Source organism: Sphingobacterium sp. UBA7631, from assembly GCF_002483935.1.
GTDB lineage: Bacteria > Bacteroidota > Bacteroidia > Sphingobacteriales > Sphingobacteriaceae > Sphingobacterium > Sphingobacterium multivorum.
The window spans coordinates 1-50,699 of record NZ_DLIX01000001.1; the positions used below are offsets into that span (position 1 = coordinate 1).

Genomic DNA, 50,699 nt, shown 5'->3' on the forward strand with positions numbered 1-50,699 from the left:
ACAGTTTACGTTACAGTCTCTCTTGCACCAACATTGGCCGCTAAAGGAGCCGCAAAACTTGTCCCTACATTTTGATAAAAACTTTCTGCAGGATCAGCAGACAACAAAATCATACTTGCATTACCTTCCACTGTAACCCATTTGAAACGATCTAAGCAGTAATCTCCACCGGCCATAACCATGTCCGGCTTAAAAAGCAGCTTATTTTTCTTCTCTCCTTTTTGTAGCAGAGCGTCATTATAATGACCCTTTCGGCTAAACATTGTGGGGTATTCCCTTCCGTTAGAAATTCCAAAAAATTCTCCATTTCTAAAAGACTCTGCACAGGCACCAACGGTCATATTATTTAATGATTCTGCTGGCACACAAAGATTGGTTGATTCATTATTAAAATGAGGCAAATGGTATCCGTTATATTGTCCAGCAGCCTCGAGATTGTTCCCTGTGCTTATAAAAATAAGGCAATCATTCTCGTAAGCAAAACGATCTAGAGAATAGGCGTAATTTGAATAGTTTTCATTAAACTCTTTATGCTGTTTGAAATTTACAGTCAGCGTAAATATCTTTATATCTGGATATCTTATTTTTGCTTCCTTTAGTGTGGAAACAATTTTAGTAATCGATAAAAAGGAACTGAACTTATCTATTATTTTTATCGGAAGTAACCTACAGTATGCGGTAAAGTCTCCTAAATATTCTCTCGTAATAGCTTCTGAACCAAGACTGATTAAAGCTGCAACAGCCGTTCCATGCCCTTGTCCATCATACAGGTTATCCTCATTTACAGGTGTATTCGTAGTATTTAAGTTATTATCGGCAATTATTGCTGGGTCTAGAGGCGTATTACTACCAATTCCAGAATCAATTACACCGACTATCGGAAAATCTGGTATATTAATCAAATTAAAACCATACTCTTTTTTGGCAAGATTGAATGAATCAGGCCTTACTAAAGTACCTCTACTGGATGTAACTTGTAGAAATATATCAAAATTGTCAATTACCTCCTCAAGATCTAGCAGTGGCGCTACATAAATTTCTAGGATATTTGTGCCCTCATCATATGTATACTTTATTCCCTGCTCTTCTAGATATTGAAATAATCGTTTTAAGATAACTTCTTTAAATGCTGGGTTTACAATAAGTTCGGGAACTTTTAAAATCAGAATACTGTCTACTTCTACATCAGTCTTAATTATATTATCGGACGACAGCAATTCGAAAGTATCTATATAGTGTATAAGGTGAGAATATATTCTATCACCACCATCTTTGGCATTTTCTACTAAAGTGTCTATAGAGGATAAAAAGTTTTGAAATTCTTGCTCTTTGTCAGAAACTACTGCAAATAGTATTGTGCTACCAAAATTTGTTACCTCAACTATTTCTAAGCCGAAATGTTTATACCAAGCATTAAAATAATACTTCACTGCAAATTGACCTAAGAAATTAATTTTTACATAGTCTATATGCTTGGGTATATTAAGCCCTACATTTCTTTTTTGGTGACGTGTATCACGAGTGCTGCGAAATTGCGTTGCGGATTTATATAAATTATCGGCCAGAGCTGCTAAATTTATTTGATTCTCTTCCTCCTTTTCTTCATCAGTAGCTTCTTCTTCCTCAGTTTTCCCGAATCCATAATTATATTTCATAGGGACAATTCCTTCATTCTGAATATCAGTTCTTAATAAAACATGTGGTTTGTTCATTTCTATTAAAATTGGTTATAAAAGATGGCATTATTCTTTTCAATGGGCAAGGTTAATCGCCAAGTCTAATTTACATAATTTATGCTTAATTAATATATTTACAGATATTAACTCTCAAGATTATTACAAACTTTAAGGCTAAGGTATTGGTTTGAAAGTAGGATTGGTTACGGGAAACCGTAGCTGATTTATTCAGCAGTTTTAATTAGACAATAAAATAAACAAAAAAGCCCCCTTGATAACCGCCAAGGGAAGCAATGTTGGCTATATGTTAACTAAGTGTCTATAACGAATAATCGGCACTACAAAGCAGATATTTCGTTATACTTTGCTGAAATTATACAGTATAAAAAGGCATCTGTTAGCATCGAGAAATTTGATAAAGTCACAGTGCTTGACCTTAATAAAATTTTAGCATCCACCCCACAAAATATATTATCTTTACTTCATGTAGATGCAGTTCCCCAGTTTTTATATCGCCAATACCAAAAGCCAAGATAAAGAGCAAAAAAAATAAAAACAGAATTTCTTGTGTGTCAATTAAATGTTTTACGTTGCAAATACCTTTTTTTACATTCAAGATCATATAATTCTAAATTTGATATTAAGCGTATCCCCGGCACAGAATTACAACTACAAATCACTTCGGAATATTCTATTTTTCAAGTTTTAAGGCCGTTTTATTTAAATCGATTTCCAGCTGAGATAATTCTGCATCCCATAATCCTAAGGAGTTCAATTTAATTTTTAGTGATTCAAATTCAACATCTGTTAAAATTACGGTGGCAGATGTTGCTGAATAAATAGCAGTTGGAAGTCCTTCTTTCATTAAATCTTTTGTTCCATTAACAATTCTATTCTTTCTACGTGTACTTGTTTGAATTCCATTCAAATAATCATCTGTTAATTCGTTCAATTGCTCCAATTTTTCTTGAATCGCATTGCCAATTTCGAATCGTTTTTTTACTAATCTGTCTTGGTCGTTGAGTTTAAGAACAGAAACTGTTAATTTACCAAAATCGTCCGAACCTTTAATTCTATAACGCCAATATTTTAAATGATTTCTTGGATCAATTTTACTTGGGTCAATTATTGGCTCTAATTTGGTATCGTGGTCATTTTTTGTGCCATTGCATTTTTTACAAGAAGGAAGTAAATTGTCCCATTCCAAAACTTCATCTTTATATATATCTTTATGATGAAAATGTTCAACTTCCAAATATTTGCTTTCTTCTTGTATATTTGCTTCACAATAGCAACATTTGTCATTAGAATATGCTAATAATTCTTTTTTGATAAAGTTAACGTTCCAAACTGACTTTCCTGTCGATTTAAACTCTTCTGTCAAAGCAACTTGCAATTCTTCGGTAAGCTCAACAGGTTTAGGTGTTCTATCTAGCTTAATCATTTGTCGATATTCCAGTTAATTGAATTTTTAAAATCTTTTTTAATGAATTTTCTGGATGTAACATTGCATCTAAAATTAAAAATTGTGCTTTTGCTTTCTCAAAATCTTCGTTATCAATGGCAGTATTGAAATTTGAAATAGCATTCAGGTATGTAGATGTTCTTGTTTCGGTCATTCCCATAACATCCGTTAGAATCTCTTCAACTGTCCATCCTTGACAGCCATACGATTGATTAACAATCATATTTATTTTTACTTCATTTGCATCATTTATTACCAGTGGTATAATTTCATTCGCATTTGACACTTGAATAATATGTGGACTGTGAGTGGAGGTTATTATTTGTGCCTTAGGCAAAATAAACTTTAAGGCATCATATATTTTTGCCTGCCATTCAGGATGCAAATGTAAGTCGATTTCGTCTATTAAGACAATCCCATCAAAATCTTTAATAAATTTACTTGGATTTTTATACCTTAATTCGATCTCCTGTATTAATCCCAGAATTAGCGCTAAGCTAGACTTATACCCAGAAGATAAATATTCGAAATAAATTTCCCCAAATGGAGAGGAAAGTAAGATATCAAAGGAATTAGGTAACACCTTTGAAAACTTTATAGATGGATTTAATATAGTAAAACATTCCCTAGCTAACTCGTAATTTTTCATTTGGTTTTCGTCTAATGTATTTGGTTGAGCCGAAAATAGAAATCGATTAACAAACCAATTTTTCAACTCGGTTGATACAAAACCATTAATTGTCTCTTGTGAAAACGCATGAACATCTTTAACTTGGTCTGTTCCTAGTGAGCTCAACTTTTTATATTCTATATTTCTATGAGTTTTAAAAACAATAACATCATTCGAATTTTGATAAAAACCGTTAAAGTTTCGACTGGTTTCATTTGGATGGAATTGAACCGTTAAGAATGATTTGGAAGAAGTATTTCCATTAATCGAGACATTAACATCCCATTGTCCTTTTTCAAATCCAGCTGTCTTTTTTAAAGTTGTTCGAGAACCTGCAAATGACTGAGCTAGGCAATCTAATATTGTGGTTTTACCAATTCCATTCTGACCACAAATAATATTGAAATGATTATCGAACTTAAGTTCTAAATCTTTAATAGGTCCAATGCCTACAATTTTAATAGTGTTTATTCTTATCATTTTTGTATATTACTACTACTTATTAGTACTATTATTCAATTGAGAAAAACTAATACTTAAGCTTAATAAAGCCATTCTGTTATATATTTAATTAAATTTATTTTATCTTGAAAATCTAGAGGGATTGATTAAAAAAATAGTTGATCAGAACAGCATTTCCAGTTTATCTTTTGGAGTTTGTTCTATACCATAATCCTCATTCATTGCTTTGAACACAAGTGTTTCAAATTTCCTTAGGCCTGATGTAGCGATGAATTCAGCTGTTTCTTTATTGATAGATTCTACCGACTTATAATTTTCTAGGATAATATCTGCTCGGACCTTTTGCTGAATCAATTCGCCATCCAATAGATCATCCCGCTTCTCTACGAGAACGCGAGCAACCTCTTTGAGATGTACTGGCGTCCCCACTGCCGTAATCATAAACATCTGGCTCCCCTTTCCTGAAATTTCGTCGATATCTACACTAAGTCCTATAATAGCATCAGCACGAACTGCCTGAGCCCGTTGCTTGAGCGTTTCGGTAACACGCTTGTACATTTCCTGCATCTTCTTCTCATAGCTGGTAGAGCGACCGCCAAAGAAATCTATATAACTCGCTCCTATATCGCTAAAGATATTGGTGCCGATGACTACATTGGCAGCTATTGGATCATTATATCGTGAAATCTCCCTCCCTTCGATGGAATTGGTCGTGGTTACTATCATAGCATTATACTTTTCAATCGGGCAAGGTTAATACCCAAGCCTAATATACATTATTTATGCTGAATTAATATGTTTACAGATATTAACTTTCAAGATTATTACAAACTGTAGGGCTAAAGTATTAGTTTGAAAGTAAGATTGGTTACGGGAAACCGTAGATGATTTATTTAGGTTTAATAAGGCCATAAAATAAACAAAAAAGCCTCCCTTATAACCGTTAAGGGAGGCAATTTTGGCTAGATGTCCGCTTGGGCTAGATGTTAACCGGCTTTGGGCATTCATCTACTGTAAAGATCGTGAGATTAGTTGAGATAATTGTTGTTCATTTATTATAAAATGTTGTTCAAAAATTTCATTCTAATTATAATTCAATTCCAAGAGGCTATTTCACTTCATCAAATATTATTATCTGTCTTACGAAAATTCCAGATCAACCCACTCTTCGATAATGACAGGCGTCTTTTATCAAAAAGTTCTTCCATGATCATCCAAACCTGATCTGTCAATGTAAAATATTTTTTAATGCTTAGAATTTCTATATTCAAAAATCAGGTAACAGAAAACTTTTTGACTGCTCGTACTCCGTGCTCAACAGCTAGAAATAATGTTTTTTCAAAAACCAAACAGGATTCACCCCTCCCAGACTCAAGGTTTTTTTCCGTTTATATCCTTTTCATTGAATTTTGCTTACAAAAATAACTGATGTCAACAATTGGATGTGTGCCCCCATTTAAAGGGATGCTATCGTGTTCTACAAAAGTTCGGGCGAAATTATATCGTTTGACATTTTGAAACTTTACCTCCGTCAATTTGCTGATTAATAATAAAAACTTGTCTCAAATCGATAGAATTTCGTATCCTTCCACCCCAATGTTGATCAATTATTGTAAAAACAAAGTAATCATCGAACCATTAAAAAAAACAAATACCACTTTTTAGTGGTCGTTTTATTCATAATATTCGATCTTCCTTTTTATTAAAATTCCACCTTCAAATTCGTCTTTAGGATTTCTTTTAATAATCTGCTTTTGTTCAACCCAATTTTCATAATTATCATAAATATATGAAAAGGTTGATGATTGTATGGTAGGGCTTTCTTCTGATCTGCTTTTTTCTTCTTCTATATCGCCATGTGAATTGTATTTATAATTTTTTGTTTCTTTAAAATAAGAAGAATTTAGCTCGATTGGTTTATTTGAATTGTCATATCTGATATCAACAACCCCTGATATATTGCCATCAAAACTGTCAGTTTTTTCTTGAATCATATTTTTATTCCGATCATATATTTTAGTGACAATAGAAACTAACAAAAACTCTTTTTTTGTTTCGCGGCTAAGTGTTACCTATTCGTAATCTGGTAGTATAATTTCTTTCTCTCTATTCTTCTTATTGTCTTTTTTATCTCCTGAAAAAACGCGCATCAACCATTTTACAGGTTTGCTTCCAACAATGGCTATCAATTGATTTAGGAGTGCAACTCCGACTCTCGACTCCGGATATACTATACGAGGAATACCCGGAGGCAGCTTTTGACACTCTTGAACGTAGGGTTTCATTATTTTTTCGTAGTTACGGAAAGCCTCTTCATAATTACCTGCTCTATAAAGCTCTCCAGCAAGGATATAGGCTCCTGCCACGGCAAGGTCTGTACCTTTTCCTGCTATTGGTGTAGCACACCAAGCGGCATCACCTGTAATGACAACCCTTCCCCTAGTCCATTTATCAGTCTTGACTTGGCTGACCCTCTCAAAATAAAGATCTTCACTCTCTTTTATCTCATTAACTAATCGTTCAGATTCCCAGCCTGCACCTTGTATACGATCAATAAGCGCTCTTTTCTGATCTGCTTCACTTAGGTATTTATACGCGTTCTCTTTTGCCAGAAAAGTTACCGAAGCCCTTGTCTTTCCATAATTATCAGGCCTCAACATAAATACAATGCCCTTTGGCGCATTATACCAACGTGCCCATCGACTGTCGGTATTATTTCGAAGGATAGTAAGATAAGCGGTATATAAACCTAAATAGTTAAAACGAGGACGACCGCCAAAGGCAAGATCACGCGTTGCAGAACCGATACCTTCAGCTATAACCACAATATCAAAGATACCCTTCTTTCCACTTGCAAAATCCACCTTGACCTCATTTTCACTTTCTATCAAATCAATGATGTGATCACCAAAAATATATTCTACACGCTTCGCGGTGAGATCGTACAGTATCTTAACCAGATCGCCACGTAGGATCTCAAGTTCCTGAGTCATGCTCATTGAACTATCAGATGGAAATTCTGCTATTGTATGATTGTCGGAATTAACGAAACGTAGCCCAATCTCGGTGGTATTATGTGCGCGGATCTCTTCTAAAATACCCATCTTAAGCGCAATTTCTTTTGCTGGTCCTTTCACGTCTATATTCTGTCCACCCAGTCTCAAGGCTGCTGCACGCTCTATCACGGTAACCTCGAAGCCGTACCTATCCAGCCAGTAAGCCAATGTAGGACCGGCGATGCTAGCACCCGAAACTAATATTTTTTTGTCTTTCATAATTATAATTTTCAATTTTTTGATTAGACAAACAACCTAAAGATCAAAGTAGTTCAAAAATACACGCAAATTTTTCACACGGGTTCTATAAAAATCCGAAAAAGCAAGTAAAGCTTTTTTTGTGTAAAAACACACTATAAAGTCTCGGTACTTTATACCGGCATATGAAAGACTGAATACAAAAAATGCTGTAATCGAAACTGCAACAAGTACTGAAAGAATTTATAGCTAATGAACTAAGCGATATTTACTCCAAAAAGATGACCTATTAATGCAGTCACACCCATTGCTATGGTACCCCAAAAACAGATCCTGCCCACAGCAACGCCTATATTTGAGCCCCCTGTTTTTGCAGAAATTGCCCCAAGAATCATTAAAAAAATAATCGTAAAACCATATTGTAAATAGACCATCAGCTCAATTGGTGCAAATAATGATACCATAAATGGAAGCACGGCTCCGAGAGCAAAAGAGCCAAATGATGCTATTGCCGCCAACAGAGGCTTGGCTTGCGTTATTTCATTTATCCCCAATTCATCATGAGCATGAGCCCCTAATGCATCGTGCGCGGTGAGTTCTCGCGCAACTTGCTGTGCTGTCTCCGGACTTACTCCTCTCTTCTCATAGACCTTCGCCAACTCCTGCAACTCTAGCTCTGGCATTTCTTCGAGCTCTTTTTGCTCACGCAATAGATCTGCTTTTTCAGTATCTTCCTGCGAGCTTACCGAAACGTATTCCCCCGCAGCCATAGACATTGCTCCTGCAATCAAACCTGCCAACGCAGCCAATACAATGGTATTCCGATCAGGATTAGCGGCCGCAACTCCAATAACAATACTTGTAGTCGATAACAGTCCATCATTGGCGCCTAATACCGCAGCACGAAGCCAACCCACACGATTAACATAATGCTTTTCTAATGGAAGGTGCATAACTATATGTATGAGTAAAAGATAATTAAATGTACTAAATTATATGCTTTTGTGGTAAAGTAATTTCCAGTCAATACAAAAGATCGTCATAGTGTAGCTTCCATTGTAATGTTTTATAACTGTTGTCACAATATGAACAAGCAAAATTTTAGAAAACGTCGCTAAATTTCAGTAAAAAGATCAAGAGTAAGCAACCTTCTCCTTTCTAAATCGAATATAATATGTAACCACGTTTAGAAAGATAATAACAGCCGCGATAATAGCGGATAAGAAAACAAGGTTATTGTTTTTTGTATTTGCGACTACAATAGCCATTAAAGCCCAAACTGCTACCAGGCCGAATGTTGGCATATTGCGTTTCCAAATCATAAACAAATGGATTAATAACGCTACTGTAAACATAGAAATCGTCCAAACCGTATCCGATAATCCAAAACCAGTTTGTGACTTGAAACACTTATATTACTTTAATAACATAATAGATATGTAAATTACGGAGGATGCTAAGGTGGGTTTGAAGACTTACCATTTTTGAGGCCTTCCGCTTTTCAAAAATTGAATAATTATAATGGTAACACAGTGATTTATGAGAACAGAAACCCAAGAAAAATTTGACAGAATCATAAAAGAAAGCTTTATTGAAATCTTAAAACCGCTTGGTTTTAAAAAGAAGGCCAAAAACTTTTATCTGCCGCTTGAGAAAATTGGTCACATCATTAATATTCAAAAAAGTAGATATAGCACCAAAGACGATATCCGTTTCACCGTAAACGTTGGAATATTTTCAACCGAGTATTGGCTAGCGTGCTTTAACTATCATAACAAAGATGTACCGGCATATCCCACCGAACCTGAGTGTTTAATAAGAAAAAGAATTGGTTGTATGAGAGGTCTAGACGATACTTGGTATACTGTAACAACGACGACAGATGGTGACGGACTAGTTGCTGAAATGAAATATAATATTTCAGGCTTTATTTTACCGTTCTTTGAAAAGTTAAACACAGTACAAAAGCTTATCAACGAACTGGAAGCTTCTGAAACCTTACTGCACACCGCCGCTAAAATGACGTTTTTCGCAGAGATAAAGCTCCTGGATAAAGCCAGAGTCGAATACAGGAAAATATCAAATGAAAATTATAATCGACATCAACTAGCGAGGCTCAAAGAATATGCAGAAAAGCACGGTTTAATTTAATAAAATAGATTTTTTAATTGGCATTTTATACAGCGATTAAGACAGGATGAAGATATTAGACTTTTTCAGAATATTTAAACGAAAGATTGCATCAAAAACTAAGAGGAATGCATACTTGCCCCTTTCTTGGGACGACGATTATTGTCAAATTGAAATTGTCCCCGCCGAAAATAGGGAGTCTATAGAGAAGAGGATTACAGAAGTAAAAGTTCTCGCGGATCAATCGAGAGAGGGTCTGGGTTTTACTGAAATATTCGAAGTCGGCCAGATGTCTATAACGACTTTTTCAAAAGAAATCCTAACAGAGCCGCTGAGTCAACTATTAACAAATTATAAATTTGAAAAAGCAGAAAGCATTAACTATGTCGGCTATAAAATAGCCAACTGCGAAACAACATCCACTAAAGCTTTTGGTTTCTCAAACTTCACTGTATTTTTTGATACGGAAGAAGAATTTGTAAAACATATTTGGCTTTCGATCAACGCGACAGCTTCTCGAACGGAAATTTCACGAGAACATTTCAAATTGATTAAAGACGCACTATATAGCTTAGGAGAAGAATACGAAATGGTTTTAGCGGACTGGAATAGCTTGCAATTAATCGATTTAAGCAACAGAAATCAGATTGACAAATACCTTAAAGGTTACTGGAAATAGTACGTAAGGTATTTTGCATAGCGAAGATTAGATCATATAGGGAACTCCTTTGAAGAAAATATGAAATTTCCAACCAGTAATTGCATATTTGACCAAGGGAGTAATGTTGGCATGCTTAACGTAGCTGATTTATTCAACAATTTTAAGAAGGTAAAAATTAAAAAAAAGCCTCCCTTATAGCCGTTAAGGGAGGCAATTTTGGCTAGATGTCCGCTTGGGCTAGATGTTAACGGGCTTTGGGCTTTCATCTACTGTAAAGATCGCGAGATTAGTTGAGATAATTGTTGTTCATTTCTTATAAAATGTTGTTCAAAAATTCCTTCCTAATATTAATTCCATTCCAAAAGGCTATTTCACTTCATCAAATATTATTATCTGTCTTACGAAAATTCCAGATCAACCTACTCTTCGATAATGACAACCGTCTTTTATTAAAAAGTTCTTCCATGATCATCCACACCTGATCCGTCAATGTAAAATATTTTTTGGTGCATAGATCATCTATAGTTAGAAATCTGGTAACAGAAAACTTTTTGACAGCTCGTACTCCGTGCTCAATAGCTAGAAATAATTTTTTTAAAACCAAACAGGTTTCGCCCCTCCCAGACTCAAGGTTTTTTTTTATTCCTTTTATATTCTTTTTCATCGAATATCGTCCTTTATCCACTTTAATTCCCCACGTTGTATCATGGCTATATACTTTTGCACGTGATCATCGGTCAATAAGCAATTGTCATCTAGGTGGTAATTGAACTGTTTAGTGAATGGGGCATACTGAATACTTCCTACATAGGCATTATTGAGATAAATATGCCAAAGGCTGTATTTCTTGGCCCGAACTTCCACTACCTGACGTTTTCCATGATGATAAAACAACTCAGGCACATCCGTATCAAAGCGAAGTATAAGGGCGTCAATGCACGCTTCCTTGATGTCATCGGCGAGTACACCGAATGCCAATTCCCACTCTCCCTGAGATTTCCTGAAAACATAAAAAGCAAGACCATTTTTGTTGTAAAGATGATAATCTTTCATGCCCATGCTTTTATCATGCACGGTAATTTGAGCGTACATTACCCGATTTCGGCAAAAGATTTCCAGAGGTTTCATTTTACAATATTACTAAATATATTAGTAATATTGTATAAAGTATAGATATTTAGGGTTTCTCATTTTTTATAGGCCATTGGATGGATGAAGCCTCTAATAGCTGGTAGAGCCACCGCCAAAGAAATCGACATAGCTCCCTCCTATATCGCTAAAGACAGTGGTGCCGATGACAACATTGGCTGCTATTGGTCGTCTCTTCACATCCAGAAATATTTAGATACGATATTCCAACTGGACTGGCTCTGCCAGGCAGCTGTATATCAGATCTATACTATACACTCAATCTCGATATCGGCGTTCCGCGGTAAGGAGGTAACCTCGATGGAGCTCGTGTATAAGCTATTTAATATGAGTAAGAAGTGCAGGCAAGCTCTATTTTGACGATTGGGCATTACGATTCACTTTCATAAACAAATCTTCGTATATAGTTTTCCAGATCAGTAAGTTCAAAAGGCTTTGTTAAAAAACCTTCTGCCCCACATTCCAAAGAGATTCTTCTTCCGTCGATATGACCTGACATCATAATCACGGGCAGCTTATCATATTTAGCGGAACTCTTTAGATCACGGAGTATCATGTCACCATTCCGTGCATGCATATGAATGTCCAAAAAGAGTATATCAGCATTCATAGTATCCAACACTTCCGTCAGGACTAAACTGTTTGCTACAGATATAACAATCGTATACTGATTCTCTAACACCAAGGAAAATGCATTTAGTATTTCTTTATCATCATCGCACACTACTATTGTCTTTTTCATCTTATTTTTTTAAGAAATATTTTTTTCATCACTTATTAAAAAATGGATCTTAGGCATAAGATCCACCTTCCTTGATTGTTGATTAGCTCTTAATGAGCTTTTCCATTGAGTAAGTTTATCGCCCTAGAGCTTTTTAAAATTGAACGCCCATCGAATATATTTGGTTCTACTTCAAACGTCATTACCCATACTTCACGTGTATATTCAGACGAAGACGTATAAAAACATCGCTTTGTGATGAAACTCATTTTGTTGTCAAAACAATGGGTATATCATTCAGCTTTGCAAATAAAAAAAGCGAGCAAAAGCCTGGTGTAATAATCCAGACTGTATACCCGCTTCAAAATAATCTGCCTTGTGCAAGTGCAAAAATAAGCTACCTTTTCGATTGCCTATTTCTTTTTTTTACGGAAAACATTATCCGTTACCTCTTTAGAGGAGCCATCTTTTTCCTTTTGATAAGAAGATTGTGCTTTCTCTTTGGTGCTTTTTTCCTTTTTAATGTCTTTACTCATGATGTATGGATTTTATAAAATGATGGTCCTTTTACTTTCAATAGCTATGATTGATCGGAAGGAATAATATTAAGCTGAATCGTATTTACTCTTTGAAGTACGCAAGCTGCTAGTTGTTGAACTGAAAATTTCCGAAAGGTATATCGTGGAGAATTTAAAGATAAAACAAGTGTATTTATCATATTGGATCTACTGAATGGGTTAAGATGAATAGCAGATCGCAGTAATAAATGTACGCATAATAATTGACAATCAGGCATCAAGTTTTTTAAATAAACTAACGAACAGGTTCATTCATATAATCCGCCATCTTAAGCCGGGCCATTAAATAGCTTATTGTGGATTCTGCACCTTGATTGATGTTGATTGTATGCTCTTCCAGGCCGTCAAAGCATCCGCCGGTAATAGGATTATAAACAATCTGCCGAATATGGTTCCTTCCCAGAAACCATTCAAATACGATTCGTATATTTCTCTTATACTGCTCATCTCTTGTAAACTTATAAAACCTATCTAGTGCAATAATGGTATAGGCAACATCAATGGGCTGCTCCCCGCCCCTAGTTTTGGTTGCCGGCTGGTCTCGTTGTGACCATCCTTTGTTGGAAATCACATGAACCTCATTGTCAACAATAATCTTGCTCAACAAGAAATCAAAAGATTGACAGGCAATATCTCTGTAGCGGCAATCCCCAGTTGTCTCATAGGCGATTAACATAGCCTCCGGAATAACACTATTGCCATAGGTCATATACGATTCATACCACTGCCAGTCCGTAGAGCTCTCATGTTTAAACATGGCTGCCAATCGATCCGCAAGTGCCTGGATTATAGCTTTATAATTTTTGCCCTTCATAAAACTCAGTCCCTTAATCGTGAAGGCCATCGATCTTGTCGAAAAATACACTAAAGCATGTTTGGAGGCTCGCTCCAGGAGTTCTATTGCAAGCTTAACCATTCTTTCCGGCAAAAGATTGGCCATGCCCACCACTTCGCCCAGAGCCCAGACTGCTCGACCGTTGGCATCTTCAAGATTCTCCTGCTGGTTTTGTATCGTGAAATTACCGTAGATATCTACATAATTCAGAAACGTGCCGTCCTCTTGCATACAATGACCTATAAAATCCAGATATTTCTGTATCAGACCAAGGTCTTCGTAGGTTTCGTATAATCTATAGTGATGTAACATGGCTATAAGCGCTCTTGCATTGTCATCCAAAGCATAACCGCTTGAAAGGTCCGGCGTGGAAATATCAGCAAATTGAACAAAGCCGCGCTCATCGGACATCCGAAAAATATGGTCCAGATTCAGCGGTGGAATGGAGTAGATCATTTTCCCTTTTTTATCTATAAGAAGCTCAAAAAGATATACATGAGCTATAGCAACGTTTTGCCAGGAAGTCTTGACCATCTTCTCAAGGTTAACATGATGAATCTTGCTTAATTGAAGTTCATCATCCAAAATATGATTGACAGCAGCTGCGAGCTGATCAGAAGCTTGAAAATCTATTATGGTGCCCATATCTTCCTTTAAAACCTCCTTCACATGCGGGATTGGCGTAGAGATAATGGGGCATCCGGAGCTCAGCGCATAAGAAAACGTACCGCTAACGGCCTGTAGCGGATCTTTTGACGTAAAAAGGTATACGTCGGTTATAGATAGATAGGCTAATAAGTCTTCCGTGGAAAGAAATTCGTTAATAAAACGCACATGAGCTGAAATACCGAATTCATCAACTATTGCCTCAAGCTCATTTCTATACGACTCTCCATCAATTCGAAGCAGGTTGGGGTGTGTCATTCCTAAAACAAGGAATATCACATTTGGGTTTTGTTCGATAATAGATGGAAGTGCATAAAGTGTGGTTTCTATACTCTTGCTGGGCCCCAGCAAACCAAATGTACTGAGGACTTTCTTGCCAACTAGGTTAAAATACTCAAGAATGGCATATTTATCCTTAGCTGGGGCTAAATGGGTGCCGTGCGCAATTACAGTTATTTTACTGGTTGGAATTTTGTAATTATGAATAAGGATATCGGCAGATCCCTGGGTCATCACGATGATTTGCGAGCAATGATAAGCAATGGCAGATACATGTTCGAGCATAGTGCGATCAGGTGCTGGCAACACTGTATGGAAAGTGACAACAGTAGCAAGTTGTGCTGCATTGAGATCCGAAAGAAAAGATATGAATTTAGCCTCCTGACCAAGGAAGAGACCAAACTCATGTTCGACACAAATCAATTTAATATCCAGATCACACAGGATGTTTTGAAGGATATTATCGAATGAAAGCGGATTTAAAATATCTAGCTTCCCCAATGGGCCATCATCTTGCGATGTATTATTATCTACAATCGGTATGGGAATTAGCCGGTACGACTCTTCAAATTTACTCGCGATAGCATTTATCAGATCTGTTGTATAGGTTGCAATACCGCAGGCGCGTGGAGGAAAAGTGGAAAGGAACGCAACTCCTTTTTTTGTTTTTGAAATCATGTTGGATTTTTTAAGTGAAGTCCTTGCATACGATCTTCTTGTATCTTTGACAAGGTGCTACACGTAGGGAGGTTTATAAATGTACGAAAATAAAATGAGAGAAATGCTAGCTGGAATGTTATATCTGAAAAACTATTAATGTTATGTTAAAATTTGAATCGGATAATATATGCTCGAACCTTTTGCTGAATCAGTTCGCCGTCCAATAGATCATCCTGCTTCTCCATCGGTATGCGAGCAACCTTTTTAAGATGTACTGGTGTCCCCATTGCGGTAATAATAAACACCTGGCTCCCCTTTCCTGAGATTTTTCAGAACAAAAGTCAGGTAAACAATTCAATATTGCCTGCAAAAAATGATATTGTTCTTTGTTTCTTCAAAATTTTGGCTCCATTTAGAAGCATAACCTAACATCTCACGCAATACGGTAGGCACTGCAAATACGTGTGCGGATCGGAAAAAGTCGATTTTGGGTACATTTGCATATAGTATAACCATTAAATCGACATGTTCTGCTTCCGAACGCGATTTGTGTTTTACTTTGGAAGGTATCCAAATGACATGATTCTGAGGAACCAGGTATATGCTGTTTTCAATATAAAAATATTGATATCCTTGGGAAACAAAGCTTAATTGGCCTCGAGCATGTACATGTTCATAATCATCATGTGTCCAGTTATTTTGATACCATACATAAACATCTAAATTTATTGGATCTGAAAACTCTCCCTTCTTACGTTCAATTAAGCCACATTTATTCTTGTCGTTTTGCATATAGTTATTGTCAAATTTAATAATAAAAACATATGCTAACTTTATACTATCATTTAATAATATCGGTAGGCATGAAAAAATGAACATGATAGCACTTGGTCATCATCTATACCGGAAAATTTATCTGTAGAAATACAGGTTGTATTTGAAGTAAAATAAATAAAATAGAAATTAGTATGAAAAAAGTTTTTATAGCCGGAGCCACAGGTTGGGTCGGTAAAGAATTGAGCAAAGCGATCGTGGCTAGTTCAGATTATACATTAGTCGGTGGGCTTTCAAGATCCGAAGAAAATTTATCGGACATTTTAGGTTTAGATCAAGCGGTAATTCCGCTATTTGATTCAATTGAAAAAGCAATTGAAAAGGTGGATTTTGATATTTTGATTGATTTTACATCCCCAAAAATTGCAAAGGAAAATATTATAGCTTCAATTAAGAATGGAAAAAATAGTATTGTTGGTACATCGGGGCTTTCAGATCTGGAATATGAAGAGATCGGCTCGCTTGCCGAGGAAAAAAATGTATCTGTGTTAGCTGCTGGTAATTTTTCAATAACGGCTGTTTTATTACAAAGATTTTCGGAAACTGCAGCAAAATATATTGATCACTTCGAAATAATAGACTATGCTTCCCAAAAGAAGGTAGACGCCCCAAGTGGAACAGTTGCTGAACTTGCCTATCGCCTTTCTAAGATTCAAAAACCAGTTTTGGATGTGCCTATAGAAAATACCATTGGTTATAAAGAAACGAGGGGAGCTACAATCAATGGCATTCAAGTCCACGCAGTTCGCCTTCCGGGTCATATACTCGGTGTCGAAACAGTCTTTGGTATGGAAGACGAAAGACTGAATATTAAACACGAAGCAGGAAGCGGCGCAGCACCTTATCTTAAAGGCATTTTTATAGCTTTAAATAAAATAGATACATTTAAGGGACTCAAACGCGGCTTGGACACAGTAATGGATTTCTAAATCAGATTAAAATTATCAGCAGGAATGTGAGCATACCTGATGCGGACCACTTAAGCTTCGGTTGAGCCGTTCGATATAACCGTTTTACATAAATGCTCTTATTCTCCATTGCGGATGCATACACCTCTCATCAACGATTTATAGAGCCTCCATTTCAGCAGGCTTTGAGATCCTTAGAATATTTAAATACACAATGCAAAGTTATTGCATTGTGTATTAAGAAAAAATACTACTTCTTCCCTTGTTGTCTTTTTGGAGGAGATAAAGAAGGCGTATTGCCTGGAGTTTCTTTGTTGTCTCTTTGGCCTCTGTCTGGTTTGCCTGTCGATTCGGCAATTCTTTTTGGTCCTGGTTTTAGTGCCATAATTTTGAAATTTATTTATAAAGTATGTTTATTCATAGCCGCATATTTCTAATAGCCTATGACCTGCTATAGACTTCAAAAATATCGTAATAAGCAGCCTCATCTTTGATAGTTTTAAGATATACGGTCTTTTCGCTCGCGAATACTGATTTAGGACTAATCACCACCTTCACTTCATCTGTCTGTACATCGAAATCTATTGCATCATTCTTACTCCAAGGTAAAGTAACGAAACCTCCTATATCCCCCACCCTTACCATCAGTGTTCCTGACATACTTGGAGTCTGCGAGCAATATAAGGCGAGTACCGTTTTCTTAATAGGGGCATTTCGTCTTAAATTCTCCTTTTCCGACTCGAACTCCTCTCTGCTAATCAGACCGGAGTCCAACAATGTCTTAAGTTTAAATAACTCATCTGTAAATGACTTATGACCAGCATTTAAGATGCCATCGGTTTGCTTTTTTGTATGTGAAAGCAATTCCGTTTCAAATTTGAGTTGCTCGTCTGATTTAGACACCAGAGTAAAAATGAGTCCAATAACCGGAGATAGGAATAATGAAAGAAAGAATGCTCCGGCAAAACCTATATTTCTATTAATACCAATAGCACCCACTGCTAACGAAAAGATAATCCATCCTAAAAATATTTCCATTGTCTATGTTCTTTATAATAACTTGAAGCAAAACTAAAGCTTGTTAAAAATGAAATTATACGGGAACCCGTAAAGAGAAAGTAAAAGAAAGGCTGAGATTTGCTTATAGATTCTATTTAATCTTATAACCATCTGCAACAACATGGCGCAAAGAAAACTGTATAATCCTTATTGCTTTTTCCATCTACAATTCTCACATAGACTTCTGTGGTTTTAACATCTTATGAGCTTATAATTTTGAAGCGGTTTAAATATCCATGCCAAAGGTCAGCTGTAATGTGTTGAATGTATGACCCATGCCAAGGAATGTAACCTTAACCACTACCTCAGCTTAATGTCCTAAAATAGTAGTTATTCATAAACTTTAAGTATTTAGACTTGAACTCGACAGAGCTAGCTAATGTTTATTTCTATAGATTTAAGAACATTGCGATGAAAAATGTTATACAAAATAAAGAAGCAACCATATCTATTTTAAAGGTTTTAATGAATGAAATTAGAAATGGTATTTTATGCACCTCAACAGTAAAAAACAGCTTACAGAATGTTCAAATAGTACATACAAAAGAAATGGACCGATATGGAAATCTTTTCTTTATCTTTTCCTCGGATAGCAAACACTATCATAATCTTCAAACAAATAAAGAAATCAAATTAATTTACACCATACCAGATAGATCTGAACTTTTAATGATTATCGGTACTGCTGAAACCAGTAGCAATATCAGCACAATAGAAAGGTATTGGTCGCCCTATAATAATAAAGACTTTGATAAGGGAAAAACCGATCCAACTATTAGGGTACTGATAATAGTTATTGAATATTCAAAAATCTTAAAATCTGCTTCTAGCAGTATGATTGATTATCTTAAACTGCTTGGGAGGACTATCGGCAATACGAATTAGAAAAAACCTTGTAAGAAATCTGAGTGCATTTAGAAAATGCTCTTTTTCAAAAAAAAGACCGATCGTTTTATTTTTTTTCATAATTTTGTCCCGTATTAGAATTTATGCTTGATGAAAACGACTAAATCTGAAAATACCAAACGATTAATTATCGAAAAAACAGCAACAGTTTTTAATACGAAAGGTTATGCAGGTACGTCCATAAATGATTTGATGATTGCCACAGGACTTTCAAAAGGTTGTATTTATGGTAACTTCGAAAACAAAGACGAGATTGCCTTGAATGTTTTTGATCACAACTTCGGTAAAGTTACTCAACATATGAAAGACCGCATCTTGGCAACTGAAAACTCGATTGAACGACTGCTTGTTTACCCGCAAACCTATAAAAATTATTTCAGATACCCATTTCTACAGGCTGGATGTCCAATTTTAAATACTGCTACAGAGGTTGATGATACACATCCTAAGCTAAAAGAACGAACACAAAAGGCATTAGCATTTTGGAAAACATCAATTGAAAATCAGATTAAACGAGGCATAGCAAGAAAAGAAATAAAGGAAGATACTGACCCTACTGAAATTGCAGTGATCATGATTTCAATGATTGAAGGAGCATTCATGCAGGCAAAGGTAAACAACCATATGGTGGAGCTTAAAATTGCAATGTCGTTCCTTGAAAAATTAATTAAGAATTTAAGCATATAATTTTTTTAAACTAAAAAAGACCGTTCGGTTTATTTTATATTAACAAGTGAACAGAATATCATATTAAATAGTACCATTTTAAAGTTATGTCAACACAAATCACGCTTGCAACCACCGGAGATTATCCAAGAATTATGGAAATCTGGGAATCCGCTGTTAGGGCAACTCACGATTTTCTTACCAATGAAGATTTTATCTACTTTAAAGAAGTCATTCCGAAGGATTATCTGCCCAATCTCGAAGTATTTCTCCTTATTGAAAACGGGGAATCTGTCGGGTTCTCATCGGTATCAGACAGAAACCTCGAAATGCTTTTTATTCACAATGACTACCGTAACAAAGGGTATGGAAAGCACCTATTTCAATTTATGGATGAAACGAAAGGCATTGCAAAGGTTGATGTCAATGAGCAAAATTATCAGGCCATCGGATTTTATGAAAAATTAGGGTTCAGAAAATCAGGAAAATCAGAAAAGGATGGTTCAGGCAAAGATTATCCGATTATTCATATGCTAAAATGATTAAAGCCTGTACTTATCACAACACAATAATTATTAATAATAAAATATATAAAAATGATTGAAGGATTATATGAGACACACATCCAAGTAAGCAACTTGGAAAATGCAGTGCAATTCTATACTAAAATTTTGGGACTTGAGTTTGCACATTATGATGAAACCAGGCCGATTGCATTTCTTTGGATCGGAGAAAATAAAAAGGCAATGCTCGGACTTTGGGAACAACAAGGTAATCTCCAGACAAGACATTTTGCATTCACCTGTTCCAAAGATTTCATTTTAAAAGATGCGAATACTTTTTTAGATAAAAACGGATTAAAAGCCTATAATTTTCTCAAAAATGGCAGCAATGAACCAATGGTTTTTGCCTGGATGCCCGCACTTGCTCTCTATTTTGATGATCCAGACGGAAATCAACTGGAGTTTATCCATATTCTAAACGGCAAAAGCCAGCCAGAACTTGGCGTAATCAGCTACGAGGAATGGCAAAAAATCAATTCACTTCATTAGACAAATACATATGAATGCAGAAGACAATTATTTGGAAATAAACAGGGAATCTTGGAATGCCCGAACAGAAGCACATATCAATTCTGATTTTTATAACCTGGAAGCCTTTTTGAAGGGGAAAAATTCATTAAAGGATATAGAGCTTAATTTACTTGGAGATTTGACAGGCAAATCCGTATTGCATTTACAGTGCCATTTCGGACAGGATAGTATCTCTTTAAGTCGCCTGGGAGCGGACCTAGTCGGCGTTGACCTTTCGGATGTAGCAATAGATCAAGCACGGGAACTGGCAAAACAGAGTAATGTTTCAACAACTTTTATCTGCAGCGATGTTTATGATCTGCCCAATCATCTGGTTCGTGAGTTTGACAGCCTCAAAAAGGCATCTTGTAGAAGTCTGATGTTGTCTCTAAATTAAGTTCAAATTATATGTTTCTTAGGTTAATAATTCTTTATCTGTCATTTCTTCCATTTGCTGTTAATGCTCAAAATAGCACTCAAAAAAAGTATGTATTTTTTTTGCATAATAAATTTTTGGAAGTACATCCGTTAAATGAACTCCATCCTAAATACGGACCAGCGGCATATACAGCGATTTTAGAAAAACTTCAATCTACAAATTCTGTCATACTATCTGAAAAAAGAAAGCCCGGCACTGATCCCAAGATATATGCAAAAAAGTTGATTCTTAAAATTGACAGCTTACACAACGGTGGAGTTCCTTATGACCATATTTCAATTGTTGGAACATCTCAAGGAGGCTATATAGCTCAATACATCTCCTATTATGCTAAAAACCCAGATTTGAAATTTGTTTTTATTGGCTCAAGCTTTAAAAATGATTCGATGAATGAAGATCGAAAGTTTCAGCTCTATGGGAAGATTTTATCGATTAATGAAAAATCAGACGTCGGCGCTGAGTTATTATCAAGGCAACTTAGGTTTAAAAATTCTGATTTGAAATCTTTTAAAGAAATTATCCTCAACACAGGTCTGGAACACGGCTTTCTGTTCAGGGCATTAGACGAGTGGATAATGCCTACCAAAGCATGGATAAACAGTAATAACCTATAAATTGATACTCATGAAAGAAGTAAAGTCACAATCTTTTGTCAGATGGTTCGACCGACAATTTGATTCAAACACAGGCTCGGAATATTTTGACGAATATCTAAAACTCCTTGAAGATTTTCCGGCTGTTTTAAAGGAAGTTTTGAAAAATTGTCCTATAGAAGTTTCAACCCGCAAAATGGGAGATAAATGGTCTGTCAATGAGAACATAGGACATTTAATACTTTTAGAAGATCTATGGCGAATCCGTTTTAGAGATATAATGGAAGGAAAACCGGATATGTCCCCTGCTGATTTAAACAATACAGCAACTGATCAATCTTCTTTCAACAAAATGTTGGTTGAAGAACTTATTAAGGATCTGGTCAGCGAGAGAGAAAAAACAATTGTAATGCTTCAGAAATTGAGTGAAGAAGACTTATTGAAGACAAGTATGCATCCGAGATTACAACAACCCATGAATATCATTGACCTGATGCATTTTGTTGCAGAGCATGATTTGCATCATTTGCATGCCATACAGTCAATAATAGGAAACATGGAAAACATATAATTCTTTTATTAATAAAAAGACCGATTGGTTTATTATATAAATATAAAAACAACGTATATGACAAAACTATCGATATTAGATTACCTAAATAAATTGATAAAAAGTGAAATTACCGGCGACATGCATACGCAGATGCATTACCCGACACCAATATCAAAAACATTAGGCATAGACATTATAGAAGTTGGTTTAGGTACAGCGACCGTACAGATCAATACAACAAAAGACAAGCACAGTAACCAACAGGGAACCATCCACGGAGGCCTGCTTTGTGAACTGGCAGATGCAGCCATCGGAACCGCACATTCTACTGTTGTTCTGGAAGGCGAAACTTTTACATCTGTAGAATTGAAAATCAATTTTTACCGGCCCGTTTTCGAGGATATACTTATTGCCAAAGCATCACCTTTACATAATGGAAAAAACTTAAGTCATTATCGATGTGATATTTTTCGCAGTGATGGCAAAATAGCAGCTATGGCAACGAGTACAGTCATCACTTTAAGAGGTGATAAAGCGAAAGGACGGTAATGCAGTTCTTATTATACAACATTATATACAGAAATATTCATGAATAAAACGGTCTTTAAAAGCCCTGAAGGAAAAAACAAAATTATCCGGGCTTACGACGAGGCGATAAGGAATTCGTCATTGAATTTGAAAAGCAATGTGCTGAAAACAACTTTTGGTGACACCCATTTTTTGGAGGCCGGAAGTCAACATCAAGAAATTGTCATCTTACTGCATGGCGCATCTTCTAATGCAACGTCATGGCTATCCGACATAGCCGAATATTCAAAACAATATAAAGTCATAGCAATAGACATTATCGGAGAGGCAGGAAAGAGTGCAGAAACCAGACCTTCTTATGAAACAAAAGATTTCGCAGAATGGCTAAAAGAGATTTTCGACAGACTCAACATCAGCAAGGCAAATATAGTCGGATTATCGCAAGGAGGATGGTTGGCATTGCGTTTTGCAACAAGTTATCCTGAATTAGTTGACCGGCTGATTTTGCTGACGCCTGCAGGAATAGTTCCTACCAAAACAACATTTATCATAAAAGCCATCCTCTATTCCCTTTTGGGAACAACTGGACGTATCAGGATCAATAGACTGATCTTGGGAAGCCAGCGTGTAGATAATAAGATTATTTCATTTATGGATTTAATACAAACCAATTTTAATGCGAGAATAGAAAAAGAATATATTTTTTCAGATGACGAACTCAGTCGTTTGACTATGCCAGTGTTATTCATCGGCGGAGAGCAGGATGTAATACGCTCTACTCAGGAAATTGCCGCTAGATTGCAAAATATTATCGAGGACTTTACCATAATAACCATTCCAGAAATGGGACATGTTTTGGCTGGATTAGCACCACGAATATTCCCTTTTTTAAACAAAACAAAACGCTAATTAATTGCACTACTCTGATGAATACACAAATTAATGCCAGTCACCTCAAGATTCCATTTGATAACCTGGAAATCTATATTCTTTCCGATGGATACTTTGATATAGAATCGTATCAGCCTATTATTGCAACGGATGCAATACCTAAAGATCTTCATAAAGAGCTCAACCGACTGCATTTACCTACGGATATCTACGAAGCTCCTATTAATGTGATGCTTATCCGAAAGAATGAACAATTAATACTTGTAGATACAGGAGAGGGCTTTTATGATAAAAAAAATGCAGGCAAAATATCCGTTTGGATACCTTGTAGAAATTTGGATTAGATTATACGTTTGCTCGTATTTTCAAAACTAGGTGGCAAGTAAAGATTTTTTTCAAGTATAAAATGAGTTTGATTACGTAGTTTATCAGCTAACGATATGGGCATGAGATGGGTTCACTATATAAACTAAATGTATTATATGAACAAAAACTTAATATCGCTAGAGGTGCATCAAGGTATGCCAATCATTGCGCTCGCAATCGTATCACCCGAAGGGCCAGAGGATTTGCCCAACGAGGTTCCCGATAGACCGGAAGAACAGCTACCGGAAAACGACCCTAATGAAGCTCCTGAAGTAGCTGACAAAGAGGACTTGGGATTCGACGAGGAAGTAGGTATTGAAGGAGAAAATGCATTCCCGGGCATTAATGAAAAGGAAATCGATCAAGAAATTGGTGAACAAGAGGAGGCCAATGACGCAGAAGGCATTCCAGTTCAGCCTCCGACAGCTCCTTCTGACGTTGATGAAAATATTATTTAAGAAAGCTCTCATTATCGGAAAGAAATAGTAGGGCTAACATATCGTTAGCCCTTTGTGGCTATTGTGCTCTAATTGTCAGTAACCATTATATTAGTCCTATTTCGGATACTTTCTCGGGCCATCCTGAATAGCTTCCCACCCATTGGAACCACCTGACTTACGGTATTAAAGAATGACAATTATATCCTGAGGTGATATGAAGTTATTGTATTAAACTTTTTTGAAACGCAAATCGAACAAGGTCGGCTGTATTCTTCGTATTAGTCTTATCGATGAGCTGTTGTCGGACTCCTTCAACAGTTCGTTTGCTCAGGAATATCTTATCAGCAATCTCAGCATTTGTTAAACCGTGGGTAATAAGTTCAAGAACATTTAATTCTCTTTCGGTTATATCATAACGCTGACAAATTATTTCTTTGTCGAGACGCCCTGGTTGATTAATTTGCCAATTATCCAATAATGACAAGCCTATTGACGTGGACAGATATCTCTTTCCTTGACAAATCTCAAGTAAACCACTCAGAAGTTCATTATAATCTGAATTTTTTGATAAATAACCTAATGCCCCGGCTTTAAAGGCCTCCAAGACAGTCGCGTGATCATCAACCATAGATAGAACTGCGATTTTGACATCTGGAAACATGGTTTTTACTTTGTAGATCAATGTAATCCCATCCATTTCTGGCATTGTGATATCAGTAAGGATCAAATCAGGAAGTTCGTTGTCTCTAAGATATTCCAGCGCTTGCATGCCATTATCAACCTCTCCAGTCACATTAATTTCTGCCTGTGAATTAAGTAAAAGCCTTAGGCCGCTACGCACTAGAATATGGTCTTCAACAAGCAATATCTTATACATGTAACAAAATTTTATAATAACAGTCAAATTTTATCCTCAATTTGCTTGCCACTTTCCGAGCGCTCTTGCCTAGATTTGCGCTATTAGCATAATAAATTTCTTTTTGTGAATTTTACGTATCGGATCAGTATTTTTTCATCTATGCAGCATCCCACTTTATGAAAACAACTAGTTTAAATTAACAGCTATTTTTCGCGATCCTCAACAACTGTATTGCTTAGCTTATCCACCATTTCTGAAATCATCCCAGAACACCTTATAATATTAACCAGTGCTTTTTGTTTAAACTCTTCGGGCATATTTTGGTTCTGTAAAATCATCTGAGCGGCAAGCTGGATACTGGCCGAGGAATTCTTAATATCATGGATTAGCAAAGAAACAGGACAGCGGCTCGAACTTCCTGAGAAAGTAGATGTTCCGGAAGAATCTTTGTAAACTATATTCGCAGTTGATTCTCTAATTTCAAGATAGAGCCTTTTCTTTAATCCGTATGCGATTATGTCATAGGCCTTATCGTTAATCTTGATACTTCCAATATAGAGCTCCGCATAATTGGAATAAACCTTATGACTAAATTCTTCCCAATTCAAAGTCATCGAGGGACTAAGCATCTCCATTATTTTTTCAGGAGCTAATCCCCAGATATCATTAATCTTAACGCCCAATAAATCACAGGTATTTTGAGAGACGGCAATACAAGAGTTCCTTTCAAAAACAAACAGATTAGCGGAGAACTCCAGGGCATCCCCTGCAGCACATTTTTCTTCTTGACCGGTTACTTTCTTCATTAATATTGAAATTTAAAATCAATATGACTCTGATCCCGAAGTAGGATCCAGCATCAGCACTCGCAAGTAACCAATTTAACAAATTTCTAGTATAATTCAGCAACGCTTCTTCTCACGTTCACCTAATCAATATATTAAATTTTAGTAAGTGAATAATTATTAGAGAATGTTTTAAGGGAATTAGAAATGTGACATCGCTAAAATATTAAAAACGACTATACAGATAAAATTTTGTATTTTTATTATGTTCATTAAAATCAATTCATTTGCGCTGCGGAATCCTTCACAAGAATCAATCTGCCGATGTAAATAAAAAAAGTGATATGTTAATAGAAAGGGATGAAATGGTGAGGCTGTCAGATGCAATTTCAGATATGCTTATAAAGGAAGACTATCGACATACAGATGTCATGGGAATAACACACGAAAAGCTGATTAAATATTCAGAAAAAATAGCATTGCTTTATGATGTAGATGAATCAATCCGTGGCGCCTTTCACGATGAAGATACCTTAGATCACTTTAAAATGTTATTAAAATTTGATATTGCATACAAAACTAGATTTCAGAAAGAATAAGACTGGTAGGACATCAGACCAGTTGAATCTTTTTAATCAAACAATAATCGAACTCTTCAAGTTCCTATTTCTTTTTTTTAAGGAAGAAATTATCCGTCAAATTTTTAAAAACAGAATTTTTTTCTTTTTGATAAGAAGATTGCGTCTTCTCTTTTGTGTTTTTTAGCCTGCCATTTATCCTTGTTTTTTAAATCTTTCACCTATTAAATGATTTATAAAATTTTAGGACTTTTTACGCCTTATACAACGTATTTTTACCTGAGTTTTTAAGGTTTTATTTCTATACTTTTACTCCAAAAACATTTAGCTTTATTACAGCTCTATGAGTCCCGAAGAAACGATAGAACGATTAGAAAAAGAAAACAGAGACCTAAAACAACGGGTCTCCGAGCTGTCAGAGTTTATCGAGAAGGCTTCGATTTCGCTGCACTGGGTTAATAGCGATGGCATTATAATTTGGGCCAACCAAGCTGAACTGGATCTGCTTGGTTACACCTATTCAGAGTATATCGGCCAGCCAATCAAAAATTATCATGCCGACCAGAACACAATCAACGATATACTAAGCAAGCTGGCCAACAATGAGCGTATCGATGACTATCCGGCTATCCTAAAATGCAAAAATGGAGATAACAGACATGTTGTTATAAATTCTAGCGCCTTGATGAAAGACAACGAATTTATGCATTCTATGTGCTTTACCAAAGATGTTACAGAAGCCGTGACCGCTCAGCTAAGAAAAGATCAGCTCACAGAGATAGTAAAAGAAAAAGAGGAAAGGCTCAGGCTCGCTCTTGCTTCCACAGGCCTGGGAACCTGGGACTGGAATTCCGATAATGGAATGGTGCATGTTTCTGAAAAGGCGCAGCAGATATTGGATCTCCCTTCAAATACTGAATTCACCGATACACTGATTGATCTTGTACACCCTGATGACAGGAATGCGGTCATTGAGCAGATCAGAACTTTAAGTCAAGATAGCGCTGACGCCCAATTTGAGTTTACATGTAGAATTGTAAAACCACAGAATTATTCAATTTCCTATATCAAAGTTCAGGGGTCAGCCTATTTTAGCGCCGCGAGAAAATCCAGAAGGATCATTGGGGCAATCATGGATATCACCGACCAAAAAAAAGCCATCCAAAAAAGCGCGGAAATGGCCGCTATCGTAAGTTCGTCTTATGATGCTATCATCGGAAAAACGCTCGAAGGTATAATAACAAGCTGGAATGATGCGGCGTCCACGCTATTCGGATATACGCCTGAGGAGATGATCGGCCAGCCAATTTTAAAATTGATCCCACCCGATAGGCATCAGGAGGAAGATTTTATTCTGGGCCGGATGCGGCTTGGGCACTCGATCAAGCATTTTGAAACAGTCCGCCTGACGAAGTCCGGGAAATTAATTGATTTATCATTGACCATCTCTCCTATTAAAAACGAACTGGGTGAAATTATCGGTGTCTCCAAAATCGCGCGGGATATCACAGAAAAGAAGCAGGAGGAAAAGAGGAAGAACGTTTTCATCTCCATGGCAAGTCATGAGCTCAAAACCCCGCTAACCAGTGTATTGATGAGTGCCCAAATTATGCAGCAGCACAAAGATAGATATGGCGAAAAAAGCGCGATGCTATGCACTAAAATCGAAGGGCAGGTTAAAAAGATGATGGTGATGATACAGGATTTTCTTAGCGTCGCAGAAGTTGACGAAGGTAAATTACAACTTAACCAATCCTGTTTCGCTCTTGAAAAATTAATGAAAGAATGCATCGATGACATGAGATCGGAATACCGCAAGCATGACTTCACGGTATCCTGTGATCCTTCGATTCACATATTTGCAGATCGGCCGAAAATTGATCAAGTGTTGGGAAACCTTTTAAGCAATGCTGTTAAATATTCGCCATTAGGCGGGATCATTGATCTAGGGGCGGAAAAACTGGGTGAGAATATTCGAATTTACGTTCGTGATCAGGGAATGGGTATAGATGAAAAACATGCCAGAAATATATTTAAAGCATTTTACCGTGTCGACAATTTAAATACCTCAAATATTTCAGGATTTGGAATTGGCCTATATGTGGCTTCAGAAATATTGCGCAGCCATGGCAGCCGTATCGAGGTTAAAAGTAAGAAAGGCAGTGGATCAACTTTTTATTTCGACCTTCCTGCAAGGATATCTACCATCTCCTAAGGTCATAATTACATGCTCTTTAAACCTATTAGCGTTTGGTGCTGTTCTAAGGAGAAACGGTAAAGATGGTATTCACAGTTTACGCAGAGCATCATTATCAGGGGCGAAATATTCCTCTATTAGCAGTATTCATCCTTGTAAATACTGACAAAAAAGTAATGTGTCACAAAGATTCCAAACAGATTGTGGAGAAGTATATAATCGTCAACAATAACGGCGATACTTAGGAGGGCCGGAATCATTAGTAGGATCACCCCAACAACTAGCACTATCATTCTCCAGCAGTAGAGGCTATGGATTTATTAGAAATTTCCAAACGATATGCATTCTAAATGTGTCCATTTTAGAAAAAACTAGAATTATGGCAACATCGAATCAGAATGCAACACAAATGCCAAATGAGCATTTACATGAATTATTCGTGGACGAATTAAAAGATATTTTAGGAGCAGAAAAACAGCTTCTCAAAGGTTTAAAAAAGTTAAGTAAGGCAGCAGAAAGCGATCAGCTTAAAAAAGCATTTGATGAACATTATAATCAGACGGAAGGACAGATTGAACGGCTGAAAGAAGTGTTTTCCTCGTTGGGAATTCCCGCTCGTGGCAAAAAATGTAAAGCTATGGAAGGTCTTTTAGAAGAAGCAGATGAAATTATAGAAAGCTTTGAAGGAGATCCGGCGCTTGATGCGGCATTAATTTCCGCTGCACAAAAAGTGGAACATTATGAGATTGCCAGCTATGGATGTCTGGTGACTTTAGCTAAATTGATGGAACATACCGAGGCTGAACAGTTATTACAAGAAACACTGGATCAGGAGAAACAGACAGATAGTCTGTTGACTGAAATAGCAATCTCAGGCGTTAACGAGTCCAAATCATAGATAATAAATTACTTAGAATTCATGCCGATAATTTTATCGGCATGAATTCGTTAAAATCGTATATCAACAATTCACTGCCACTGTCTGATACTTCCTCAAACGATCCCGGATAGCTTTTCACAATTCCCTTGGAACCGACCTAAATTAGGGCTGAAAAGTCTGAATTAAGATTTTCATAAAAATATTGATCTTTTGTTTTTCGAGTATATCACTGTTTCACTGCTTCAAGGTGATGATTGAGCACATCAATATAAAGAACAGTTATTCCTGTGCTTTCTCTGATCTCCAGTAAAAGATTATTGGTCCACTTTTCTACCCGCGAGCTTCTTTTCCACACCATCAAAAATGATAAAAAATGCCATTCAAAAAATATAACTTTTTGAATAACTCTAAGTTCAAGGCTATACAATGACTGGAACTTGTGATCGTATTTCAAAAGTAAAGTAATATATTTAGTATAAAATACTGCTACATGAACAACCAGAAAAAAAAGGGGCCGTTCAACTTGCGTAGATTTTTGTTTAAAGCGCTAACCTGGATGGGGATTGGTGCATTCATCGGAATGATAACAGCAGGCTCGGGCGGTATGATTCCGGATAGCTGGATTCCGTTTACCATTTTCGGATTTATTGCGCTAACGTTTTTGTGGGCTATAGTTTTCACGCGTGGACTAACCTCGAAAATCACGAAAATGACCGCAAACGGTGAAAATATAGGAGGTGGAAATGCCCGGCGGGTTCCTGCACGGGTTGAAAAACTGGAAGAGGCTGGTTTGGTGGTCAATAATTTTAATCATCAATTCAAATTCACTCTTACTGTTTTTCCGGATTCCGGAGAGCCTTATCAAACCACCATTCGCCAATTTATCACGATGGGTGAGTTACCCAATTTCTACACCGGACGGTTTGTGGCTTTTATTGAAGACAAGGAAAATCCGGGTTACGGTATAATGGAAATGAGTCCGAATGAAGCGTGGCGTGATAAGGTCTACGATGCCGCAGAAAAATTCAAAAATGTTAAAGCCCAAAAGGTGTATCCCGATAAAGGCTCGTCTATTTTTGAGACTGAAGTTGGCAAAGTCTCCGGTCTGCGTCTGGCGTTTGGCATTGTTCTTTCACTGGCCTTTTTAGGTCTCGGCTTTTCATTTCCTTTTGCCCTGTCGGGCAATTTTGACCAACTGATTACTGACGTTCGCGATTTACCAAAAACTTTAACGGGGCAAAATATAGGGAATTTTGACAACAAAAATCTGGATAAAGCCTATCAAAAAGCCATTGGATACATCGGCAACCGAAAAGCAGAAAAAATACTGATTTACGATAAATTTGTAGTCTTGGGTGTAGAAGCCGAGGGGCAAAAAAATGCCTACGATGATGTTACGCTGCGTGGTAATTCCGCTGAAGTGAGCCCAAATTCCGGCAGTAGCTTGGTAAACCCTGAGCAGCTGTTTACCGCTGATGAAACCTCTTTGCCCATTCTTAAGAAAGCACTTGCCGAAAGCCTCAAAAAATACGATGTCAAAAACCTCACTTATGTCGGTTTTAAGAAACAGATGACCATAAATATAGACAAGAATTTAGAAATAGACATTGATGCTTTGGCTAAAGACCCCGCAAAAGCCCATGAAATGATCACGCGCAAAGCACTAAAACAACGTATGGTTATTTCTATGTATTTCAAAGATCCATACAATTCCACAGTACTTAACTTTGACGGCACTACTGGTGAAGAAATTAAGTAATGGATAATGTGGAAGCCGTGTTGAGTCTACTGACACAACCAGTCTTTAACAAGTTTGGTCAAACCTTTATATAACTACTTCCCAACAGAAATTAGCTATTTTGCCAGTTGATCGTACCGGCTTTTTTCCTATATTTAACCTATAAATTTCAGAAGAAATGACAAAAAAGAAGGCTGTGCTTATTCAGGATAATGAAGATATCTTGAATCTAATGGATGAAGTCTTAGTTGATGAAGGTTTTGAGGTGATTCCTTCGCTTACAACAGAACCGATTGAAGAACTTACAGATATTGACCCGGATATCGTTATCGTGGATGACCACATCAGAGGCGACAAAAAGGGATCAGAAGTGATCAAGGAAATCAAATCAGACCCTGAAACCGAAGATGTTTCATCTGTTCTGACATCAACGGCCAACAATATCGAAAAAATTGCAGCGGAATGTAAAGCTGACGATTTTATCCAGAAGCCTTTTGATCTGGATTACATGATCGAAGTGGTCAAGAAAAATAGCGACTGATCGGATCTGACAATAGATTTATGCCTAAAGGTGTGTAATATCTCCCAAGCATTTGCTGGCCTTGATTGTTTTTTTCGCATGTCATTATCAATCTCCCCAATTACCTTTGAATATGAGCTCAATTGAATGAATTCCGGAACTCCAGCGGTGAAATATTTGTTTTTGCTTTAAACAGTTTATTGAATGACTGGGCGTGCTCAAAGCCTAATTCGTAGGCTATTTCACTTATGGTAAGTTCAGTTGTGGAAAGTCTTTCTTTGGCTTTTGCGATCAATTTTTCATGGATAATCTGCTGAGTGGTTTGTCCTGTAAGCGATTTAAGCAGTCCCCGCATGTATTGTGGAGACATATTAAGCTTTTCGGAGAGAAGCTGCACCGTAGGTAAACCATGCGCCATATCTTTTCCTTCAAAATAATCCGAAAAAAAATTTTCCAGCTTCTCCAAAAACTGATGGTTGGCTTTCTTACGTGTTATAAACTGGCGCTGATAAAAACGCTCGGTGTAATTAAATAGGGTCTCCAATTGAGAAATGATAATGTTTTGGCTGAACTGATCTAAATTGCTCTGATATTCGTGCCTAATATTTTCGATTATCTGCTGCATTTTTTGTTCCTCATCTTCGGATAAGAACAGCGCTTCATTCACCGAATAATCAAAAAATTCATATCTTTTGATTGAAGTCGAAAGCGCCGTATTCCAGAGAAGGTCCGGATGGATCATCAGCATCCATCCGGACGGATTTTTTCCTTGCTCTTCACGTATTACACTTAAAACCTGATGTGGTGCCATGCAGAACATCAATCCTTCATCAAAATCATAATCATTCTGTCCATACCGGTACTTGTGTTCCATGTCACGTTTTACCGAAATCATATAAAAATCGAAAAGCAGACTCTGTTTTCCGACCTGTGCAGGCTCGGTCATATCTTCAAAATTGATCACACTAATCAGCGGGTGCTTCGGTCCCGGCAGACCGCGCAGTTTGTGAAAATCGGAAATAGTCTTAATTCGAATCGGCTTATTATCGGACATGGAATGATGTGCATTTATATGTAAAAGATAAGAACAAAAATACAGATTATCGGTTATCCGAAAAATAATATGAACCTTTTAGATCTTCCTGCAAAGTGGGATGTAGCGGTTTCCAGTCCAGCGCATTCCTTGTCCATTCACTTGAAGTGGGGTTATCAAGCGCTGCAAAATGCATAAACCAAGAGAAATGCAGCTCCGCTTCCTGTGAATTTATAGAGACCAATGGAATAGCTAGACGCTCCGCAATTTCAGAGGCTATATTCTTAAGCTCAATTCCCTCTTCCGCTACTGCATGATATCTGGTTCCACTGGCAAATGGTTTTTCCAGTGCCAATCGGTAGAGCCTTGCCGCATCCAGCCGATGCACAGCTGGCCAGCGGTTATTTCCGCCGCCAATAACCGCTGAAACTCCTTTTTCCCTTGCTATTTTGATAAATAGCGGAACAAAACCGATTTTATCTCCTTCACCATGCACAGATGGCGATAATCTAATAACGGCGACACGCACGCCTTTCGCGACCTGATCGTCCGCGGCATTTTCAGTTGCAATCCGCGGATGCGGGTGATTGACGCTACGGTCCTGCTCAGTTGTGATGCCATCTTTTGAAAAGAGTGCAGTGCCAGAAGTGATGATAAAGGGTTTATCCGTTCCGACAAGAGCATCTCCTATTGCTCCGATCACTTCTTTATCCAATTCACACATTTCCTGAAAACGTCCAAAATCATGAACAAATCCTAAGTGTATAACAGCATCAGCGGCTTTAGCCCCCAATTTGAGCCGTTCAAAATCAGTAAGGTCACCGTAGTGCACCTCTGCTCCTGCTTCAATTAATTTCTTAGCGGATTCTTCTGATCTTGCAAGTCCAAGAACCTTGTGATCAGCACCTAATAATTCCTGTACTACAGCTGTTCCTACGAATCCTGTAGCGCCTGTAACAAATACTTTCATGTCTAATATTATTTATGAAGCAAAGTTCAGGGTTCGTATACCGTTAAATGTATCCAAAAATAACTTTGTTGTATCCAAAACTTACAATATGAATGCAAAGTTGCTTTCAAATGGATATACTTACGTGGCCATAATGAGGATTATCCTAATCAAAATAAAGGAACGAACTATTGGTATGTAGGAACTGTAGGTCATCTTTTGACGGCAGTACATTCAATCTCGATATCTGCTCCCCGTGGTAAAGAAGTCACTTCAATTGTGCTCCTTGCCGGAAAACGTCCATTGAAAAATTTACTATAAATTGCGTTGACCGTTTCAAAATGATTGAGATCTTTTAAAAAAATCGTTGTTTTGGTGACATGCTTCAGATCGGATTGATTGTCCTCTAAAATCATCTTTAGATTTTCCAGGATCTGAACCGTTTGTTCTTCGACACCATTTTTCAGTGCATTTGTTTTTGGGTCAAAGCCAATTTGCCCCGATACAAAAATAAGATTGCCATAACGCGTAGAATGGTTATAAGGACCTATTGCTTCTGGCAACCTGTTATGTTTTATGGCTATGATCTCCTTTTTTGTGCCGCATGACAACAGGATCAGTGCGAGGGAAAGTATGACAAGTCTGTGCATTTTAGGTAATTTAAATAGTAAAAATGGGGTTAGCTATTGACTAACCCCATTCTGTAATTCGATTATTTTTTGATGAAGTTTAATAATTCGCTATTAAATTTATCCAGCTCTTCGATGAACAGCGCGTGACCGCTTTTTTCGAAAGGAACTAAAGTTGAGTTTTTAAGGAGGTCATCCATCTGTTCTGCAAGATCAAAAGAACAGATTTTATCTAACTTACCGTGCAAGATCAAAGTAGGGATTGTAATCTTCTTCAAATCATTGCGCAGATCGCTATCTCTTAAAGTTTTTAATCCTTCAGCCATTGCATAGGGTGAGGCCTGAGCCTGGATGCCTCCTAACCAAACGCCGTGACCTTGGGATACGCTATTTTCATTGGCTGGAAATATCTTACCGAAAGTGGCGAATAATTCCGGACGGTTCGTGTTGTTCAGGTGGATCAATCCGTTAACGTCTTCTTTGGTCCACAGGCCGTAGTTAAAGTCTGCCCGTTTTGTCCAGATTGGTGCCGCTGCGCCAAATAATGCCATTTTTGAAACGTGTGCCGCATTATATTTGGCGACATAGTGAATCACTGTGGCCCCCCCCATCGAAAATCCGCCGATGGTAGCATTTTTAATATCCAATTTGTCCAAAACAACTTTGATATCATCGGCAAACACATCGTAATTATATTTGCCTCCCGGTTTGTCAGAGAGCCCGAATCCTCTTAAGGTAATACCGATCACACGATAGCCTTTTTGGATAAAATCAGCATATTGATATTCGTACATGGCGTCGCTCAACGGCCATCCGTGAATCAAAACAATTGGTTCTCCCTCACCAAGGTCCGTCACGTGAAGTTTTACATTTTTCTCTACTTCAATATATTCTTCTCTTCCAAAAGATGCTGGTGTTCTTTTAGCTTGTGCTAAAACGGTATTTGAAATGAATGTTGTCAATAATACGACTGCCAAAATTAAATTTTTCATGATCTTTAACTATTTATTGTTGTTGTTATTTTTTGATACTACAAAGTTGCTCTTATTCTATAGGCCTTACAATGGACAGCTTTCGCTTTGAATTGCACTTTTTGCCTCTTTAACTTTATCCCTTTATAAAAGATAGTATATCCGCATTGATTACATCAGCATTGACGGTGGGCATGCCATGAGAGAAACCCGGATAAATGATCAGTTTACTATTCTTTAACAGCTCCGCTGCTTTAACAGCAGTAGTTGAATAGGGTACAATTTGATCATCATCCCCATGGAGGACCAAGACGGGCACTTCTACACTTTTTAGATCGTCTGTAAAATCAGTTTCCGAAAATACCGCGATACAGTCATATTGTGCCTTGATACTGCCCATCATTCCCTGTCTCCACCAGTTGTCTTGGATTCCTTTTTTAATGTCAGCACCTTCCCTGTTGTAACCGTAGAATGGAACAGTCAGATCCTGATAGAACTGCTGTCTATTATGCAATGTATTGTGGCGGATGTCGTCAAAAACTGCGAGAGGCACTCCGTCAGGATTATTGCCATCAGCAATCATGTAAGGCGTAATCGCACTGATTAAAACCACTTTGGATACCCGGTCCTTCCCATATTGTGCAGCATATCTGATCGCTTCGCCACCGCCAGTGGAATGACCTACGTGGATAACATCCTTTAAATCCAGGAACTCTACCAATTCTGCAACATCAGCCGCATAGGTGTCCATATCATTTCCTTTATCGGTTTGGGTAGATCTACCGTGCCCTCTTCTGTCATGGGAGATCACTCTAAATCCTTTTTCAAGGAAGAACATGATCTGTGCATCCCAGTCATCGGATGATAATGGCCATCCATGATGGAAAAATATTGGCTGTCCTTCGCCTAAATCTTTGAAATAAATTTCTGTTCCGTCTTTTACTGTAAATTTGTTCATGTCTTTATTATTTAATTGTTGTTTTCTTTGTTATTGCAAAGTTGGGCTAATTTTGAAGGCGCATCAATGGATGGTTTTCGCTTTGAATTGCACTTTTTGCCCAATAAGAGTTTATTTACCTACGGAACAGGATATTTTTGAATGGCAGGGAGGCATAAACATAAAAAAAGCACAACCGATTGGCTGTGCTTTTCATGAAAATATATTGGAGGATTTGTTCTTAAAACTGTTTTCTAAAACTGGTGGGTGATATTCCCGTATGTTTTGTAAAAAAACGAACAAAATAGGCATCGTCATCGTAATTCAGTGTGTATGCAATCTCCTTGACATTCATCTTGGTATGGGCCAAAAGGCGTTTGCTTTCCAGTATGATGCGGTTTTTTATAATATCATTGGGTGTTTCTTTACTGACCAGGCTTATTTTTTTACTGAGATTTTTTGGTGTAACGCAGAGCAGGTCTGCATAATCGGCAACGGTATGGAGCGTCTTAAAATGCTGTTCGACCAACTTGCTGAATTTTCTTAGAAACTGGACATCGGCCTGCTGTACATTATCCGCTAATTGATGCTGCTGTTTCCAGATACGAGTGGATTTAAGAATGATAAGCTTTAATAAGGTCCGCAGCATTTCTTCTGTTCCTGAGTCCTCATTTTTTAATTCCGCCTGAATATCGCTGATGATTTTCTGTATTTCAGCCGACTGCTGCTCATTGAGGCTGATAAATGGAATTTCAAACACATTGTTATATAGAATACCGTCGCAAGCGACTTCGTGGTCGTGTATTTCTACGCAATAAAAATCCCTATTGAAATGCATCAATTGACCACCAACAGTTTCGCAGGGCTTTAAAATAACATGCGGATTGATGAATAGCAAGCTGTCTGTTGTCATCTTCATCTCCTGAAAATCAACCTGAATGATCGCTTTTTGCGGAATAAAGAGCACCTTGATATGCTCGTTTATTTTAGTTAGTGAATCACTTTGAACGGAAGATTTGCTAAATTCTAAATTGCCAAATTTTTTAAATGAAAATTCCTTGATCATATAGGACGTATAAGATTACGATGAAATGTCGCTATTAAAATTATGCCGTAAAAATAAGGAATACAAATAACAGTAATTCGACTTAGACTTCATTTTCAATAAATGATCGCCTTAATTAAGGTCAGATCAGATAATTGAACAAAGAGATTAGCTCATTTTTTTGCAAAAAGGCATATCTAAACAGCTAAATTTCAGGAAATACCGAACTAATTGTAATAAACTGTAATTACCCTACGTAAAAAAGTACGATTGTTGACTTTTTATGGCCAAAAATAGCACTTAAACTTAAAATCCAACTACATGAGAGCTCATAGGCGATATATTGCTTTTACCGTTACGAAAAAAACAAATGCAATCAGTAGTGAGTTCGCTTCTACACAAAAAACTTACTTCTTAATTTAAGTAAAGGTTGATCCTTTCTTACGATATAAGTAGCCAGTTCGGAAGCCCTAACTTTTCCGATATTCTTTGCGGAATAGTACTTTCCTGCTGGAACAAAAAGTACTTCACTAGGCTTCAGTAATATCACATTTTAGGGGTCGTTTTATTCATAATATTCGATCTTTCTTTTTATTAAAATTCCACCTTCAAATTCGTCTTTAGGATTTCTTTTAATAATCTGCTTTTGTTCAACCCAATTTTCATAATTATCATAAATATATGAATAGGTTGATGATTGTATGGTAGGGCTTTCTTCAGATCTGCTTATTTCTTCTTCTATATCGCCATGTGAATTGTATTTATAATTTTTTGTTTCTTTAAAATAAGAAGAATTTAGCTCGATTGGTTTATTAGAGTTGTCATATCTGATATCAACAACCCCTGATATATTGCCATCAAAATTGTCAGTTTTTTCTCGAATCATATTTTTATTCCGATCATATATTTTAGTGACAATAGAAACTAACAAAAACTCTTTTTTTGTTTCGTCGTATTCATAACGTTTTACTGTTTCGTCATTTTCATTATAAAAATAATCTGTGTATGCGCTAAATTGATTCAGATTTAACCTATTGCCTTCGTACCGGTTTTCAATCTTCTTTGTCAATTGTTTTTGTTCATTATAAGAGAACAAAATCTCCCCATATTTATCCGCCGTACCTGTGCCAATTAGTTCTATTTTGCAGAGTTTTCCTTTTTCATAGATATATCTTTCATTTAAATTGTAATTATTTTTATTCTTGCTTTTGTCAAACTCTACGATATAGATATTTGAAACGGTACCATCTAAATTGTACTCTTTATATTGATCCAGTCCTTGCATATCGATTCTGTTAATAGGCCGCCCTGCTATTCCATGGTAGGTTATTTCCTCTGTTTTTATCTGGGGTTTAGTTTTCTGTGTGCCTTGTCCAAAAGCAAAAACGCACAGTAAGAACATTGACATAAATGATGTTATTTTTTTTCTCATATCGTATTTTTTATGACCTATTCCTATATATAGTCTCGCCAAATAGTACACCAAAGCTTAATTCACCATTTTTAAAATAGCGCGAGCTCGCTACCGAACTTCAATCACTTGACCCAACCTCACTTATGTAAATATACGGCCAGTCTTTTTGGTATGAAAGGCTATTTTATAATCCGTAAAGCTATATTTATTATCCGCTATCATTTTTCAATTATCGGGATAGAATCATCGTATAATATTTCTCAATGGGACAAGATTAATGACTAAACCCCATATGCAGAGCACCGATTTGTAGAGAAAAGATGAGACCGGCTGGAATATGTTGTGACATTGTCTTAAAAACGAATTGCCACGTTGATTTAGAGAAAAATGAAAAAGATATCTTTTAGAAACTGGGGCTTAATCGTTGATGATAAATTAAGGTAAGTATACCAAAACAGGTAAGTATTCAAAAGAACATTGCTTTAAACAATACTCGTCAATACAAGTCTTAACATATCTGAATTCAAAAGTATTTTGTCAGGTATAGTATCAAAGCCGACATTTTCGCCAACTTCTGAGAAACCTACTCGATCAGGTTCAAATTGAAAAACGTAGAATTTTTTATTATTCCAAACATCTAGCATAATTGAACCAGATGAAAATTTCATGTACTCATACTTTAGATTATTTTTTTTCAAGAACTCAATCGTATTATTAAACATTATCAAGTAATTCTCCATCGTTATTTCTTTGTTAAAGCTCAACTTTTATCAATATATAAACTATCAAATAGCGTTTAAACCCGACTATGATGGCAAAAAATCGATCAAGATCCCTTGCTCTTTAGATTGTGTATAGGTCACTCTGGGGAGGTAATGCATATACTATTCCTTTTTTTTCATTGTCTTAAAAATAAACAGCAATTTGTCGAGATCTTTAGTTGATTTTGCTTTGCCAAACATGTGAACCAATTCATTCCACCCCTCGCCGCTTTTACTATACATTATGCTTTGAATTGAATAGTCTTCATTACAGTTATAAATGGTCCAACTTACATCTTGACCAAATATTTCAATTTTCAGATGCTCGGTTTTACAACTTCTGCTTTTAGCTGGAAATTGGCTAGGATGATTACCGAAATATAAGCCGCCCGAAAAACCAGTATGATCTGTAGTGTCAGCAGGATAAAAATGGTAAACGGAAAAATCTTCTCCATTGGTTTCATTCATAGCATAATCTGTGGGTAAAGAAATAGAATATTTGCTTCCCCCTAATTGCCTTTCTTCCAATGATTTTACAAAAGTGGTATCTACCGAATGATCCACAGATTTATGATCATTATTTTGTCCGAAGCTGGTCAATGTTGATGTTGTCAGCAAGACAATCATTGTCAATTGCATCTTCATAACTTGGTTGTCTTTGTAAGGATTGATGACTCTAAATTTTATACTTCATGACCTAGCATATGACTCACCTCTCCTGGATCTGCATAAGTTCCTGACATTTTTTACCGGCAAACTGTTCGTAATCTATTCTCATCGTTATGTATCGATAGTTTCTGCTGCACGGTTATACCTGCAGGTTATTGCATAAGAAAGAAAAGGCCGCTTAGATACTTTCCGAGCGGCCTTGAAATCCTATATTTTAAATATACCTTATTTTTCTTTAACTATATCTGCCTCTATTCGCTTTACAAAATCAACAGTGACATTCGCCAGGTCTGCAATATCCGAAATCGAAAACTTATTCAAAGACAAGAGGTTTTTTATTACTTCAGTTTTACCCTTAGCTTCTCCCTCGACCATCCCTTGAGCCGCTCCTTCTACTTTTCCTTCTACTCTTCCTTCTGCTCTTCCTTCTACTCTTCCTTTAGCTTCTCCCTCCGCTCTTCCTTCGGCAATTGCTTTTTCGCGCGCTCGTTTCAATTGTTCTTCCTGGCTACTTCGGATGCTCTCGGCATCCCATTTATTCCTTAAACTTGCGTTGTACATCTCTCGTTCCTCCGGTTTTAGTTTGCTATACTCTGCTAACTGAAATAACTTTTCAAATATCGGCTTCCGCAGATATCTTGAAAGTCCCTTTAGCGAGGACATGTTTTTGAGTATAAAAAGCCAACGATCCAAATCATTATCTAACTCTGCCTCAGCTTTAACAAAGTTAACCAATTCTACATATATAAAACCCAGATCTTCGTAAAATATTTTACTGTGATCCCGATAACATAGACAAATATCGTGTAAAAAATACTTCTCCTCACCCGCATCAGGCATCGTAAATCCATCCATCAATACAATGATATAGACTTCACTAATTGCATAATTCCAAGCCCTTCGGTTGCCTTTAGGTGCCTGATCCGTTATCAACTTACTGCTGTAGTAAAGCATGCGCTTTTTCAAATTATCCTGCGCCGTGCGCTGCACTTCAATTATAAAACGTTCGCCATTGTCTGCCGTACAGGTCAGATCAAAAATAACCGTACCGATATCCTCTGTATCTCCAACATGCTCATTTTTGTTATAATATAAATCAGCAATGATCTTGCGCCCTCTAAAGAGTTCGTTTAAGAAAGCGATCAGTAGATCTTTATTGGTATCTGATCCAAAAACTTTTTTAAAGCCGTAATCTGTCGTGATATCGATATATTTAGACTGCTTCAATTCACTCATAATATATTGTTTTTAAATTGGTTAACAATACAATTATAAGCAAATTAAAACATTAAAACTAATATTTTTAGTAAAAACATTAGTTTTAAGAATCCGTCTTTAATCTGGTATATCTCCCATATTACACCACGCTATCGGATTGGTAAAAAAACTGTTGGGCTGAGATATTGGTTTGAAAGAATGATTGGTTAGGGAAACCGTAAGAAGACTTTAAAGGCAATTCGTAGATCCCGAATGTTTTGTTTCCGAACTGATCCAGACAATTTTGAAATTATTGGCACTTTAAATATTATTGACTACCTCGACAAAAACGGGAATAGTAGTATGAATATAAGTGGCTGGGAATTAATTAAGGACTTTTTCGCAAATAGAATTAATTCCGTCATGCTGGAGAGAAGACAGAAAACCTTTAAGATCGGTGCAATTATTAAAGATTGCGGGAGGACAACTGGTAGAGCTACCGCCAAAGAAATCTATATAGCTCACCCCTATATCGCTAAAGCAGTGGTACCGATAATAACATTGGCAGCTATTGGAAACTTGGAATTGATCGTGGTTGCTATCACGGCCTGCGACTTTTCAATTGGGCATGATTAATACCCAAGTCCAATATACATCAATTTGCGAGTGAAGAGGTATAAAATGCTGGTTTCGCGTACCGATGTCTAGCATTTAGTTTCTCTGTCTTATTTTACTATTTAATTCTTCTAGTTTCATTTTTGCGGTATTATTAGTTGGAGAAAGTGTCAAGATTTTTTCATAACACTTTTTCGCTTTATCCATATACCCCCTGACTGTGTAGGCCTCGGCTAAGCTATCCCATACATTGATTGATTGCGGATAATTTTTCGTATTCAGCTCAAAAATAGAAATTGCTATATCAGGTAGTTCTCTATCATAAAGGGCAACATATCCAATAGTATTTACAAAACTTTGGTCCGGTTTAGTATCAAAGAAAAGTTCCTTTTTTATTTTTGCACTGTAATTTACTAATATATCGGGGTCTTTTGTTACTTCATTTATATCAATATTATATGGTTCGAAGAGATATCGAAGGCCATAATATGTGGCAGGAATTGTTACTGTTAAATGCTTTTCGTCTTCAAAATATCTGAAGTCTACCTTCAGATCTGGAGATTTATTCTCTTTCAGTAATTTATAAAATTGATTTCCCCATTGATAATGCCTCTTATCTTCCTGCATATTATTGGCTAATGCAATGTATATCCTAGCTTTTAGGTCGACTCGATTCTCCAATACTTCTTTACTTCTTTTCCCAATATAATTATGATCCCAAAACCAAGAGGGGTCGATAAGTAAGTAATAACTAAACAGCTGCGGATTTTCTAATAGGCAATGTAACGCAAATAGTCCACCCAATGAGTGGCCGATAATCATGCTTTGTGGAACGGTTCTGAAAGATTTATTTATTTCCACCATTAATTCATTCTCCATAAAACGCATGAAATCATCCGCTTTTCCGCTACTTTTAAATGCAGAAATATCTTCTTTATCCAAATAATTCAATGAATTTGTAGGAGTAAAATTCTTTGTTCTATCGGTGTTTTCTATTGAAACAATAATGAGTTCAGGGATTTGCAACTTAAGATTTGCATCTGAATGCATTGATTGTGCAATCCCAGACACTTCCAAAAACTTACTCCTATCCCCATCTAAAACATAGGCAACGATATATTTTTTGTCGACATTGTTTTTATAGGAAGCCGGTAAATAAACAGCATAATTTCTGCTTTCATTAAGTATTTTAGAGTTTATCGTATAGCGCTGTCCAACCACTAAAAAATTGTCATGTGATTGCGCAAAAGAGTTGCTAAGGCTAAAAATAAAAAAACAGATTATTGTGGTTATAGTTCGGCCCGTCAGTATAATGCTGGAAATCATCCGTATTGTTGCCATTAAAAAGGTTAAATAGATCTTATCATTACAAGTAAGCTTTAAATTTATGGAAAAGTTTTAGATTTATAATATCTTCATGCATGATTTTGGGGAAAGAACGCAGCATTCTGTTTGTTCTAAACCTTATCATATTGAAATTCGTTTTTTTATTGCATATTAGCCATCGGAAAATTAGACCATTTGAATTGGTACAACCTATAAAACAAATTGACTATGGAAAGGCCATATAGCGGTATTGCAACCCATTACGAAACTCCGACGGGGTATTCCATTATTGTCCCGGCAAAAAAGCATTTACCTATTATCATTATTTTTAGTTTATGGCTGGTTGGTTGGATACAATCAATTATTTTTTTAGCCCCGACACTTGAAAATTTTTACGCTACCACTGGAGGTTTAAGCTTCGAGGGATTATTTTTTATAGTTTGGTGGATCCTCTCGACGGTAGCTGGCTTATTTGTAATGAAAACGTTAATGTGGTACCTCATTGGAAAAGAAATCATCATAATAGATCGCGAGCAAATAAGTATTGCCAGAAAAAACGATATACTCTTCAGGCATAAGATTTATGATCTACAGGAAGCGAAGAAATTTCATGTTGAGGAAGAACATTTTGAGTTTGTTTTTTGGAACCAGGGTAATAGTTTAGGTATTTTTAGAAACAGGGGCACTATTCGATTTGAATATGGTTTTAAAACCATAAAATTTGCAAATGATATGGATCAAGCTGAGGCAAACCATATCTTGGAATCATTACGTGCGTCGGGCTATCTGACCACCACTAATTTTTGATCTGGCCAGCATTGATTGCGTTGGCATCTGAAAGGGGTCAGAAAACACTAAAGAAATGGAAAATTTAAACGAAAAAGTTTGGTAGTAAGCTGCATTCGATCTTTGATTATCTGTATAAAGGCTATGGCGTGTAAGGTTTTGCAGCTTGACGAAGTGGCGGATAAATTGGACAAAAAATTCAATTTAGTAGTAACGTAGTCGAGTAGTTCCACAAAAGCAAATTATCAAAAAAAGCTAAATATAAAACATATTCGGAGGAATAAAAAGCACAAAAGTTGTATCACTTAATCCACCATTTTGTCTATTTGTCGGATGTTTACCTTCATTTAAGTTATTGATTATTCTTGGCAATGTGGTCAAAACATCTGCGTCGGTTTCATTTTAAGGCAAGGGTAATTATATCATAAAGTCGCGCTACTTAAAAACTCCGCTAACATTATTTCTTTCCGATCTATATGCTTTTAATTGGCAATTGTATCCACACGAGAATAAGTATATGCTTCACGGTTAAGGGCGCCGGCGAGCGGAAAGAGAATAAGAAAACCGGCTGCTGTTGACTCACTCGGCACGACTAAATCACCATGGTTATCTATGGCAAAGCAAATAGTTTTAGTAAAGAATCTATTGACTAATACATAGATCTCAAGGTCGGTATTTCTGAAAGAAACAAAGTTTTGCGGTTCGGGATTAATTTTCCTCGTCCTTTCACGCACAACATTTCCTAAGGTATCAATTAGTTTGAAATGGATTTTATTTTTTTTGGTGAGCTCCAATGAAGTTTTGTAAAGATAGTGCAGGCTATCGGTTTTAAAATAATTTGGTTCGATATAGTTCCATACACAATATTTATTATTGGCTGCACTCTTCGCTTGGCTGATATGAGTGTGGCCTATTATCTTCTGAGGATAATTATCAAAGATGTATGTCTGCTTCAACCCTACATTCGAAACGCTATGTGCCGCAGCAGTTTGTGCTAAATACTTGGGTGATATGGAAGTGCAAGAGATACACGAAAAAATAGATACCACTGAAAATAGTGCGATGACTAGAGTGCTCATATTGAGATGTTTTTTGATTTCTTTCATAAGCTCTTTTGTTCAATGGGAATTTCATGTAAGAAGTTTTTATTATTTTTTCCATTAAGGAATAACGTTGTAAGGGAAAAAACTGCTATTATGTGACGTCGTGATTAATCTTCCAGGAAAACTTTTTACAGTTATCAAGGTTTTCAAATTCAAATGATTCTATCCAATCATATTTTCCATCCTCATCTTGATATAAAACTAAATTGTCAGCTTTAATATTTTCAATAAATAATGATAATTCTGCAATACAAGCTTCTAAATCATCTAATCCATAACATGGAATATGTCTATGAATATCCGTTTTTCCATTTGGATCTTCAATTCCAATAGTTATTTCAGTATTATATGTTGCAATCCAAATTGAAAATATTCCGGATTCACTTTTCAAATCACAATCAAAAGATCCGTCATCTTGAAATTTTATTGTCTGAGCAAACTGTGGATAATTTCCTTCCAGGAATTTAAGTATTAATTTCGAAAATTCTCTTTGTTCCATTTAGCTTGATTTATAACTATGGCACATAACTCTTAAATATACGCAATTTGCCAAATTAGAAAGTTAATTTTAAAGATGCTTCACGAAGAGTTCTATATGTTCAGCTAAAAGAACTTGAAGAGCACGAATTGGTTGCAAAAGTTATTTACCCAGTTGTACCACCTAAAGTGGAATACAGTCTTACAGAATTTGGGAAGACTGTAATCCCTGTAATTTCTGCTCTAGGAAATTGGAGTGATGAGCATCAATTACTTCCCAACAATCACTTTTCGATGTTCAGTTCCCCATTCGGCGAGGGTATTGATGATTTTTTTTAGCGTCAAACCGTACTCTGTTAGCTGATATTGAACCGTTACGGGTTGCGTGTCGAGAACTATCCGTTTAATGAGTTGATTCATTTCCAATTCCTTTAGCTCTTTACTGAGCATTTTATTGGAGATTCCTTTAACATCGTTTAAAATATCAGAAAAACGCCGTTTGTTGTAGTAGCAAACTGACGATATTATTGAGATTTTCCATTTGCCATTCAACACATCCATGGCATCGTGAACAGCCATAATCTGTTTTCTGTTTGTGTCGTTATTCGAGCATTCTATGTCCATAATAAGTTACCTTGTTACCCAAAAGTTACTGTTACTTTTGGTTACAAAGTTACCAAAATAAATTTAATCAATTTAGATTTGCATAGTTAAAGAAATCGATTTCAAAAACAAACAGTTTAAAAAGTCTTGACTAGAATAGAATTTTCGATCATTAAAAATTTAAAAAGATGAATTTCTCAGATAAAAATGTAGTAATTACCGGCGGAAGTGCAGGAATTGGATTAGCTACCGCTAAAACATTTATTGAAAAAGGAGCAAATGTATTGATAACAGGCCGAAATACCGATACCCTTCATGCAGCATCAGGAAGTATTAATAGCCCAAAACTGAAGACCTTGTCTTCAGATACGTCCAAACTGGCAGATATTGCGCTATTGGAAGAAACAGTTGCAGCTAGCGGAAACAAAGTGGATGTGCTTGTACTGAATGCGGGAATAGCAAAGCAATATTCAATTGAAGATACAACCGAAGAGGTTTTTGACGACCTTTACAACATCAATGTCAAAGGACTATTCTTTACTTTGCAAAAATTAATCCCTCATTTATCAGAAGGAGCTTCCGTTGTTCTTATCTCATCTGGAGTCTCTGTGAGCGGGTATGCACAAATGGGTGCTTATGCAGCTACAAAAAGTGCAGTCGATGCGATTGCACGTACCGCAGCTACTGAATTGGCAGACAGAAAAATTAGAGTAAATGCGGTTGCTCCCGGATTGACCGATACACCTATGAATCAGCAAACGCCTGCAGATATAAAAAATGCCATAGCAGCAGCAGTGCCATTGAAACGAATCGGACAAGCTGAAGAAATTGCTAACGCAATTGTTTTCTTGTCTTCAAACGAAGCCTCTTATATTTCAGGTTCATATCTGGCGGTAGATGGCGGTGTTACCATTCGCAGATAAATATGCATAGTTTTTGATATACTTAGTGTTAGCCACTAGGTATATCATATCTAATCTTGGAATTAGAATTTAAAACGCCATCCGCTGGAGCTATGATTTAGTATTACTTAGCAATCTAACAAGTTCCTTTACAGATTCGTTGGTTGGTGCTGCAAAATCTTTTATTCCGTCAATTGTTTCCATGCAAAGAGGCGCAGCCCTTTCAAACATGATATCTTCATAAGCTGAAATTGCCTCTTTAAGGTTGGCTTTCCCTCCACTGGTTAGGCATTCACACAGATCCAAAGCGTCTAGCATGGCCAGATTTACGCCTTCACCATTCGGAGGCATTAAATGCGCGGCATCCCCAATGAGGGTAAGATTATTTTTAGAAGCCCACCTTATCGATAAAGGAAAATAGTTAAGTGGGCGCCACGTAAAATGTTCACTGGCTTCAAAAAGCATGAAGAAGACAGGATTCCAATTTACAAAATGTTTTTTTAAATACCCGCTAACTTCTATAGGATTACCAAAATCTATACCACTGGATATACCCCAGTTTTCCGGATACATTGAGGCTGCATAAAAAGTGAATCCGCCATCGCCTCTAGGCTGGACAACCAGGGTGGCCCCATCTCCCATAGCCATCAGATTCCCTTGATTAACGAGTTCGTACATTGCCGGGCATCCAATCTCGGGATGATCTATTTCGCCCTGGATAATTGCTGCTCCGGAATAAAGAGCTTTCAAATCTGTCAGATAGGGACGAACCTTGGAGCGGTAACCGTCCGATCCGATGACCAGATCAGCAACCGCGGTCATTCCGTTCTCAAATTTTAATTCCCATTTATCTTCAATTTCCCGCAAACCTATAAGCTGGCTATCCCAAACTACGGTACCAGGAAGCAGTCCGTCGATTAGGAGATCTCTCAGGGCTCCCCTATCGATTTCTGGTCGGAAATGTTCATCTCCGAATACGGGTTCTACGTCTCGCTGACTCTCATCCATCAGCATATTTCCCTGCGGATCAAGCAGACGATATTTGTCGGCCCCCTTCATGTAGTTTGCTTTAAAAGCCTCCATAAGTCCGGTCGCCTCCATCGCTTTAAGACCTGAATCAAAGTGCAGATCTACAATAGCTCCCTGTACGCGTGCGGCTTGACTAAAATCTCTTTCATACACTTTAACCTGTGCACCTTTCATTTGTAGCAGTCTGGCCAATGTCAGACCACCTGGACCTCCTCCAACGATGGCTATATTTTTTTCGCTCAACATTTCTATCATTTTTAATGATACAAAGGAACGGCAGAAAGAAAGACGATACAATAACGAGATGCTGTAACTTTAGGACTATTCGCGGTTTTTAACGATAAAGGCAGTCGGTGACATTCCTACCGCTTTGCTGAACAGCCGTGTGAAGTAGGAAAAGTCATCGTAGCCTAGTTCATCCGCAATCTCTTTCACTGACTTCCCGGAATGATAAAGCAGCCGTTTGGCCTCAAGTATAATCCGCTGCTGAATATGGATAGAAACGGGTTTACCAGTCGTCACCTTGACACATTCGTTGAGGTAAGAAGTCGATAGGTTTAAAAGTCCGGCGTAATCCCTTGGATTTTTAACCTTCTTATAGTTCTTTTCCAATGTTGTTTTAAACGCTCTTGTAATATCCTCAAATCGGGTATGATATACTGTCGGTTTTTCCAGAGCTAAATATTGTGAAATAATCAGCGCAATCAAGGTATTACAGCTTTCTTTTAAAATGGAATGATACAAAATCTCCGTTTTATTTCCAGACAATTTCATACATAAGGCAACGGCGTCTGACAGGATATCAAGGGTCTCAGGCTTTACAGACAATATGTCTGCCGGTGTAAAATCTTGCAACAAGCTCAGGTATGCTGCGCGGATGTTTTCTTCGGTAACGATCCAGGTACTGAGCATTGCTCTGTCGAATGAGATCACGCGATGCACCTGATGGGGATTGATGTAGACAATGGCCGGGGCTTTAATGCAATAGGTTTGAAAATCAATTTCAATAGTTGTATTTCCTTCTTCCTGAATGATAAACGTATAGCCTCCATCTCGATGGGCTCGTTCAACTTCGGAATCTGGTGATCCATGAAATGATTCACGCATCATCATAATACCCTTCGAAGTTCCTTCAGGCAATGTGTTAATTGGAATATTTTTGTCTTTTTTTCTCATTATAGAACAGGCTTAATGATAACAATCTCTTAAAAAGAGAATATATTTCCTCAATAAAAGTAAGCATTCCAATCTTCCTCCTGCCACAGTTTGCGCAATTAAGGAACGCCCAAAACCACCGTATTTTTTCTTCCAATTGAAAAATGTCTCCCTGTGAAACTCCGATTTGCCGGTATATTTCTTCCACTCGGGTGCCGGTCTCGGACTGACGTAACGCAAAAGCTATCTGTGCCTCGGTAAACTTCGATCTCTTCACCGTCTTTCCTCCTATTTAAAATTAGTAATTCACACCCGAATTCTCTATTTTTAAAATGTCCTATTTTGCGGGGGAGGGAGCTCACATGAATTGCTAATTTTGAAAGCGAGGAAAACCATTAAACAACTTAAAGATGGAATTTACAGAATTATTTAAACTGATTTATGACAATGACATTGATACATTAGAAAAAACAAAGTCAGAAGGTGTTGATTTTTGTAGAACCGACGGGTATGATCAGAACAATCTGCTTATAGCATATGCGGGTTCCGCTTATGACAAAAGATATCAACCGGAAGATCTGATAGATTTTCTTTTACACTGTGGCATTGACATTAATCATAGGCGGAATAAACACGGCGGTGAACTTGCAGCTCTGCACGTAGCTGTTTCTAAAATGAACTATCGAATTGTAAGCCATTTAATCGATTGCGGTGCAGAAATTGATATCCGTGAAATAAATGGGAATACCCCATTATGGATAGCTGTTATGAATTACCGCGGTCAGGAGAATACGATCAAAATAATAAATCTTCTTGTGTCAAAAGGTGCTTCGCTGGATGTAATCAATTATCATGACCGTTCAGTTAGGGATATTATAAATATTATTGGTGGAGGAATTGATGCCGGGCATAACAAAAAGGAATGGGATCTCAGACGCTTTCAACATCATTAAGATTGAAGAAGTAAATACTATCTTTTGTTTCAATAAACTTTTCGGGGAGTGTAACACCAACTGTGTCATAGGGTTAAAACTTAAAAACCTCTTTCGAGCTTGAGCCTATCCCCAAATCTAATATAA

Annotated in this window: 55 protein-coding genes and 2 pseudogenes; 25 read left to right on the forward strand and 32 right to left on the reverse strand. The window is 36.8% G+C overall.

What is annotated here, in order from left to right:
- Positions 1-5: 5 nt before the first annotated feature.
- The 7 genes from B3P16_RS00005 to B3P16_RS00035 all read right to left on the reverse strand — a co-directional run bounded on the left by B3P16_RS00005 (position 6) and on the right by B3P16_RS00035 (position 8,480).
- The gene (locus B3P16_RS00005; RefSeq protein ID WP_286840791.1) at positions 6-1,712 is read right to left on the reverse strand and encodes a S8 family serine peptidase; all 1,707 of its coding nucleotides are present in this window, start codon (positions 1,710-1,712) and stop codon (positions 6-8) included.
- A 655-nt stretch (positions 1,713-2,367) separates the two neighbouring features.
- Positions 2,368-3,120, reverse strand: coding sequence for a hypothetical protein (locus tag B3P16_RS00010; RefSeq protein ID WP_286840792.1), 753 nt, complete (start codon positions 3,118-3,120; stop codon positions 2,368-2,370).
- Positions 3,113-4,291: an AAA family ATPase gene (locus B3P16_RS00015; RefSeq protein ID WP_286840793.1), complete on the reverse strand. Its 1,179-nt coding sequence runs from the start codon at positions 4,289-4,291 to the stop codon at positions 3,113-3,115. Before B3P16_RS00015 ends, B3P16_RS00010 begins: the two co-directional genes overlap by 8 nt.
- Positions 4,292-4,435: 144 nt before the next feature.
- Positions 4,436-4,999 carry a YbjQ family protein gene (locus B3P16_RS00020; RefSeq protein ID WP_286840794.1) on the reverse strand — a complete coding sequence of 188 codons (564 nt, stop codon included), beginning with the start codon at positions 4,997-4,999 and terminating at the stop codon, positions 4,436-4,438.
- A gap of 947 nt (positions 5,000-5,946) precedes the next feature.
- A complete protein-coding gene (locus B3P16_RS00025) occupies positions 5,947-6,267 on the reverse strand; it encodes a hypothetical protein (RefSeq protein ID WP_286840795.1) in 321 nt (106 codons plus the stop codon).
- 78 nt (positions 6,268-6,345) lie between these two features.
- Positions 6,346-7,548: an FAD-dependent monooxygenase gene (locus B3P16_RS00030; protein WP_286840797.1), complete on the reverse strand. Its 1,203-nt coding sequence runs from the start codon at positions 7,546-7,548 to the stop codon at positions 6,346-6,348.
- Between the two features lie 236 nt (positions 7,549-7,784).
- Entirely contained in the window at positions 7,785-8,480 is a 696-nt protein-coding gene (locus tag B3P16_RS00035; protein ID WP_286752174.1) for a VIT1/CCC1 transporter family protein, read from the reverse strand.
- Between the two features lie 586 nt (positions 8,481-9,066).
- Here B3P16_RS00035 and B3P16_RS00040 point away from each other — a divergent pair.
- Together B3P16_RS00040 and B3P16_RS00045 are read left to right on the forward strand one after the other, a co-directional pair.
- Positions 9,067-9,678 carry a DUF4304 domain-containing protein gene (locus tag B3P16_RS00040; RefSeq protein ID WP_286840799.1) on the forward strand — a complete coding sequence of 204 codons (612 nt, stop codon included), beginning with the start codon at positions 9,067-9,069 and terminating at the stop codon, positions 9,676-9,678.
- A gap of 46 nt (positions 9,679-9,724) precedes the next feature.
- Positions 9,725-10,336: a hypothetical protein gene (locus B3P16_RS00045; protein ID WP_286840801.1), complete on the forward strand. Its 612-nt coding sequence runs from the start codon at positions 9,725-9,727 to the stop codon at positions 10,334-10,336.
- Positions 10,337-10,978: 642 nt separating this feature from the next.
- Here the strand turns inward: B3P16_RS00045 and B3P16_RS00050 are convergent.
- Positions 10,979-11,371 (reverse strand): hypothetical protein, encoded by a 393-nt coding sequence (locus tag B3P16_RS00050; RefSeq protein ID WP_286840802.1) that lies wholly within the window; start codon positions 11,369-11,371, stop codon positions 10,979-10,981.
- Between the two features lie 159 nt (positions 11,372-11,530).
- On the opposite strand from B3P16_RS00050, the gene B3P16_RS00055 reads away from it, so the two are divergent.
- Positions 11,531-11,827, forward strand: a complete 297-nt coding sequence (locus tag B3P16_RS00055) for a hypothetical protein (RefSeq protein ID WP_286769542.1) — start codon at positions 11,531-11,533, stop codon at positions 11,825-11,827.
- Positions 11,828-11,837: 10 nt separating this feature from the next.
- Here the strand turns inward: B3P16_RS00055 and B3P16_RS00060 are convergent, their stop codons facing one another.
- The 4 genes from B3P16_RS00060 to B3P16_RS00075 all read right to left on the reverse strand — a co-directional run bounded on the left by B3P16_RS00060 (position 11,838) and on the right by B3P16_RS00075 (position 15,998).
- Positions 11,838-12,209 carry a response regulator gene (locus B3P16_RS00060; protein ID WP_286752178.1) on the reverse strand — a complete coding sequence of 124 codons (372 nt, stop codon included), beginning with the start codon at positions 12,207-12,209 and terminating at the stop codon, positions 11,838-11,840.
- Positions 12,210-12,601: 392 nt separating this feature from the next.
- Positions 12,602-12,724, reverse strand: a complete 123-nt coding sequence (locus tag B3P16_RS00065; RefSeq protein WP_286752179.1) for a hypothetical protein — start codon at positions 12,722-12,724, stop codon at positions 12,602-12,604.
- Between the two features lie 277 nt (positions 12,725-13,001).
- On the reverse strand, positions 13,002-15,224 hold the full coding sequence (locus B3P16_RS00070; protein WP_286840805.1) for a glycosyltransferase: 2,223 nt from the start codon (positions 15,222-15,224) through the stop codon (positions 13,002-13,004).
- Positions 15,225-15,560: 336 nt separating this feature from the next.
- Complete coding sequence (locus tag B3P16_RS00075) at positions 15,561-15,998, reverse strand: AraC family ligand binding domain-containing protein (RefSeq protein WP_286840807.1); 438 nt, start codon at positions 15,996-15,998, stop codon at positions 15,561-15,563.
- 176 nt (positions 15,999-16,174) lie between these two features.
- Between B3P16_RS00075 and dapB the strand changes: the two genes are divergently transcribed.
- A complete protein-coding gene (gene dapB, locus B3P16_RS00080; protein WP_286840809.1) occupies positions 16,175-16,969 on the forward strand; it encodes a 4-hydroxy-tetrahydrodipicolinate reductase in 795 nt (264 codons plus the stop codon).
- A 229-nt stretch (positions 16,970-17,198) separates the two neighbouring features.
- On the opposite strand, the gene B3P16_RS00085 is transcribed toward dapB, so the two are convergent.
- Positions 17,199-17,333, reverse strand: coding sequence for a hypothetical protein (locus B3P16_RS00085; protein WP_286840811.1), 135 nt, complete (start codon positions 17,331-17,333; stop codon positions 17,199-17,201).
- 56 nt (positions 17,334-17,389) lie between these two features.
- Positions 17,390-17,986, reverse strand: a complete 597-nt coding sequence (locus B3P16_RS00090) for an SHOCT domain-containing protein (protein WP_286840813.1) — start codon at positions 17,984-17,986, stop codon at positions 17,390-17,392.
- Positions 17,987-18,418: 432 nt separating this feature from the next.
- On the opposite strand from B3P16_RS00090, the gene B3P16_RS00095 reads away from it, so the two are divergent.
- The 11 genes from B3P16_RS00095 to B3P16_RS00145 all read left to right on the forward strand — a co-directional run bounded on the left by B3P16_RS00095 (position 18,419) and on the right by B3P16_RS00145 (position 24,480).
- Positions 18,419-18,892, forward strand: coding sequence for a pyridoxamine 5'-phosphate oxidase family protein (locus B3P16_RS00095; protein WP_286752185.1), 474 nt, complete (start codon positions 18,419-18,421; stop codon positions 18,890-18,892).
- A 111-nt stretch (positions 18,893-19,003) separates the two neighbouring features.
- On the forward strand, positions 19,004-19,600 hold the full coding sequence (locus B3P16_RS00100; protein WP_286840814.1) for a TetR/AcrR family transcriptional regulator: 597 nt from the start codon (positions 19,004-19,006) through the stop codon (positions 19,598-19,600).
- 86 nt (positions 19,601-19,686) lie between these two features.
- A complete protein-coding gene (locus B3P16_RS00105; RefSeq protein WP_286752187.1) occupies positions 19,687-20,121 on the forward strand; it encodes a GNAT family N-acetyltransferase in 435 nt (144 codons plus the stop codon).
- A gap of 54 nt (positions 20,122-20,175) precedes the next feature.
- On the forward strand, positions 20,176-20,631 hold the full coding sequence (locus B3P16_RS00110; RefSeq protein ID WP_286752188.1) for a VOC family protein: 456 nt from the start codon (positions 20,176-20,178) through the stop codon (positions 20,629-20,631).
- A gap of 10 nt (positions 20,632-20,641) precedes the next feature.
- A complete protein-coding gene (locus B3P16_RS00115; protein WP_286752189.1) occupies positions 20,642-21,049 on the forward strand; it encodes a class I SAM-dependent methyltransferase in 408 nt (135 codons plus the stop codon).
- An 11-nt stretch (positions 21,050-21,060) separates the two neighbouring features.
- Complete coding sequence (locus B3P16_RS00120; RefSeq protein ID WP_286752190.1) at positions 21,061-21,705, forward strand: hypothetical protein; 645 nt, start codon at positions 21,061-21,063, stop codon at positions 21,703-21,705.
- Between the two features lie 10 nt (positions 21,706-21,715).
- A complete protein-coding gene (locus B3P16_RS00125; RefSeq protein WP_286752191.1) occupies positions 21,716-22,255 on the forward strand; it encodes a DinB family protein in 540 nt (179 codons plus the stop codon).
- A gap of 57 nt (positions 22,256-22,312) precedes the next feature.
- Complete coding sequence (locus tag B3P16_RS00130) at positions 22,313-22,786, forward strand: PaaI family thioesterase (RefSeq protein WP_286752192.1); 474 nt, start codon at positions 22,313-22,315, stop codon at positions 22,784-22,786.
- A gap of 39 nt (positions 22,787-22,825) precedes the next feature.
- Positions 22,826-23,674, forward strand: a complete 849-nt coding sequence (locus B3P16_RS00135; RefSeq protein ID WP_286840818.1) for an alpha/beta fold hydrolase — start codon at positions 22,826-22,828, stop codon at positions 23,672-23,674.
- Between the two features lie 17 nt (positions 23,675-23,691).
- Positions 23,692-24,000 carry a hypothetical protein gene (locus B3P16_RS00140; RefSeq protein ID WP_286840820.1) on the forward strand — a complete coding sequence of 103 codons (309 nt, stop codon included), beginning with the start codon at positions 23,692-23,694 and terminating at the stop codon, positions 23,998-24,000.
- Between the two features lie 138 nt (positions 24,001-24,138).
- On the forward strand, positions 24,139-24,480 hold the full coding sequence (locus B3P16_RS00145) for a hypothetical protein (protein ID WP_286752195.1): 342 nt from the start codon (positions 24,139-24,141) through the stop codon (positions 24,478-24,480).
- A 202-nt stretch (positions 24,481-24,682) separates the two neighbouring features.
- Here B3P16_RS00145 and B3P16_RS00150 read toward each other — a convergent pair whose 3' ends face one another.
- Positions 24,683-25,339, reverse strand: coding sequence for a response regulator transcription factor (locus B3P16_RS00150; protein ID WP_286840822.1), 657 nt, complete (start codon positions 25,337-25,339; stop codon positions 24,683-24,685).
- Between the two features lie 185 nt (positions 25,340-25,524).
- Positions 25,525-26,127 carry a hypothetical protein gene (locus B3P16_RS00155; protein ID WP_286840824.1) on the reverse strand — a complete coding sequence of 201 codons (603 nt, stop codon included), beginning with the start codon at positions 26,125-26,127 and terminating at the stop codon, positions 25,525-25,527.
- A gap of 323 nt (positions 26,128-26,450) precedes the next feature.
- Here B3P16_RS00155 and B3P16_RS00160 point away from each other — a divergent pair, with 323 nt between their 5' ends.
- The 5 genes from B3P16_RS00160 (at position 26,451) to B3P16_RS00180 (ending at position 32,040) form a co-directional block, all read left to right on the forward strand.
- Positions 26,451-26,705 (forward strand): hypothetical protein, encoded by a 255-nt coding sequence (locus B3P16_RS00160; protein WP_286752198.1) that lies wholly within the window; start codon positions 26,451-26,453, stop codon positions 26,703-26,705.
- A 322-nt stretch (positions 26,706-27,027) separates the two neighbouring features.
- Positions 27,028-28,899 (forward strand): PAS domain S-box protein, encoded by a 1,872-nt coding sequence (locus B3P16_RS00165; RefSeq protein WP_286840826.1) that lies wholly within the window; start codon positions 27,028-27,030, stop codon positions 28,897-28,899.
- A gap of 361 nt (positions 28,900-29,260) precedes the next feature.
- Complete coding sequence (locus B3P16_RS00170) at positions 29,261-29,779, forward strand: ferritin-like domain-containing protein (RefSeq protein WP_286840828.1); 519 nt, start codon at positions 29,261-29,263, stop codon at positions 29,777-29,779.
- A 472-nt stretch (positions 29,780-30,251) separates the two neighbouring features.
- A complete protein-coding gene (locus B3P16_RS00175; RefSeq protein WP_286840830.1) occupies positions 30,252-31,520 on the forward strand; it encodes a hypothetical protein in 1,269 nt (422 codons plus the stop codon).
- A 157-nt stretch (positions 31,521-31,677) separates the two neighbouring features.
- Positions 31,678-32,040: a response regulator gene (locus B3P16_RS00180; protein WP_286840832.1), complete on the forward strand. Its 363-nt coding sequence runs from the start codon at positions 31,678-31,680 to the stop codon at positions 32,038-32,040.
- A 118-nt stretch (positions 32,041-32,158) separates the two neighbouring features.
- Here B3P16_RS00180 and B3P16_RS00185 read toward each other — a convergent pair whose 3' ends face one another.
- The 9 genes from B3P16_RS00185 to B3P16_RS00225 form a co-directional block, all read right to left on the reverse strand.
- On the reverse strand, positions 32,159-33,073 hold the full coding sequence (locus tag B3P16_RS00185; protein WP_286752203.1) for a helix-turn-helix domain-containing protein: 915 nt from the start codon (positions 33,071-33,073) through the stop codon (positions 32,159-32,161).
- A 46-nt stretch (positions 33,074-33,119) separates the two neighbouring features.
- Complete coding sequence (locus tag B3P16_RS00190) at positions 33,120-34,022, reverse strand: SDR family oxidoreductase (protein ID WP_286840834.1); 903 nt, start codon at positions 34,020-34,022, stop codon at positions 33,120-33,122.
- Positions 34,023-34,213: 191 nt separating this feature from the next.
- Positions 34,214-34,651, reverse strand: a complete 438-nt coding sequence (locus B3P16_RS00195) for a Rid family detoxifying hydrolase (RefSeq protein WP_286752205.1) — start codon at positions 34,649-34,651, stop codon at positions 34,214-34,216.
- A gap of 62 nt (positions 34,652-34,713) precedes the next feature.
- Positions 34,714-35,622: an alpha/beta fold hydrolase gene (locus B3P16_RS00200; protein ID WP_286752206.1), complete on the reverse strand. Its 909-nt coding sequence runs from the start codon at positions 35,620-35,622 to the stop codon at positions 34,714-34,716.
- A gap of 115 nt (positions 35,623-35,737) precedes the next feature.
- Positions 35,738-36,559, reverse strand: a complete 822-nt coding sequence (locus tag B3P16_RS00205) for an alpha/beta fold hydrolase (RefSeq protein WP_286752207.1) — start codon at positions 36,557-36,559, stop codon at positions 35,738-35,740.
- Between the two features lie 220 nt (positions 36,560-36,779).
- The gene (locus tag B3P16_RS00210; RefSeq protein ID WP_286840836.1) at positions 36,780-37,604 is read right to left on the reverse strand and encodes a helix-turn-helix domain-containing protein; all 825 of its coding nucleotides are present in this window, start codon (positions 37,602-37,604) and stop codon (positions 36,780-36,782) included.
- A gap of 544 nt (positions 37,605-38,148) precedes the next feature.
- Positions 38,149-39,015, reverse strand: a complete 867-nt coding sequence (locus tag B3P16_RS00215) for a hypothetical protein (protein ID WP_286840837.1) — start codon at positions 39,013-39,015, stop codon at positions 38,149-38,151.
- Positions 39,016-39,881: 866 nt separating this feature from the next.
- Positions 39,882-40,403, reverse strand: a complete 522-nt coding sequence (locus tag B3P16_RS00220; protein WP_286840838.1) for a hypothetical protein — start codon at positions 40,401-40,403, stop codon at positions 39,882-39,884.
- Positions 40,404-40,652: 249 nt separating this feature from the next.
- Positions 40,653-41,663 (reverse strand): Rpn family recombination-promoting nuclease/putative transposase, encoded by a 1,011-nt coding sequence (locus B3P16_RS00225; protein ID WP_286840840.1) that lies wholly within the window; start codon positions 41,661-41,663, stop codon positions 40,653-40,655.
- Positions 41,664-41,897: 234 nt separating this feature from the next.
- On the opposite strand from B3P16_RS00225, the gene B3P16_RS00230 reads away from it, so the two are divergent.
- Positions 41,898-42,260 carry a hypothetical protein gene (locus B3P16_RS00230; RefSeq protein WP_286840842.1) on the forward strand — a complete coding sequence of 121 codons (363 nt, stop codon included), beginning with the start codon at positions 41,898-41,900 and terminating at the stop codon, positions 42,258-42,260.
- 75 nt (positions 42,261-42,335) lie between these two features.
- Here the strand turns inward: B3P16_RS00230 and B3P16_RS00235 are convergent, their stop codons facing one another.
- Positions 42,336-43,580 (reverse strand): alpha/beta hydrolase-fold protein, encoded by a 1,245-nt coding sequence (locus B3P16_RS00235; protein ID WP_286840843.1) that lies wholly within the window; start codon positions 43,578-43,580, stop codon positions 42,336-42,338.
- Between the two features lie 213 nt (positions 43,581-43,793).
- On the opposite strand from B3P16_RS00235, the gene B3P16_RS00240 reads away from it, so the two are divergent.
- Complete coding sequence (locus tag B3P16_RS00240; RefSeq protein ID WP_286840845.1) at positions 43,794-44,372, forward strand: hypothetical protein; 579 nt, start codon at positions 43,794-43,796, stop codon at positions 44,370-44,372.
- Between the two features lie 461 nt (positions 44,373-44,833).
- Here B3P16_RS00240 and B3P16_RS00245 read toward each other — a convergent pair whose 3' ends face one another.
- Positions 44,834-45,430, reverse strand: a complete 597-nt coding sequence (locus tag B3P16_RS00245) for a hypothetical protein (protein WP_286840847.1) — start codon at positions 45,428-45,430, stop codon at positions 44,834-44,836.
- A gap of 115 nt (positions 45,431-45,545) precedes the next feature.
- Positions 45,546-45,953 carry a hypothetical protein gene (locus B3P16_RS00250; protein ID WP_286840849.1) on the reverse strand — a complete coding sequence of 136 codons (408 nt, stop codon included), beginning with the start codon at positions 45,951-45,953 and terminating at the stop codon, positions 45,546-45,548.
- An 86-nt stretch (positions 45,954-46,039) separates the two neighbouring features.
- On the opposite strand from B3P16_RS00250, the pseudogene B3P16_RS00255 reads away from it, so the two are divergent.
- A pseudogene (locus B3P16_RS00255) lies at positions 46,040-46,270 on the forward strand (winged helix-turn-helix transcriptional regulator); the annotation flags it as partial.
- Here the strand turns inward: B3P16_RS00255 and B3P16_RS00260 are convergent.
- The gene (locus B3P16_RS00260; protein ID WP_286840851.1) at positions 46,202-46,555 is read right to left on the reverse strand and encodes a winged helix-turn-helix transcriptional regulator; all 354 of its coding nucleotides are present in this window, start codon (positions 46,553-46,555) and stop codon (positions 46,202-46,204) included. The pseudogene B3P16_RS00255 and the gene B3P16_RS00260 sit on opposite strands and share 69 nt — an antisense overlap.
- 167 nt (positions 46,556-46,722) lie before the next feature.
- Between B3P16_RS00260 and B3P16_RS00265 the strand changes: the two genes are divergently transcribed.
- The gene (locus tag B3P16_RS00265) at positions 46,723-47,457 is read left to right on the forward strand and encodes an SDR family NAD(P)-dependent oxidoreductase (RefSeq protein WP_286840853.1); all 735 of its coding nucleotides are present in this window, start codon (positions 46,723-46,725) and stop codon (positions 47,455-47,457) included.
- Between the two features lie 90 nt (positions 47,458-47,547).
- Here B3P16_RS00265 and B3P16_RS00270 read toward each other — a convergent pair whose 3' ends face one another.
- The 3 genes and pseudogenes from B3P16_RS00270 to B3P16_RS00280 all read right to left on the reverse strand — a co-directional run.
- The gene (locus B3P16_RS00270; protein WP_286752219.1) at positions 47,548-48,711 is read right to left on the reverse strand and encodes an FAD-dependent oxidoreductase; all 1,164 of its coding nucleotides are present in this window, start codon (positions 48,709-48,711) and stop codon (positions 47,548-47,550) included.
- Between the two features lie 75 nt (positions 48,712-48,786).
- Complete coding sequence (locus B3P16_RS00275; protein WP_286840855.1) at positions 48,787-49,641, reverse strand: AraC family transcriptional regulator; 855 nt, start codon at positions 49,639-49,641, stop codon at positions 48,787-48,789.
- Between the two features lie 108 nt (positions 49,642-49,749).
- Positions 49,750-49,897 (reverse strand): annotated as a pseudogene (locus B3P16_RS00280) (transposase); the annotation flags it as partial.
- 133 nt (positions 49,898-50,030) lie between these two features.
- Between B3P16_RS00280 and B3P16_RS00285 the strand changes: the two are divergent.
- On the forward strand, positions 50,031-50,573 hold the full coding sequence (locus tag B3P16_RS00285) for an ankyrin repeat domain-containing protein (protein WP_286752221.1): 543 nt from the start codon (positions 50,031-50,033) through the stop codon (positions 50,571-50,573).
- The last annotated feature ends 126 nt before the right edge of the window (positions 50,574-50,699 follow it).

What these genes read in the sequence shown, in the direction of transcription:
- B3P16_RS00125 (WP_286752191.1), top strand. Translation starts at nt 21,716, where the DNA reads ATGAAAGAAGTAAAGTCACAATCTTTTGTCAGATGGTTCGACCGACAA.
- B3P16_RS00130 (WP_286752192.1), top strand. Translation starts at nt 22,313, where the DNA reads ATGACAAAACTATCGATATTAGATTACCTAAATAAATTGATAAAAAGT.
- B3P16_RS00220 (WP_286840838.1), bottom strand. Translation starts at nt 40,403, where the DNA reads ATGAAGATGCAATTGACAATGATTGTCTTGCTGACAACATCAACATTG.
- B3P16_RS00045 (WP_286840801.1), top strand. Translation starts at nt 9,725, where the DNA reads ATGAAGATATTAGACTTTTTCAGAATATTTAAACGAAAGATTGCATCA.
- B3P16_RS00285 (WP_286752221.1), top strand. Translation starts at nt 50,031, where the DNA reads ATGGAATTTACAGAATTATTTAAACTGATTTATGACAATGACATTGAT.
- B3P16_RS00010 (WP_286840792.1), bottom strand. Translation starts at nt 3,120, where the DNA reads ATGATTAAGCTAGATAGAACACCTAAACCTGTTGAGCTTACCGAAGAA.
- B3P16_RS00240 (WP_286840845.1), top strand. Translation starts at nt 43,794, where the DNA reads ATGGAAAGGCCATATAGCGGTATTGCAACCCATTACGAAACTCCGACG.
- B3P16_RS00210 (WP_286840836.1), bottom strand. Translation starts at nt 37,604, where the DNA reads ATGATCAAGGAATTTTCATTTAAAAAATTTGGCAATTTAGAATTTAGC.
- B3P16_RS00260 (WP_286840851.1), bottom strand. Translation starts at nt 46,555, where the DNA reads ATGGACATAGAATGCTCGAATAACGACACAAACAGAAAACAGATTATG.
- B3P16_RS00005 (WP_286840791.1), bottom strand. Translation starts at nt 1,712, where the DNA reads ATGAACAAACCACATGTTTTATTAAGAACTGATATTCAGAATGAAGGA.
- B3P16_RS00110 (WP_286752188.1), top strand. Translation starts at nt 20,176, where the DNA reads ATGATTGAAGGATTATATGAGACACACATCCAAGTAAGCAACTTGGAA.
- B3P16_RS00150 (WP_286840822.1), bottom strand. Translation starts at nt 25,339, where the DNA reads ATGTATAAGATATTGCTTGTTGAAGACCATATTCTAGTGCGTAGCGGC.
- B3P16_RS00085 (WP_286840811.1), bottom strand. Translation starts at nt 17,333, where the DNA reads ATGGCACTAAAACCAGGACCAAAAAGAATTGCCGAATCGACAGGCAAA.
- B3P16_RS00205 (WP_286752207.1), bottom strand. Translation starts at nt 36,559, where the DNA reads ATGAACAAATTTACAGTAAAAGACGGAACAGAAATTTATTTCAAAGAT.
- B3P16_RS00095 (WP_286752185.1), top strand. Translation starts at nt 18,419, where the DNA reads ATGAAAAATGTTATACAAAATAAAGAAGCAACCATATCTATTTTAAAG.
- B3P16_RS00100 (WP_286840814.1), top strand. Translation starts at nt 19,004, where the DNA reads ATGAAAACGACTAAATCTGAAAATACCAAACGATTAATTATCGAAAAA.
- B3P16_RS00160 (WP_286752198.1), top strand. Translation starts at nt 26,451, where the DNA reads ATGTTAATAGAAAGGGATGAAATGGTGAGGCTGTCAGATGCAATTTCA.
- B3P16_RS00115 (WP_286752189.1), top strand. Translation starts at nt 20,642, where the DNA reads ATGAATGCAGAAGACAATTATTTGGAAATAAACAGGGAATCTTGGAAT.
- B3P16_RS00070 (WP_286840805.1), bottom strand. Translation starts at nt 15,224, where the DNA reads ATGATTTCAAAAACAAAAAAAGGAGTTGCGTTCCTTTCCACTTTTCCT.
- B3P16_RS00075 (WP_286840807.1), bottom strand. Translation starts at nt 15,998, where the DNA reads ATGCAAAACGACAAGAATAAATGTGGCTTAATTGAACGTAAGAAGGGA.
- B3P16_RS00060 (WP_286752178.1), bottom strand. Translation starts at nt 12,209, where the DNA reads ATGAAAAAGACAATAGTAGTGTGCGATGATGATAAAGAAATACTAAAT.
- B3P16_RS00105 (WP_286752187.1), top strand. Translation starts at nt 19,687, where the DNA reads ATGTCAACACAAATCACGCTTGCAACCACCGGAGATTATCCAAGAATT.
- B3P16_RS00235 (WP_286840843.1), bottom strand. Translation starts at nt 43,580, where the DNA reads ATGGCAACAATACGGATGATTTCCAGCATTATACTGACGGGCCGAACT.
- B3P16_RS00155 (WP_286840824.1), bottom strand. Translation starts at nt 26,127, where the DNA reads ATGAAGAAAGTAACCGGTCAAGAAGAAAAATGTGCTGCAGGGGATGCC.
- B3P16_RS00090 (WP_286840813.1), bottom strand. Translation starts at nt 17,986, where the DNA reads ATGGAAATATTTTTAGGATGGATTATCTTTTCGTTAGCAGTGGGTGCT.
- B3P16_RS00215 (WP_286840837.1), bottom strand. Translation starts at nt 39,015, where the DNA reads ATGAGAAAAAAAATAACATCATTTATGTCAATGTTCTTACTGTGCGTT.
- B3P16_RS00165 (WP_286840826.1), top strand. Translation starts at nt 27,028, where the DNA reads ATGAGTCCCGAAGAAACGATAGAACGATTAGAAAAAGAAAACAGAGAC.
- B3P16_RS00265 (WP_286840853.1), top strand. Translation starts at nt 46,723, where the DNA reads ATGAATTTCTCAGATAAAAATGTAGTAATTACCGGCGGAAGTGCAGGA.
- B3P16_RS00135 (WP_286840818.1), top strand. Translation starts at nt 22,826, where the DNA reads ATGAATAAAACGGTCTTTAAAAGCCCTGAAGGAAAAAACAAAATTATC.
- B3P16_RS00065 (WP_286752179.1), bottom strand. Translation starts at nt 12,724, where the DNA reads ATGAGTAAAGACATTAAAAAGGAAAAAAGCACCAAAGAGAAAGCACAA.
- B3P16_RS00200 (WP_286752206.1), bottom strand. Translation starts at nt 35,622, where the DNA reads ATGAAAAATTTAATTTTGGCAGTCGTATTATTGACAACATTCATTTCA.
- B3P16_RS00225 (WP_286840840.1), bottom strand. Translation starts at nt 41,663, where the DNA reads ATGAGTGAATTGAAGCAGTCTAAATATATCGATATCACGACAGATTAC.
- B3P16_RS00025 (WP_286840795.1), bottom strand. Translation starts at nt 6,267, where the DNA reads ATGATTCAAGAAAAAACTGACAGTTTTGATGGCAATATATCAGGGGTT.
- B3P16_RS00270 (WP_286752219.1), bottom strand. Translation starts at nt 48,711, where the DNA reads ATGTTGAGCGAAAAAAATATAGCCATCGTTGGAGGAGGTCCAGGTGGT.
- B3P16_RS00195 (WP_286752205.1), bottom strand. Translation starts at nt 34,651, where the DNA reads ATGCACAGACTTGTCATACTTTCCCTCGCACTGATCCTGTTGTCATGC.
- dapB (WP_286840809.1), top strand. Translation starts at nt 16,175, where the DNA reads ATGAAAAAAGTTTTTATAGCCGGAGCCACAGGTTGGGTCGGTAAAGAA.
- B3P16_RS00040 (WP_286840799.1), top strand. Translation starts at nt 9,067, where the DNA reads ATGAGAACAGAAACCCAAGAAAAATTTGACAGAATCATAAAAGAAAGC.
- B3P16_RS00050 (WP_286840802.1), bottom strand. Translation starts at nt 11,371, where the DNA reads ATGAAAGATTATCATCTTTACAACAAAAATGGTCTTGCTTTTTATGTT.
- B3P16_RS00030 (WP_286840797.1), bottom strand. Translation starts at nt 7,548, where the DNA reads ATGAAAGACAAAAAAATATTAGTTTCGGGTGCTAGCATCGCCGGTCCT.
- B3P16_RS00230 (WP_286840842.1), top strand. Translation starts at nt 41,898, where the DNA reads ATGTTTTGTTTCCGAACTGATCCAGACAATTTTGAAATTATTGGCACT.
- B3P16_RS00185 (WP_286752203.1), bottom strand. Translation starts at nt 33,073, where the DNA reads ATGTCCGATAATAAGCCGATTCGAATTAAGACTATTTCCGATTTTCAC.
- B3P16_RS00020 (WP_286840794.1), bottom strand. Translation starts at nt 4,999, where the DNA reads ATGATAGTAACCACGACCAATTCCATCGAAGGGAGGGAGATTTCACGA.
- B3P16_RS00250 (WP_286840849.1), bottom strand. Translation starts at nt 45,953, where the DNA reads ATGGAACAAAGAGAATTTTCGAAATTAATACTTAAATTCCTGGAAGGA.
- B3P16_RS00190 (WP_286840834.1), bottom strand. Translation starts at nt 34,022, where the DNA reads ATGAAAGTATTTGTTACAGGCGCTACAGGATTCGTAGGAACAGCTGTA.
- B3P16_RS00035 (WP_286752174.1), bottom strand. Translation starts at nt 8,480, where the DNA reads ATGCACCTTCCATTAGAAAAGCATTATGTTAATCGTGTGGGTTGGCTT.
- B3P16_RS00170 (WP_286840828.1), top strand. Translation starts at nt 29,261, where the DNA reads ATGGCAACATCGAATCAGAATGCAACACAAATGCCAAATGAGCATTTA.
- B3P16_RS00180 (WP_286840832.1), top strand. Translation starts at nt 31,678, where the DNA reads ATGACAAAAAAGAAGGCTGTGCTTATTCAGGATAATGAAGATATCTTG.
- B3P16_RS00175 (WP_286840830.1), top strand. Translation starts at nt 30,252, where the DNA reads ATGAACAACCAGAAAAAAAAGGGGCCGTTCAACTTGCGTAGATTTTTG.
- B3P16_RS00120 (WP_286752190.1), top strand. Translation starts at nt 21,061, where the DNA reads ATGTTTCTTAGGTTAATAATTCTTTATCTGTCATTTCTTCCATTTGCT.
- B3P16_RS00275 (WP_286840855.1), bottom strand. Translation starts at nt 49,641, where the DNA reads ATGAGAAAAAAAGACAAAAATATTCCAATTAACACATTGCCTGAAGGA.
- B3P16_RS00015 (WP_286840793.1), bottom strand. Translation starts at nt 4,291, where the DNA reads ATGATAAGAATAAACACTATTAAAATTGTAGGCATTGGACCTATTAAA.
- B3P16_RS00145 (WP_286752195.1), top strand. Translation starts at nt 24,139, where the DNA reads ATGAACAAAAACTTAATATCGCTAGAGGTGCATCAAGGTATGCCAATC.
- B3P16_RS00055 (WP_286769542.1), top strand. Translation starts at nt 11,531, where the DNA reads ATGAAGCCTCTAATAGCTGGTAGAGCCACCGCCAAAGAAATCGACATA.
- B3P16_RS00140 (WP_286840820.1), top strand. Translation starts at nt 23,692, where the DNA reads ATGAATACACAAATTAATGCCAGTCACCTCAAGATTCCATTTGATAAC.
- B3P16_RS00245 (WP_286840847.1), bottom strand. Translation starts at nt 45,430, where the DNA reads ATGAGCACTCTAGTCATCGCACTATTTTCAGTGGTATCTATTTTTTCG.